This is a genomic window from Rhizobium skierniewicense Ch11, from assembly GCF_023757665.1.
Classification (GTDB): domain Bacteria; phylum Pseudomonadota; class Alphaproteobacteria; order Rhizobiales; family Rhizobiaceae; genus Agrobacterium; species Agrobacterium skierniewicense.
On record NZ_RXPG01000005.1, the window covers coordinates 298,798 to 355,296 of the forward strand.

At 56.7% G+C, this 56,499-nt stretch carries 56 protein-coding genes and 1 tRNA gene (1 of these 57 only partly in view); 37 read left to right on the plus strand and 20 right to left on the minus strand.

The window, feature by feature from the left end:
- Window positions 1-93: 93 nt before the first annotated feature.
- Window positions 94-237: a DUF1127 domain-containing protein gene (locus EKM04_RS04830; protein ID WP_065698172.1), complete on the minus strand. Its 144-nt coding sequence runs from the start codon at window positions 235-237 to the stop codon at window positions 94-96.
- Between the two features lie 332 nt (window positions 238-569).
- Entirely contained in the window at window positions 570-716 is a 147-nt protein-coding gene (locus tag EKM04_RS04835; protein ID WP_174153172.1) for a DUF1127 domain-containing protein, read from the minus strand.
- A gap of 460 nt (window positions 717-1,176) precedes the next feature.
- Between EKM04_RS04835 and EKM04_RS04840 the strand changes: the two genes are divergently transcribed.
- The 3 genes from EKM04_RS04840 to EKM04_RS04850 all read left to right on the plus strand — a co-directional run bounded on the left by EKM04_RS04840 (window position 1,177) and on the right by EKM04_RS04850 (window position 4,041).
- Window positions 1,177-1,261: transfer RNA gene (locus tag EKM04_RS04840), tRNA-Leu, on the plus strand.
- Between the two features lie 192 nt (window positions 1,262-1,453).
- The gene (gene tig / locus EKM04_RS04845; RefSeq protein ID WP_174153245.1) at window positions 1,454-2,926 is read left to right on the plus strand and encodes a trigger factor; all 1,473 of its coding nucleotides are present in this window, start codon (window positions 1,454-1,456) and stop codon (window positions 2,924-2,926) included.
- Between the two features lie 458 nt (window positions 2,927-3,384).
- Window positions 3,385-4,041, plus strand: coding sequence for a hypothetical protein (locus EKM04_RS04850; protein ID WP_234910971.1), 657 nt, complete (start codon window positions 3,385-3,387; stop codon window positions 4,039-4,041).
- 18 nt (window positions 4,042-4,059) lie between these two features.
- On the opposite strand, the gene sthA is transcribed toward EKM04_RS04850, so the two are convergent.
- Together sthA and EKM04_RS04860 are read right to left on the minus strand one after the other, a co-directional pair.
- Window positions 4,060-5,472, minus strand: coding sequence for a Si-specific NAD(P)(+) transhydrogenase (gene sthA / locus EKM04_RS04855; protein WP_183896818.1), 1,413 nt, complete (start codon window positions 5,470-5,472; stop codon window positions 4,060-4,062).
- A gap of 244 nt (window positions 5,473-5,716) precedes the next feature.
- Window positions 5,717-6,256 (minus strand): DUF1003 domain-containing protein, encoded by a 540-nt coding sequence (locus tag EKM04_RS04860; RefSeq protein WP_183896819.1) that lies wholly within the window; start codon window positions 6,254-6,256, stop codon window positions 5,717-5,719.
- A gap of 214 nt (window positions 6,257-6,470) precedes the next feature.
- On the opposite strand from EKM04_RS04860, the gene EKM04_RS04865 reads away from it, so the two are divergent.
- Both EKM04_RS04865 and EKM04_RS04870 read left to right on the plus strand, forming a co-directional pair.
- Window positions 6,471-8,150 (plus strand): NAD+ synthase, encoded by a 1,680-nt coding sequence (locus EKM04_RS04865; protein ID WP_183896820.1) that lies wholly within the window; start codon window positions 6,471-6,473, stop codon window positions 8,148-8,150.
- Between the two features lie 13 nt (window positions 8,151-8,163).
- Entirely contained in the window at window positions 8,164-8,991 is an 828-nt protein-coding gene (locus EKM04_RS04870; protein WP_183896978.1) for a TolB family protein, read from the plus strand.
- Between the two features lie 75 nt (window positions 8,992-9,066).
- On the opposite strand, the gene EKM04_RS04875 is transcribed toward EKM04_RS04870, so the two are convergent.
- Window positions 9,067-9,234, minus strand: coding sequence for a Thivi_2564 family membrane protein (locus tag EKM04_RS04875; RefSeq protein ID WP_174153176.1), 168 nt, complete (start codon window positions 9,232-9,234; stop codon window positions 9,067-9,069).
- Window positions 9,235-9,364: 130 nt separating this feature from the next.
- Here EKM04_RS04875 and EKM04_RS04880 point away from each other — a divergent pair, with 130 nt between their 5' ends.
- Window positions 9,365-9,787 carry an OsmC family protein gene (locus tag EKM04_RS04880; RefSeq protein ID WP_183896821.1) on the plus strand — a complete coding sequence of 141 codons (423 nt, stop codon included), beginning with the start codon at window positions 9,365-9,367 and terminating at the stop codon, window positions 9,785-9,787.
- On the opposite strand, the gene EKM04_RS04885 is transcribed toward EKM04_RS04880, so the two are convergent.
- The 3 genes from EKM04_RS04885 to EKM04_RS04895 are packed head-to-tail and all read right to left on the minus strand — an operon-like array spanning window position 9,788 to window position 12,930.
- A complete protein-coding gene (locus tag EKM04_RS04885; RefSeq protein WP_183896822.1) occupies window positions 9,788-10,279 on the minus strand; it encodes a peptide deformylase in 492 nt (163 codons plus the stop codon).
- A 12-nt stretch (window positions 10,280-10,291) separates the two neighbouring features.
- Complete coding sequence (locus tag EKM04_RS04890) at window positions 10,292-10,624, minus strand: hypothetical protein (RefSeq protein ID WP_183896823.1); 333 nt, start codon at window positions 10,622-10,624, stop codon at window positions 10,292-10,294.
- Window positions 10,624-12,930, minus strand: coding sequence for an FdhF/YdeP family oxidoreductase (locus tag EKM04_RS04895; protein WP_183896824.1), 2,307 nt, complete (start codon window positions 12,928-12,930; stop codon window positions 10,624-10,626). The genes EKM04_RS04890 and EKM04_RS04895 overlap by 1 nt, the downstream gene beginning before the upstream one ends.
- A gap of 367 nt (window positions 12,931-13,297) precedes the next feature.
- Here EKM04_RS04895 and mgtE point away from each other — a divergent pair, with 367 nt between their 5' ends.
- Window positions 13,298-14,668: a magnesium transporter gene (gene mgtE / locus EKM04_RS04900; RefSeq protein WP_174153248.1), complete on the plus strand. Its 1,371-nt coding sequence runs from the start codon at window positions 13,298-13,300 to the stop codon at window positions 14,666-14,668.
- Window positions 14,669-14,828: 160 nt separating this feature from the next.
- The gene (locus EKM04_RS04905; protein ID WP_174153181.1) at window positions 14,829-15,215 is read left to right on the plus strand and encodes a MerR family transcriptional regulator; all 387 of its coding nucleotides are present in this window, start codon (window positions 14,829-14,831) and stop codon (window positions 15,213-15,215) included.
- An 8-nt stretch (window positions 15,216-15,223) separates the two neighbouring features.
- Here EKM04_RS04905 and EKM04_RS04910 read toward each other — a convergent pair whose 3' ends face one another.
- Complete coding sequence (locus tag EKM04_RS04910; RefSeq protein ID WP_183896825.1) at window positions 15,224-16,192, minus strand: acetyltransferase domain-containing protein; 969 nt, start codon at window positions 16,190-16,192, stop codon at window positions 15,224-15,226.
- Window positions 16,193-16,260: 68 nt separating this feature from the next.
- A complete protein-coding gene (locus EKM04_RS04915) occupies window positions 16,261-16,947 on the minus strand; it encodes a DUF599 domain-containing protein (protein ID WP_183896826.1) in 687 nt (228 codons plus the stop codon).
- A 520-nt stretch (window positions 16,948-17,467) separates the two neighbouring features.
- Between EKM04_RS04915 and cobU the strand changes: the two genes are divergently transcribed.
- Both cobU and EKM04_RS04925 read left to right on the plus strand, forming a co-directional pair.
- Window positions 17,468-17,992, plus strand: a complete 525-nt coding sequence (gene cobU / locus EKM04_RS04920) for a bifunctional adenosylcobinamide kinase/adenosylcobinamide-phosphate guanylyltransferase (protein ID WP_183896827.1) — start codon at window positions 17,468-17,470, stop codon at window positions 17,990-17,992.
- Window positions 17,993-18,112: 120 nt separating this feature from the next.
- Window positions 18,113-18,790 (plus strand): hypothetical protein, encoded by a 678-nt coding sequence (locus EKM04_RS04925; RefSeq protein ID WP_234910972.1) that lies wholly within the window; start codon window positions 18,113-18,115, stop codon window positions 18,788-18,790.
- 45 nt (window positions 18,791-18,835) lie between these two features.
- On the opposite strand, the gene EKM04_RS04930 is transcribed toward EKM04_RS04925, so the two are convergent.
- Complete coding sequence (locus EKM04_RS04930) at window positions 18,836-20,092, minus strand: membrane dipeptidase (protein ID WP_183896829.1); 1,257 nt, start codon at window positions 20,090-20,092, stop codon at window positions 18,836-18,838.
- A gap of 303 nt (window positions 20,093-20,395) precedes the next feature.
- Here EKM04_RS04930 and gnd point away from each other — a divergent pair, with 303 nt between their 5' ends.
- From gnd to lipA, 10 genes are all read left to right on the plus strand, one after another.
- Entirely contained in the window at window positions 20,396-21,832 is a 1,437-nt protein-coding gene (gnd, locus tag EKM04_RS04935; RefSeq protein WP_183896830.1) for an NADP-dependent phosphogluconate dehydrogenase, read from the plus strand.
- 128 nt (window positions 21,833-21,960) lie between these two features.
- A complete protein-coding gene (locus tag EKM04_RS04940; RefSeq protein ID WP_183896831.1) occupies window positions 21,961-22,278 on the plus strand; it encodes an FtsB family cell division protein in 318 nt (105 codons plus the stop codon).
- Between the two features lie 152 nt (window positions 22,279-22,430).
- The gene (pdhA, locus tag EKM04_RS04945; RefSeq protein WP_174153189.1) at window positions 22,431-23,477 is read left to right on the plus strand and encodes a pyruvate dehydrogenase (acetyl-transferring) E1 component subunit alpha; all 1,047 of its coding nucleotides are present in this window, start codon (window positions 22,431-22,433) and stop codon (window positions 23,475-23,477) included.
- A gap of 18 nt (window positions 23,478-23,495) precedes the next feature.
- Complete coding sequence (locus EKM04_RS04950; protein ID WP_183896832.1) at window positions 23,496-24,917, plus strand: pyruvate dehydrogenase complex E1 component subunit beta; 1,422 nt, start codon at window positions 23,496-23,498, stop codon at window positions 24,915-24,917.
- A gap of 15 nt (window positions 24,918-24,932) precedes the next feature.
- Complete coding sequence (locus tag EKM04_RS04955; protein WP_183896833.1) at window positions 24,933-26,330, plus strand: pyruvate dehydrogenase complex dihydrolipoamide acetyltransferase; 1,398 nt, start codon at window positions 24,933-24,935, stop codon at window positions 26,328-26,330.
- Between the two features lie 212 nt (window positions 26,331-26,542).
- On the plus strand, window positions 26,543-27,187 hold the full coding sequence (locus EKM04_RS04960; protein WP_183896834.1) for an SGNH/GDSL hydrolase family protein: 645 nt from the start codon (window positions 26,543-26,545) through the stop codon (window positions 27,185-27,187).
- A 61-nt stretch (window positions 27,188-27,248) separates the two neighbouring features.
- Window positions 27,249-28,694 (plus strand): dihydrolipoyl dehydrogenase, encoded by a 1,446-nt coding sequence (gene lpdA / locus EKM04_RS04965; RefSeq protein WP_183896835.1) that lies wholly within the window; start codon window positions 27,249-27,251, stop codon window positions 28,692-28,694.
- A gap of 56 nt (window positions 28,695-28,750) precedes the next feature.
- Window positions 28,751-29,005 carry a GlsB/YeaQ/YmgE family stress response membrane protein gene (locus EKM04_RS04970; RefSeq protein WP_183896836.1) on the plus strand — a complete coding sequence of 85 codons (255 nt, stop codon included), beginning with the start codon at window positions 28,751-28,753 and terminating at the stop codon, window positions 29,003-29,005.
- 39 nt (window positions 29,006-29,044) lie between these two features.
- Window positions 29,045-29,293 (plus strand): GlsB/YeaQ/YmgE family stress response membrane protein, encoded by a 249-nt coding sequence (locus EKM04_RS04975; protein ID WP_174153195.1) that lies wholly within the window; start codon window positions 29,045-29,047, stop codon window positions 29,291-29,293.
- 32 nt (window positions 29,294-29,325) lie between these two features.
- Window positions 29,326-30,300, plus strand: coding sequence for a lipoyl synthase (gene lipA, locus EKM04_RS04980; protein WP_183896837.1), 975 nt, complete (start codon window positions 29,326-29,328; stop codon window positions 30,298-30,300).
- A gap of 149 nt (window positions 30,301-30,449) precedes the next feature.
- Here lipA and EKM04_RS04985 read toward each other — a convergent pair whose 3' ends face one another.
- From EKM04_RS04985 to EKM04_RS04995, 3 genes are all read right to left on the minus strand, one after another.
- The gene (locus tag EKM04_RS04985; RefSeq protein WP_183896838.1) at window positions 30,450-31,382 is read right to left on the minus strand and encodes a DMT family transporter; all 933 of its coding nucleotides are present in this window, start codon (window positions 31,380-31,382) and stop codon (window positions 30,450-30,452) included.
- Window positions 31,383-31,444: 62 nt separating this feature from the next.
- Complete coding sequence (locus EKM04_RS04990; protein WP_183896839.1) at window positions 31,445-32,185, minus strand: AraC family transcriptional regulator; 741 nt, start codon at window positions 32,183-32,185, stop codon at window positions 31,445-31,447.
- A 97-nt stretch (window positions 32,186-32,282) separates the two neighbouring features.
- Window positions 32,283-32,465, minus strand: coding sequence for a hypothetical protein (locus EKM04_RS04995; RefSeq protein ID WP_174153199.1), 183 nt, complete (start codon window positions 32,463-32,465; stop codon window positions 32,283-32,285).
- A 121-nt stretch (window positions 32,466-32,586) separates the two neighbouring features.
- Between EKM04_RS04995 and EKM04_RS05000 the strand changes: the two genes are divergently transcribed.
- Entirely contained in the window at window positions 32,587-33,156 is a 570-nt protein-coding gene (locus EKM04_RS05000) for a P-loop NTPase family protein (protein ID WP_174153200.1), read from the plus strand.
- 9 nt (window positions 33,157-33,165) lie between these two features.
- Entirely contained in the window at window positions 33,166-33,615 is a 450-nt protein-coding gene (locus EKM04_RS05005) for a type II toxin-antitoxin system RatA family toxin (protein ID WP_174153201.1), read from the plus strand.
- On the opposite strand, the gene EKM04_RS05010 is transcribed toward EKM04_RS05005, so the two are convergent.
- Window positions 33,603-34,106: a CinA family protein gene (locus tag EKM04_RS05010; RefSeq protein WP_183896840.1), complete on the minus strand. Its 504-nt coding sequence runs from the start codon at window positions 34,104-34,106 to the stop codon at window positions 33,603-33,605. The genes EKM04_RS05005 and EKM04_RS05010 overlap by 13 nt on opposite strands.
- A complete protein-coding gene (locus EKM04_RS05015; RefSeq protein ID WP_174153203.1) occupies window positions 34,103-35,290 on the minus strand; it encodes a bifunctional 2-C-methyl-D-erythritol 4-phosphate cytidylyltransferase/2-C-methyl-D-erythritol 2,4-cyclodiphosphate synthase in 1,188 nt (395 codons plus the stop codon). The genes EKM04_RS05010 and EKM04_RS05015 overlap by 4 nt, the downstream gene beginning before the upstream one ends.
- Window positions 35,291-35,533: 243 nt before the next feature.
- Between EKM04_RS05015 and dusB the strand changes: the two genes are divergently transcribed.
- The 9 genes from dusB (at window position 35,534) to EKM04_RS05060 (ending at window position 47,675) form a co-directional block, all read left to right on the plus strand.
- Window positions 35,534-36,550 (plus strand): tRNA dihydrouridine synthase DusB, encoded by a 1,017-nt coding sequence (dusB, locus tag EKM04_RS05020; RefSeq protein WP_183896841.1) that lies wholly within the window; start codon window positions 35,534-35,536, stop codon window positions 36,548-36,550.
- Window positions 36,547-37,695, plus strand: coding sequence for a two-component system sensor histidine kinase NtrB (locus EKM04_RS05025; RefSeq protein WP_174153205.1), 1,149 nt, complete (start codon window positions 36,547-36,549; stop codon window positions 37,693-37,695). The genes dusB and EKM04_RS05025 overlap by 4 nt, the downstream gene beginning before the upstream one ends.
- Window positions 37,692-39,143: a nitrogen regulation protein NR(I) gene (gene ntrC / locus EKM04_RS05030; protein WP_174153206.1), complete on the plus strand. Its 1,452-nt coding sequence runs from the start codon at window positions 37,692-37,694 to the stop codon at window positions 39,141-39,143. The genes EKM04_RS05025 and ntrC overlap by 4 nt, the downstream gene beginning before the upstream one ends.
- A 142-nt stretch (window positions 39,144-39,285) precedes the next feature.
- The gene (locus tag EKM04_RS05035; RefSeq protein ID WP_183896842.1) at window positions 39,286-41,556 is read left to right on the plus strand and encodes a sensor histidine kinase NtrY-like; all 2,271 of its coding nucleotides are present in this window, start codon (window positions 39,286-39,288) and stop codon (window positions 41,554-41,556) included.
- Complete coding sequence (gene ntrX, locus EKM04_RS05040; RefSeq protein WP_174153208.1) at window positions 41,546-42,910, plus strand: nitrogen assimilation response regulator NtrX; 1,365 nt, start codon at window positions 41,546-41,548, stop codon at window positions 42,908-42,910. Before EKM04_RS05035 ends, ntrX begins: the two co-directional genes overlap by 11 nt.
- 39 nt (window positions 42,911-42,949) lie before the next feature.
- Window positions 42,950-44,326: a Trk system potassium transporter TrkA gene (gene trkA / locus EKM04_RS05045; protein WP_183896843.1), complete on the plus strand. Its 1,377-nt coding sequence runs from the start codon at window positions 42,950-42,952 to the stop codon at window positions 44,324-44,326.
- A 187-nt stretch (window positions 44,327-44,513) separates the two neighbouring features.
- Window positions 44,514-44,756, plus strand: coding sequence for an RNA chaperone Hfq (hfq, locus tag EKM04_RS05050; protein ID WP_003496145.1), 243 nt, complete (start codon window positions 44,514-44,516; stop codon window positions 44,754-44,756).
- A 201-nt stretch (window positions 44,757-44,957) separates the two neighbouring features.
- Window positions 44,958-46,286, plus strand: coding sequence for a GTPase HflX (gene hflX, locus EKM04_RS05055; RefSeq protein WP_234910973.1), 1,329 nt, complete (start codon window positions 44,958-44,960; stop codon window positions 46,284-46,286).
- Between the two features lie 216 nt (window positions 46,287-46,502).
- Window positions 46,503-47,675, plus strand: a complete 1,173-nt coding sequence (locus EKM04_RS05060) for a GGDEF domain-containing protein (protein ID WP_174153210.1) — start codon at window positions 46,503-46,505, stop codon at window positions 47,673-47,675.
- 8 nt (window positions 47,676-47,683) lie between these two features.
- Here the strand turns inward: EKM04_RS05060 and mazG are convergent, their stop codons facing one another.
- Both mazG and EKM04_RS05070 read right to left on the minus strand, forming a co-directional pair.
- Window positions 47,684-48,520: a nucleoside triphosphate pyrophosphohydrolase gene (gene mazG / locus EKM04_RS05065; RefSeq protein WP_183896844.1), complete on the minus strand. Its 837-nt coding sequence runs from the start codon at window positions 48,518-48,520 to the stop codon at window positions 47,684-47,686.
- Between the two features lie 25 nt (window positions 48,521-48,545).
- Window positions 48,546-49,133, minus strand: coding sequence for a tRNA-specific adenosine deaminase (locus EKM04_RS05070; RefSeq protein WP_183896845.1), 588 nt, complete (start codon window positions 49,131-49,133; stop codon window positions 48,546-48,548).
- Window positions 49,134-49,366: 233 nt separating this feature from the next.
- Here EKM04_RS05070 and cysG point away from each other — a divergent pair, with 233 nt between their 5' ends.
- The 5 genes from cysG to EKM04_RS05095 all read left to right on the plus strand — a co-directional run bounded on the left by cysG (window position 49,367) and on the right by EKM04_RS05095 (window position 54,288).
- Window positions 49,367-50,827: a siroheme synthase CysG gene (gene cysG / locus EKM04_RS05075; RefSeq protein ID WP_183896980.1), complete on the plus strand. Its 1,461-nt coding sequence runs from the start codon at window positions 49,367-49,369 to the stop codon at window positions 50,825-50,827.
- Complete coding sequence (locus EKM04_RS05080) at window positions 50,820-51,134, plus strand: DUF2849 domain-containing protein (protein ID WP_174153213.1); 315 nt, start codon at window positions 50,820-50,822, stop codon at window positions 51,132-51,134. Before cysG ends, EKM04_RS05080 begins: the two co-directional genes overlap by 8 nt.
- Window positions 51,135-51,142: 8 nt before the next feature.
- Window positions 51,143-52,813: a nitrite/sulfite reductase gene (locus tag EKM04_RS05085; protein ID WP_183896846.1), complete on the plus strand. Its 1,671-nt coding sequence runs from the start codon at window positions 51,143-51,145 to the stop codon at window positions 52,811-52,813.
- Window positions 52,814-52,824: 11 nt separating this feature from the next.
- Window positions 52,825-53,331, plus strand: a complete 507-nt coding sequence (locus tag EKM04_RS05090; protein ID WP_174153215.1) for a DUF934 domain-containing protein — start codon at window positions 52,825-52,827, stop codon at window positions 53,329-53,331.
- A 144-nt stretch (window positions 53,332-53,475) separates the two neighbouring features.
- Window positions 53,476-54,288 (plus strand): ferredoxin--NADP reductase, encoded by an 813-nt coding sequence (locus tag EKM04_RS05095; RefSeq protein ID WP_183896847.1) that lies wholly within the window; start codon window positions 53,476-53,478, stop codon window positions 54,286-54,288.
- Between the two features lie 50 nt (window positions 54,289-54,338).
- Here EKM04_RS05095 and EKM04_RS05100 read toward each other — a convergent pair whose 3' ends face one another.
- A complete protein-coding gene (locus EKM04_RS05100) occupies window positions 54,339-55,613 on the minus strand; it encodes an MFS transporter (RefSeq protein WP_183896848.1) in 1,275 nt (424 codons plus the stop codon).
- A gap of 142 nt (window positions 55,614-55,755) precedes the next feature.
- Between EKM04_RS05100 and EKM04_RS05105 the strand changes: the two genes are divergently transcribed.
- Window positions 55,756-56,259, plus strand: coding sequence for a hypothetical protein (locus EKM04_RS05105; RefSeq protein ID WP_174153218.1), 504 nt, complete (start codon window positions 55,756-55,758; stop codon window positions 56,257-56,259).
- A gap of 67 nt (window positions 56,260-56,326) precedes the next feature.
- Here the strand turns inward: EKM04_RS05105 and gcvP are convergent, their stop codons facing one another.
- Window positions 56,327-56,499, minus strand: partial view of an aminomethyl-transferring glycine dehydrogenase gene (gene gcvP / locus EKM04_RS05110; RefSeq protein ID WP_183896849.1) — the 3' end only. The gene runs 2,692 nt beyond the window's last position; 173 of the gene's 2,865 nt are visible here — the last part of the coding sequence; its start codon lies off the right edge, out of view; it ends in the stop codon at window positions 56,327-56,329.

Consider the following 56,499-nt stretch of genomic DNA (forward strand, 5'->3'; position numbering starts at 1 on the left):
CAAAAACGGCGCAAGAAGCGCCGTTTTTGATTGCCTGTCGCTCAGTCAGCCTGCTTCCGTGGGAGGTCGGTCGGCAGGTGACGTTTACGCTTATTAGCGGAACGAACGGGAAGCAACGTTGCGAATGTCGTAACGTGTCAGGCCGATGTCGCTCAAAGCCTGGCTGGAAAGGCTGCCAAGTTCATTCATTGTGCGACGATAGCTGATCCAGTTCTTGGCGATGCGAATAGGGTTCATGGTGTTTTCCTCAGTCTTGCTTTTGTTTGATCTTTGAAACTTGGTCTCAGAAGCTCAGTCATCTGCGCTCTCTGCTGTTGATCTGTATATACATATGCAGGCCGAGAATGTGCAGTGCAGATTTTAAGCGACTGCCATGCAATTGTGCAATGTGTCGGCTATTTTTGCATCCGTTGTGGCTGTATGGGCATTTTTTAGGCGCCATAAGACCGCATATGAAGGGCGAGCAATTATGATGAAAACCAGCAAGGCAAACGAAAAAAAGGCCCCGAGCCGAAGCTCGAGACCTTTTCATATTGACAATTCCGCGGAGAAAACCGCCTGAAGTCAGATTAGATGCCGACGGCAGTGCGTGCTACGCGGCGAATGTCGCTACGGCCGATGCCGAGGTCGCTGAGTTCGCGGTCGCTCATGCGGCCGAGTTCCGTGATGGTCTGACGATACTTGCGCCAGTTGTTCAGCGAGCGAGTGATGTTCATGATCGTGTCCTTCGTTCTATTCTTGGCGCCGCTTGGGTCAGCGCTTAACTCATTTCCTGACACCGAATATAATCGGTTTAGTAGAACAAAAAACAGACAATGAAGTATGCCACCTATGCGCCTGTCGCATTGCTCCATGAAATTCGGCAGTCAATGTGTTAACAAATGCATAATTTAAAGGCGTTTTCGTCTTCGATTTAGTGGTGAACTTCCGCCGTTGCGTATTTTTGAATGATCTCATCATATTTTGCGCTTGAACGAACGAAGAGGGAGTAGGGCGAGTGTTACGAGGGTGGCATGCCGTGATCGCTGAGAACTCACCACGCTTTGCGCCTGTGTTGGTACAAATAGAGACGCAAAACCGTCATTTTTCCTTTGCGCTCCAGAAAACGGGTGATATAGAGACGCGCGCTCCGGAAGGCCTCGTGTGCCAGATGTTGTTTATGCAGGATTCATGAGCGCGGGTATGGCGGAATTGGTAGACGCACCAGATTTAGGTTCTGGCGACGAGAGTTGTGGGGGTTCGAGTCCCTCTACCCGCACCAAATGAATCGCCGGGAAGACAGCGCGTCGCATTTGCTTCGCCGCTTCTCTGGCTCAAGCGCAGTTTTTGCTACGCAAAATGCTTGTGCATGCAGTTTATATAGCTACGGCCGGTGAATTTAGGTTCCGGCGCTGTGCTCGAACGTAAACCAACGGCTGTCTGAGCACCGCCGCCATGATGTGAAGGTATGAAAATGCAGGTTATCGAAACGCTAGCTGAAGGGCTGAAGCGCGAAATCAAGGTCGTCATTCCGGCCGCTGATATGAAGTCTCGCCTCGACGAGCGCCTTGCCGATGCCAAGGACAAAGTCCGCATCAACGGTTTCCGCCCAGGCAAGGTGCCATTGACACATCTCAAGAAGATGTATGGCAAATCGATAATGGCTGATCTCGTCAACGAACTGGTTCGTGACAAGCCATCCGAAATCATTTCCGGCCGGGGTGAAAAGTCTGCAACGCAGCCTTCTATCTCCATGACCGAAGATCAGGACGAAGCGGAAAAGATTCTGGCCGCTGAGAGTGATCTGGAGTTCACGCTCGCTTACGAAGTGATTCCCGCCATCGAGCTGAAGTCCAACGACGGCATCAAGGTGATCCGCGAAGTCGTTGAAGTGACCGAAGAGGAAATCAACGAACAGATCCTGAAAATCGCCGAAAGCGCGCGCACTTACGAGACCAAGAAGGGCAAGGCTGCCGAAGGCGACCGCGTCACGATGAACTATCTCGGCAAGGTCGACGGCGAAGCCTTCGAAGGCGGCGCTGCTGATGATGCAGAGCTCGTCATCGGCTCCAATCGCTTCATCCCTGGTTTCGAAGATCAGCTCGTCGGCGTCAAGGCTGGTGATGAGAAGGCGATTACCGTTACCTTCCCGACCGAATATCCTGCCGCAAATCTTGCTGGCAAGGAAGCCGTGTTTGACATCACCGTCAAGGACGTTGCGTCTGCTGCCGACGTTGAAATCAATGATGATCTGGCAACCAAGCTTGGTCTCGAATCGGCGGAAAAGCTGAAAGAGGTCGTTCGCGGTCAGATCGAAAGCCAGTACAGCAATGTGACACGTCAGAAGGTCAAGCGTCAGATTCTCGATCAGCTGGACGAAGTCTACCAGTTCGAAACACCGGCTGGTCTCGTTGACGCCGAGTTTGACAATATCTGGCGCCAGATCAACACCGATCTTGCGCAGTCCGGCAAGACTTTTGCTGACGAAGACACGACGGAAGAAGAAGCTCGCGAAGAGTACCGCAAGCTGGCCGAGCGTCGCGTTCGTCTGGGCCTCGTCCTCTCCGAAATCGGCGAGAAGGCTGGCGTAGAAGTCACCGAAGAAGAAATGCAGCGCGCATTGTTTGCTCAGCTTCAGCAATTCCCCGGCCAGCAGAAAGAAATCCTCGATTTCTTCCGCAACACGCCTGGCGCTTCCGCTTCGCTTCGTGCGCCGATCTTCGAAGAGAAGGTCATCGACAAGCTGCTCGAGGAAGTCTCTGTTACGGACAAGACCGTAACAAAGGAAGAGTTGCTGGCTGACGACGCCGAAGACGGCGACAAGGCTGAAAAGAAGCCTGCCAAGAAGAAGGCTGCTGCAAAGGCTGACGCTGCTGAAGGCGAAGATGCCGCTCCGAAGAAGAAGGCGCCTGCCAAGAAGAAGGCTGCTGAAGGCGACGCTGAATAAGCCTCCCGTGATAATGTCTCGAAGGGCCGCTGCTTTGTCAGCGGCCTTTTGCGTTTCAGCTGCCCGTTAACCTTTGTAACGTTTCGATCACATTGCACCGCACAATACGCTTTTTCAGCGTAGTACTCTTGTTCATCTCCCGTTCATCTGGCAGTCTTGGATCATTGATTTGTGGTGCAACGCACATGAGCAAATCCGTTGCGCCAATGCGCGGCCCGGCACTTTGCCCCAGTTTCAACTCTCCATCTGGCATCACCGCATACGGTTGTTATGCCCGATGATAACAGGCGCGCGCGTCAAAGCCGTGAGCTTCGGCGGATGGCAGGCGGGAAAGCGCGCCTGATCGCGTTACCGAAAATTCAAAGCGGCTGGTCCTCATTCGGACAGTCGTCGATAGCCCAACAAGGCGCACTGTTTTCCCAAGGATGGTGTGCTTTACGAAAGCTTGAGGAACAGACATGATTTTGAATATCAAACACGGCGTCCTCATCGGCGCTGTTGTCTTCGGCTTGTCTTCTGGACTGGTGCATGCTCAGGAACGAGGGCTGATCTGGGCGCCTGCAAAGAACTCCGATACGTCCTACTCGGCGCGGATCGGTGCGAAGTTGCCCACGGAGACACCTATTCGTGGTGGTCTGGAGATGGGCGTGAATGCGTCGGATGGCGGAGCGCTGGTCGATACGCCGGTCAAGTTCTGGGGTACCGTCACGCTTTTGTCCTCCAACCTTCCAGGTGCAAAGATTGCAGGCGATATTGGTGTGTTGATGAACGCATTGACGGGTTCAAGTTCATGGACGATGACGACATCGCAGAAGCGTATTGCGACCCCGGAATTAGACCTGGAATCCAACCGCAACATGACTGTGCGCTATGATGGCACGGCGCAGCAGTGGAGCGGGCTTGATGTCTCGCAGTCGCTGCGGCTGACGCGCTCTGCCACCGGTACGGCCTTCGTACTCACAGGTGCCAGCCGCGATACGTTCGATGACTTCACATCGACGGTCGGGTTGGAACAGAAGCTTGGTGAGAACCTCACCGTGTCCGGCAATCTCGATCAGGGGTATGAGGATCGCTTTCGTCCGTCGGTCAGCGCCCGCTACAACATCCGTTGGTAGGGGCGCTGAAACGGTCGTTCAAACGGTCTCGTTTTTCTTGATGTCACCCATACGGTTCCAGGCATCAAGACCGGCAATCTTGTAGGCTTCGGCAAGGGTCGGATAGTTGAAGGTATTCTCAACGAAATATTCGACAGTTCCTTTGAGGTTGAGAACAGCCTGTCCGATGTGGACGAGTTCCGTCGCACCTTCGCCGACGATATGCACGCCCAGAAGGCGGCGTGTCTTCAGCGAGAAAATAAGCTTGAGCAGACCCGTATCGAGCCCCATGATGTGGCCGCGCGATGTTTCGCGGAAACGGGCAATACCGCATTCGTAGGCGATGCCACGTTCCTTCATTTCTTCTTCGGTCAGGCCGCACGTCGAAATCTCCGGTACGGCGTAAATGCCGTATGGAAAATACTTCTGTGGCTCCATGCCGATGGCACCGACTGCCACACGCGCGGCAATGCGGCCCTGTTCCATGGAGGTGGAGGCAAGGCTTGGAAAGCCGATGACATCGCCTGCGGCAAAGATGCCGGGCACCGATGTTTCAAAGGTCTCGGGGTTGACAGTCAGGCGCCCGCGATTATCGGCGCTGAGACCTGCTGCTGCCAGATTGAGCGTATCGGTCGCGCCCATGCGGCCAGCGGCAAACAGCACCATTTCTGTCGTCAACGCGCGTCCGCTATCGAGTGTCAGCATAACCTTGCCCTCTGGCGTCAGTTCTACCTTATCGGCTTTCTGGCCCAGCAGCAGCTTCATGTTGCGATCACGCAGCTGATAGGTGAAGTCCTCCACGATTTCCTTGTCGATGAAATCCAGCATGGTCGGCTTCGGGTCTATGATGGTGACAGCAGTATCCAGCGCGCTGAAGATCGTGGCATATTCAATGCCGATAACACCTGCGCCGATGACGACCATGGAGCGTGGCAGCTTCTGTAGCTCGAGAATTTCGTCGCTATCGATGACCGTCTTGCCATCGAATGGTATGTAATCCGGACGGAAGGGGCGCGTACCCACGGCGAGCAATATGCTTTTGGCCTTGACCAGAACGACCTCGCCATCGTCTTTCGTGATTTCCATCGTGTCTGCTGTGACGAAGGCTGCATTCCCGCGAATGTGGGTGACGCGGTTGCGCGCAAACTGGTGTTCCAGCACCTCGACCTCATGGTCTAGCGTGATCATCAGGCGACGACGGAGGTCTTCTGCGCTGATTTGCTGCTTGACCCTGTAGGAACGGCCATAGAACCCGCGCTCGCGCCAGCCGGAAAGATTGAGCGCCGTCTCGCGCATGGTTTTGGACGGGATGGTGCCAGTGTGAACCGAGACGCCGCCCACGCGGCTGCCTTTTTCGATGACCAGAACTGTTTTATCCAGCTTCGCAGCCTGGATGGCAGCACGTCGACCTGCGGGACCGCTACCGACAACAATAAGATCATATTGGTTCATGAAGAAAACCCCGGGACAGAAATTCGATGGCCGGACTGAATGGTTCCAGCGCGGAGGCGTCGCTGCTCGGAAAAGCCTGATGCCATCCTGATACGGAAGTGATTCCCGCGTCGCCGCACCAAGAGTGCAATGCAACAAATGCCCGCGTCAATCTGTAGCGGAAAAATCTGACGGATTCGTAACCACGGCAGCAAAAGGCGCAGGGACCGATCGAATTACTACCCCACTGTTGCGGGCGTACCAGTTATGGGGTGTTGATACCGCCTTGGCGATGCGTGTGAAGCTTGGCGATGTCTTCACGAAGCAGGGCAAGTTCTGCCAGAACCTTACTGTCGATCTTGTCATGTAGCGACAAAACCTCCAATTCGGCCTTAAGATTGACCTCATAATCTTTGGCCGCTTCAAATCGGTCGCGGGTGCCCTGTCGGTTTTGCGACATCATGATGATCGGGGCCTGAATGGCGGCCAGCATGGACAGGATGAGGTTGAGAAAAACGAACGGGTAGGGGTCGAACGCTCTCGTTGTCAGTACCACCGTGTTGATGATGGTCCAGACAACCAGAAAAAACATGAAGCTTATGATGAAAGCCCAGGATCCCCCGATCCGCGCTATACTATCTGCCAGCCGTTCTCCAACGGTGGAACTTTCCGAGAAAGCGACGTTGGTATCCGTCGATATGAGTTTGCGCTGGTGCGCAACATCGAGAATACGCTGTTCCACCTCACCGATATGTTTTGAGGAACGCTTGAAATGAGAGGTAATGTAATCAGGGAAAGCAGGCATTGGGGTCTCCAGCCAAGCTCGGAACGGCAGGGAAATGAAGAGTTCCGGCGCCTTTAACGAGATAAGCCCGGACACGGGCTATTTCAAATGAATTCGATTGCGCCCTTCACAGCAGATCGCCACGATGACACGGCTCGGCACGGGATGTATGGTGTCGCAAGAGAGTCCACCGGTCTGCGTTGCGCGATCCGGTAAGCCACGTTAAGTGAGAAGCATGAGCCAGATACACACAACTCCCAACGTCTTGAGAATTGCCGTCGGGCAGTTCAATCCCACTGTCGGCGATGTCTCGGGCAACCTTGCCCTGGCGCGCCAGGCGCGTGCCGATGCAGCGTCTCAAGGCGCCGATTTGCTGCTTCTCAGCGAGCTGTTCATTTCCGGTTATCCGCCAGAGGATCTGGTTCTCAAGCCCGCATTTCTGCATGCCTGCCTTAAGGCGGTCGAAGACCTCGCGATAGAGACTGCCGATGGCGGGCCGGGCGTCATCATTGGTTTCCCCCGGCAGGGTGAGACCGGGCGTCACAACTCGGTGGCGCTGCTCGACGGCGGCAAAATCGTTGCGTTGCGCGACAAGGTCGATTTGCCGAACTATGGCGAATTCGATGAAAAGCGCGTTTTTTCCGAGGGCTCGATTTCCGGCCCCTATAATTTCCGGGGTGTGCGGATCGGTATCGCCATTTGCGAGGAGATCTGGAACGATCTGGGTGTGTGCGAGACTTTGGCGGAAAGCGGCGCCGAAATGCTCTTGGTGCCGAACGGGTCGCCCTATTATCGCGGCAAGGTGGATGTCCGCCATCAGGTGGCATTGCGCCAGGTTATCGAAAGCGGACTGCCGCTGGTGTTCGCAAATCAGATCGGCGGGCAGGACGAACTCGTGTTTGATGGCGCAAGCTTTGCATTCAACGCAGACAAGACGCTCGCATTCCAGATGAGCCAGTTCGAAGCCACGCTCGCCGTCACGGATTGGAAGCGTACCGACAAAGGCTGGTATTGTAGCGAAGGACCGTTCTCGCAGATACCGGAGGGCGAAGAGGCCGATTACCGAGCCTGCATGCTGGGCTTTCGCGATTACGTCAACAAAAATGGCTTCAAGAGTGTGGTGCTGGGACTTTCGGGCGGTATCGACTCGGCCATCTGTGCGGCGATTGCGGTGGATGCGCTGGGTGAGGAGCGGGTGCGATGCATCATGCTGCCCTATCGCTATACGTCAGAGGACTCGTTCAAGGATGCTGCCGATTGTGCCAGGGCCCTTGGATGCCGCTACGATATCGTGCCGATTGCCGATCCTGTCGATGGCTTCCGATCATCGCTTGCCGAACTGTTCGAAGGAACGGAAGAGGGCATCACCGAAGAAAACCTGCAAAGCCGCGCGCGTGGTACCATTCTCATGGCTGTGTCCAACAAGTTCGGCTCCATGGTCGTGACGACTGGCAACAAGTCCGAGATGTCGGTGGGTTACGCCACGCTGTACGGCGACATGAACGGCGGCTTCAATCCGATCAAAGACCTCTACAAGATGCAGGTCTACGCCATTTCCGCCTGGCGAAACAGCCATGTGCCACCAACAGCACTCGGTCCATCCGGGGAGGTCATTCCAGCCAACATCATCTCCAAGGCGCCATCGGCCGAGTTGCGCCCCAACCAGACCGATCAGGATTCGCTGCCGCCTTATCCGGTGCTGGATGATATTCTGGAATGCCTTGTGGAGTTGGAGATGTCGGTGGACGATATCGTCGCGCGCGGCCATGATATCGCCACTGTGCATCGCATCGAGCATCTGCTGTATCTTGCCGAGTACAAACGTCGCCAATCCGCACCCGGTGTGAAAATCACCAAGAAGAATTTCGGTCGTGACCGGCGCTATCCGATCACCAACCGCTTCAGGGATCGGTAGTCCGATGGACAAAATGCGCAGCTCCGTTGAAATCTTCAACATTCGTACCCGGGAGAACCGGGTTGTCTGGCAGACGCCGGAGCTGTTTGAGGCGCCGAACTGGTCACCGGATGGGACGTATCTTCTGATGAACAGCGAGGGGCTGCTCTATCGACTGTCACTGGATGGTGATGCGACTGCTGAAAATGTCGATACCGGCTTTGCGAGCGCGTGCAACAACGACCATGGCATTTCACCTGATGGCGCGTTCTATGCCATTTCCGACAAGGTGGAATTCGCAAAAAGCGCTATCTATCTCATGCCATCTGCAGGCGGACCGCCGAAGCTGATGACCCGTAACCTGCCATCCTATTGGCACGGCTGGGCGCCCGACGGCAAAAGTTTCGCCTATTGCGGCATTCGTGATGAGGTTTTCGATATTTACGCGATGGACATCGACAGTGGTATCGAGACGCGTCTGACCCATGGCGAGGGGCGCAACGACGGGCCGGATTATTCGGCGGACGGGCAATGGATTTATTTCAACTCCAGCCGCACGGGTCGCATGCAGATTTGGCGGGTCCGGGTGGATGGTAGTGAGGTCGAGCGCATCACCGACAGCGAATACGGCGACTGGTTTCCTCATCCGTCACCCCGTGGTGACAAGGTGATCGTCGTCTCCTATGACGGTGATGTCTTCGATCATCCCCGTGATCTCCATGTGCGCCTGCGTTTGATGGATACGGATGGAAAGAATGAGGAAACGTTGTTTGAGCTGTTTGGCGGGCAGGGAACAATGAATTCGCCCAACTGGTCACCTGATGGTGATGAGTTTGCCTATGTCCGTTATATCCCAGTCTAAAAGATAGCCTCATACAAAAAGCCCGACCCAGATTTTACTCGGGGGCCGGGCTCATAACGTCTTAAATCGCTTCGATTAAAAGACTGCGAGATATTTCAGCATCGAGATAATACCGATGATGATGACGATAACCTGTGCGATCTGCTTCGCGCTACCGCCGATTGGCAGGCGGTTGATCAGCCACAAAATGAGTACGATGACCAAAAATGTGATCAGGATGCTAACGAGTGTCCCTGTAACCATGTGTCCCAGCTCCTATTTTCCGTAAATCCGTAACGGTCGATCACCGTTCCGTGAGTAAAAGTCTTGGCGCGGATTTTGGTTCCATTGTGCAAAATGTAATTTCTGAAAATTCGAACATAAGGAGATTGCGTTGAGAGAGATCAGAGTGAAGACGCGGCAGACAGGAGCGACCGCCACCTTGGGGCGGAATGGGCATCCGCAGATCGAGACACCCACGGGCGGGGCGCTTTCTGTGGTCACTGCGGCATCCGATCCCGGTTTCAATCCTCTCGATCTTCTTTACTCCTCGCTTGCGGCGTGCCTGGTCCTCAGCGCGCGCATTGCAGCGAGCCGTATGGGGGTTCTGGACCGTTTCAAGAGCGTGGAGGCGCGTGTGAAGGGTGAGAAATCTGATGGCGAGCCAGCACGGATCATGCATTTTCACATGAGCCTGAAGATCAGCGGCGATTTCGATGACGAGATGAAACAGGCGATCGCCCATGAGGCGGAGGCTATCTGTACCGTCAGCAACACGCTGCGGGGGCAGGCAACGTTCGATCTTTCTATCGAGTGATCAGGCGCGCGATTTTTCCCATTTGCGGATCAGGCGATCGCGCTTCAGTTTTGACAGACGCCTGAGCCAGAACATGCCATTCAACTGATCGACTTCATGCTGGATGCAGATCGCATGGAAGCCCTCGGCCTGCTCTTCGTGCCAATGCCCGGAGAGGTCCTGAAAGCGGAGTTTGATGCGTGATGGGCGCTCGACCTCTTCTGTGACGCCTGGCATGGAAACACTGCCTTCCATGTGTCGCATGGTCTCCTGCGAAGTCTCTGCAATCTCTGGATTGACATATGTCCGCACCTCGCCTGGTTCCAGTTCCAGCACGAAAACGCGTTGTGTCTGGCCGATATGAGCGGCTGTTATGCCGACACCGGGCGCTGCGCGCATCGTCTCCAGCAAGTCTTTTGCAAGCTGGGCCAGTTCAGGTCCGAAGTCCGACACCGGCTCGCAATGGAAGGCAAGCGCCGGGTGCGGATAGGTCACGATAGAACGAATTGGCATCGGACGTTCCATTTATTCCATTTGGCTGAGCGACGGCTTCAGCAGCACATGTGAGGCAGATTGTGCCAGCGTGGAGGCCTCATCCGTCAATTCAACCCATGTTCGTTGCGTGCGCGCATCGCGTTTGGTGACGGTCAGCAGGCGGCCTGAAAGTACGTTGATGTCTCGCAAGACCAGCGCATGGGCAATGCCGAGCTTGTTGGCGAGGCTGCGGCTATCGCTGCCAATGCCCAGATGAACCGCTGCAATGAGCGCGGCCCCGGTTGCGTCCAGCGCAACCGGGGCCGTTTCATTGATCTGTTCCACCACGGCCAGAAAGCGCGCGGCAGATTGGTCCTCACTCATCAGGCAGCAACGGCGTCTGCGCGCAAACGCACCGAAACCAGAACGGATTTCGACGTCGGTGTAAAGCTGCCTTCGCCGTAGCTGTGCAGCGGCACCAGAACGTTGAGTTCCGGATAGTAGCCGCCGACGCTGCCCTCTGGAATATTGTAGGGAACGAGGCGGAAATTCTCGGCGATACGCTCGACGCCGTCACCATATTCACCGATGACATCCACGCGCTGCTTGGCATGTGCGCCCAGCTTCTCCATGTCCTTCGGGTTCATGAAGATGACCTGACGCTCGCCGTAGACACCGCGATAGCGGTCATCCATGCCGTAGATCGTGGTGTTGTACTGGTCGTGGCTGCGGAAGGTCTGTAGAACAAAAATTCCATTTTTGGAAAGTGCTTCCTGATGGTCTGTCTTTTCCGGCAACGGTCCAGTGAAGAAGGTGGCTTTCTGGGCAGGCGTGTTCCATTCGCGTTCTGCGGCTGCGTTGCGCAGGTGGAAGCCGCGTGGCACGCGGACACGCGCGTTGAAATCCTGGAAACCCGGAAGAACGCGCGAAATCATATCGCGGATCAGGTCGTAATCGTCGGCGAGTTTCGCCCACTCAACCTTTTCATTTCCAAGCGTCGCTTGCGCGATACCGGCAATGATGGCAACTTCGGAGCGCAGTTGCGGTGACGCCGGTTCGTTGATGCCGCCGGAGCCGTGCACCATGCTCATGGAATCTTCCACCGTCACGATCTGCGATTTGCCTTGCGAGTTGCGGTCGATTTCGGTGCGACCGAGACATGGCAGAATGAAGGATGTTTCACCGGGCACCAGATGCGAATGATTGAGCTTGGTAGCGATATTGACCGTCAGCTTCTGCTTTTCGAATGCCTTGATGATGAGCGGGCTATCCGGCGTGGCGCGCAGGAAGTTGCCGCCGAGCGCGATAAAGGCCTGTGCCTTGCCGTCCAGCATCGCGGTGATGGCTTCGACCGTGTTGTGACCACGGTTGCGGGGCATGGGAACGCCGAGTTCTTTTTCCAGCGCGTCGAGCAGGGCAGGCGTGGCCTTTTCGTCGATACCGACGGTGCGGTCACCCTGAACGTTTGAGTGGCCGCGCACGGGGCAAAGGCCAGCGCCCGGACGGCCGATATTGCCGCGCAGCAGCATGAAGTTGGTGATTTCGCGGATGGTGATGACGGAGTGCTTGTGCTGGGTGATGCCCATTGCCCATGTCGCGATCACCGAATTCGACGCCATGTAGATACCAGCAGCTTCCTCGATCTGGTCACGTGTCAAACCAGACTGGTCGAGAATGCTGTCCCAGCTCGTGGCATCGACGGCTGCGCGATAGGCTTCGAATTCCACCGCGTGTGCGCTGAGGAAGTCATGATCGATCACACTGGGTCTTCCAGCGGCGCGTGCGGCATCATCGGCGGCAAACACAGCCTTGCTCATGCCGCGCACGGCAGCCATATCGCCGCCCTGGCGTGGTTGATAGTAATTCGTGGCAATCTTGGTGTTGCCGCCGGTGATCATTTCCAACTTGTCCTGCGGATCGGTGAACCGCTCCAGACCCTTTTCGCGGATAGGATTGAAGACTGCGATACGCGCGCCACGGATGGCGGCGCGACGCAGGTCGCCCAGCATGCGCGGATGGTTTGTGCCGGGGTTCTGACCGATGACGAAAATAGCGTCGGCTTTCTCGAAGTCTTCGAGCAGGACCGTGCCCTTGCCAACGCCAACGGACGCCTTCAGGCCGACGCCGCTCGCCTCGTGGCACATATTGGAGCAGTCCGGGAAATTGTTGGTGCCATAGAGGCGCACCATCAACTGGTAGATGAAGGCCGCTTCATTGGAGGCACGGCCGGACGTGTAGAACTCTGCACGATCCGGACTGTCGAGGCTTTTCAAAACGCCGCCGATGGCATCAAAGGCTTCATCCCAGGATACGGGAAGATATTTGTCTGTCGCGCGGTCATAGCGCAGCGGGTCCGTCAGCCGGCCCTGCTTTTCCAGACTGTAATCCGACCATGTGCGAAGTTCGGACACCGTGTGGCTGGCAAAAAAGTCCGGCGGTACGCGCGCCTCTGTGGCTTCCCATGCGACGGCCTTGACGCCGTTTTCGCAGAACTCGAAGGACGATCCGTGTTCCGGGTCACCCCAGGCGCAGCCGGGACAATCGAAACCATCGGGTTGGTTGGCTTTCAACAGGGTTCGGGCGCCAGATATCGGTGCGCCCGATTCCAGAAGGCGTTTTCCCACGCTCTTGAGTGCACCCCAGCCGCCTGCGGCAGAAGACGCTTTGCCGATGAAATCCATCTTGCCCATTTCAAGGTCTCTTTCTCGTTTGTTTTCCGCCCGCTTCAGGTGCCAACCCGTGCGATGGTGTGTGCGGCATTTGGTGTCAGATTCCCGCATAACAGCCATATGTCAACTCGTAACTGCTGGTCTGCGTCATTCGCGCGATCAATTCGGTGAGACTGTTTCGCATCCGTTAACGCGCGGTGGCCGAGCTCTGAGGTCTCGCGCATGGAAATGCAACGCTTTTTCTCCTATCCTGTTGTTGACATTGTGCTTTTAAAAGCCATTCTCCTGCGCTTTGGCGAAGCAGGCAGTTTACCGGATAAGGGGGCGTAATTTGACGCAAGCGGACGACCACCATTCCGTGCCGGAAGACGCCAAGCGACCCGAGATCATGGCGGATATCTATTCCGACGATGGCTCGATTCGGTCTGATTTTCTCACGATGGTGGGTGCCGCGATTGCGGATCGGGATGTGCTGTTCTTGAGGCAGAACGTCGCCCGGCTACACGAATCCGAACTGGGTGACCTGCTCGAATCCATTCAGTCGGAACAGCGCCATGCGATGGTGCGCCTGCTGGGTTCCGATTTCGATATGACGGCGCTGACCGAGGTGGACGAGGCGATCCGTCTCGACATCGTGGAGCAGATGCCGAACGACCAGATCGCCGCCGGTATCGGCGAGATGGATTCGGACGACGCCGTCTATATTCTCGAAGACTTGGACCGCGAAGATCGCGAGGACATTCTCGCGCAGATGCCGTTTACGGAGCGCGTGCGGTTGCTGCGCGCGTTGGACTACCCGGAAAGTTCGGCCGGTCGCCGCATGCAGACGGAGTTCGTGGCCGTTCCGCCGTTCTGGACGGTCGGCCAAACCATCGACTACATGCGCGAAGAGGAAGAACTACCGGAGTCCTTTTCGCAAATCTTCGTCGTTGATCCCACCTTCAAGCTGGTCGGAGCACTCGATCTCGACCGCCTGCTGCGATCCAAGCGCCAGGTGAAGATCGAAACCATCATGCATGAGACCAACCATCCGATTGCGGCCGAGATGGACCAGGAGGAGGCGGCTCAGCTTTTCGAGCAATACGACCTTTTGTCGGCGGCTGTGGTGGATGACAATGGCCGTCTCGTCGGTGTTCTGACCATTGATGACGTGGTGGACGTCATGCAGGAAGAAGCGGAAGAGGACTTGCTGCGTCTCGGCGGCGTGGGCGACGAAGAACTTTCCGATTCGATCGCTGTCACATCCCGCTCACGTGTGCCATGGCTCGCGGTCAACCTCATCACGGCCTTCATGGCCGCGTCGGTCATCGGGCTGTTCGATGCCACCATTGAGCAGATCGTGGCACTCGCCGTTCTCATGCCGATCGTTGCGGGAATGGGAGGCAATGCCGGTTCGCAAACCATGACCGTATCGGTTCGAGCGCTTGCGACGAAGAATCTTGATATTCACAACGCCGCCCGCATCATTCGGCGTGAGGCGGGCGTGGGCTTGTTGAACGGAGCACTGTTTGGTTGCGCCATCGGCATCATCGCGGGATTGTGGTTCAACGATGTCAATCTGGGTGGCATCATCGCAACCGCCATGCTGATCAATATGTTTGCCGCAGCGATTGCCGGGATCATCATTCCGCTGCTGCTGGACAAATTCGGTGCTGACCCGGCGGTGTCGTCTGCCGTCTTCGTGACCGCCGTCACCGACATCGTGGGCTTCTTCTCGTTTCTTGGTCTTGCGACCTGGTGGTTCGGCGTTTCAGGGTAACGGCCAAAATTGACTTTTACGTGAAGGTCAATCATAGTCATCCTCATGAAAGATTTATGAGGCCCTTCGGGCTTCGTCATTCTATCTTGTTGTTTGAGCAACGGATATTCCGAAAGCCGTCTGTCATTTTCGGTCCTGTGCTCCAGAATCGGATGAAGCCTTGAACAAGTATTACAGCATTACGGAACTCACGCGTGAATTCGGGGTCTCTACCCGGACCCTTCGCTTTTATGAAGACGAAGGTCTTATTCACCCCGAACGCCGTGGACGCACACGGCTGTTTCGTATGGCGGACCGCAGGCTGATCCAGGAAATCCTGCGCGGTCGCCGCATCGGATTCACCATCGCCGAAATCCGCGAAATCATTCAGGTTTATAAAGAGCCGCCCGGTGAATCCGGACAGTTGGAGCTTCTGATGAAGAAGGTCGATGAAAAACGCGCCGACTTGCGCCAGAAGCGCAAGGACATCGAAGAAACGCTGATTGAACTCGATAATGTCGAGGAGGCCTGCCTGACACGTCTTGCCGAAATCGGCGTCGGTACCTGATCAGACGATCACTGAGTTTGCCTGGAACATTGCGCCGCGACTTCGCCGACCCTCGACTGCTGTTCGGGTCCAAGGCTGTTGGCCATCATCGTGTCGAACAGATTTTCCGCTTGAAGTGTCTCCAGTGTACAGCCGCAAAACCGCTGGCATAGATCGAGTCCGTTTTGTTGCTGCACACAACTGGTCTCGCAGCTCTTCTTGTAAGCCTCGACCTGATCGACCGGCGGCGGGGGCATGATGAGGGATGCGACATAAACGATGCCGATCAAGATCGGTTGATGAAGAAGGTAAAAGATCAGGCTGTGTCGACCAAAAAATGCAATGACGTTGCGTTTGCCGCTGTCTTTCCTGAAGCGATCCAGCCAGCCCCGCGGTGTGACGACCTTGGACACCGCCAGTCCCAACAAAAAGGGGGCTAGAAAAGGCAAGAGCGGGACATAGTCGTTGGACCGGGGAGGCATGGTGGATAGCCCGATCCACGATAACCAGATCGGGTTGAAGGCGTCTGAACTCAGATAAATTGGCGCGATCAGCGCAGCGATCGCCACCAGTGACGTGACCGCGACCGGAAGCCTCAGAAACAGGAGCCCGATGAGGCTGGCAGCAGCAATATTGTGGAGGATGCCAAAGAAGATCCACCCATCCGGCAGGGCAAAAAAGGTTGCGACCGAGATCAGAAGGGCTGCGCCGGCGATCATCGCAAAACGCTTGCCAAACGATGACCATTTGATGCGGCGTTGATGGGCGAGATAAAGACCGAAGCCGGCCAGAAACAGAAAAGAACTCGCGATTCCACGCGCATAGAGGCGCCACCAGCCCTGCGTTGGTGTGGCGGCGTCTATGTAGCCGAACATCCCCAAATCCCAGGTGAAATGGTAGCTGGCCATCGCAATCAGCGCGATCCCGCGTACGGTATCCAGAAAGCCTATGCGACCGCCCGGTTTTTGTGCCGTTGCTGTTGCCGGGGCGTCATTCATGCGTCCGTTCCTTTATCGGGCTTTGGCAGCGCTTCGCCTTCAAACTGAGGCGATTTCAAGGCGGTGATTTACCGGTCGTCGATGATTGCCAGCCGGGCTTCCGAAAAAAACTGCCGCCGCAACAGCGCGACGATGATGATGACCGTGCTTGCCATGAAGACATAGGCGTTGATGAACCAGCCGAGATAGCCAATCGACAGGAAGATGGTGCGCAGACCGTCGTTGAAGTTCTTGGCTGCAATCACGTTCATGCGGATCACGTTTTCGGCCGCATGCTCGGCGGCCTTCCTGTCGGCATTGGCCTCATGCGTCATCGGCATCGCACCAAACAGAATGGTGCAATAGTTGAACAGTCGATACGACCAGCCAAACTTGAAGAAGGCGTAGCCGAACAGGGTCGTCAGGCCGATGACCTTCATCTCGAACGCCGTTCGTCCGCCGTAATAGACGAAGGGCATGTCGCGAAAAACCGATTCGACCCGTTCTGTTGCCCCCAGAAGGGCAAAGCAGCCGCCAATGGCGAAGATCGAGGTTGAGGCGAAAAAGGCTGTTCCGTTCTGAAGCCCCGCCATGATCTGCGTGTCGATCATCTTTAGATCGCGCGTCAGCGAATTGTAGATCCACTTTCTGCGTCGATCGGCCATCGCCTGATTGAGGCTCGTGCGGGGAAATGGCGATCGGGCTGTCGTAAGGTATGTATAGAGATACCAGAGAACGACAAAGATCGTCAGTGCGATGTAATCGATAGTCGTCATGTCGTGCTCGTCCGTCCGTTCATGCCGTCATCCCGCTCTTATATCTCTATGTTTCGGCTGCAACGCAATTGCGACATGAACATTGTGCCGACTTTGTTTTTGATATCCGCGCTAACGATCCGGTAAGGTTATCCCGGTAAGACGGATTGTGTGGCGCCGGATTGGGTTTTGCGTACCGGTCGCCTGACTTCGCTCCTTGCGTTTTGGAGCTCAAAACCGCGTCTGCAGCTTCTGCAGCGCGGTTTTTGCGTCTTGAAAATTGACAGCAAGCCGTTTTCTCCCTACTTTGATATCAGCGATCCGGTGTTGTCGTGTTCGTCCATGTGTTGATATGTCCGCGCTGTGCGGGCAGGGGCATTCTGGATGGAAGCGGTACTGTACCGGTGATGCATGATCGACCGGGAGAACGCCTCCATATCTACGAATCGTTCTCTTTTCATGCTTTTCGTCCCACAGCGTGCGGTTCTGTCCGCGCAGGCGACCGGATCGCTTTACATCCTCCCGATATCCTAGGTTTTGAATGACAGAGGCGTCCCGTTCCATCCTCGTCCTTGGCGGTGCGCGTTCAGGCAAATCCGCTTTTGCCGAAGATCTGGTGCTTTCGCTTGAAGGGTCCGCGCATTACATCGCGACAGGCCTTGCCTGGGACGAGGAAATGGAAGCACGAATCGCCCAGCATCGCATCGCGCGCGGCGACGGCTGGATCACCCATGAAGAGCCGTTGCAACTGGTCGAGACGCTGAAAAGGCTCGACACCGCCTCCAACACCATTCTGGTCGATTGCCTGACGCTGTGGGTGACAAACCTGATGATGGAGGAGGGCCCCGATATGGCCGCGGCCTTCGACGCGCTGGTGCACCAAGCGGCTGTCGCCAGCGCGACCATCGTTTTCGTCTCCAACGAAGTCGGGCTCGGGATCGTGCCGGAGAATCGCATGGCGCGTGAATTTCGCGATCATGCCGGACGCCTGCATCAGAAGATCGCAGCCGTCGCGGCAAGCGTCTATTTCATCGCCGCAGGACTACCCCTTAAAATGAAGGGGTGAAATCCGGCGTTCCTTGCCGTGTCTCCGCCCATAAATTCGCCATACAAGCCGCGCGTTCTGGTTTTCTAGCATCATCACGGGTGCCCGGCATCCACGACAATGACCCGGAGCGAGACGCGCATGTCATCCTTGGCTATCAAGTCTATCGCCTGCAGCATTCTTCTGGTGGCAGCAGGCCCATCATTTGCCAACGATATGGTCTGGCCCGACACCCCGGTCCAACGTCTCGCGGCACTGGCGGTGGTGCAGGATCTGAACATTCAGCTGCTCAGCCATGACAGCGCCACCCTGACGCTCGAGCGCTGGTGCGACGATCACCGGCTTGCCGATCCCGCAAAGATTTCCGCCACGAGGTTGAATGACACCAAGGAGCCGCCCGAGACGGTGCGCAAGCAATTGAACGTCGCAGCGGCAGACAGGCTCGGCTACCGCCATGTCCTTCTCAAATGCGGCACGCTGGTGCTGTCGGAGGCCGACAACTGGTATGTGCCCGCCCGTTTGACGCCAGAGATGAACGAGACGCTGGACACGACCGATACGCCGTTTGGAAAGGTTGTCGCGCCGCTGCAGTTCCAGCGTCATACCATCTCGTCGCAATTGCTGTGGCAGCCTTTGCCGGGAAACTGGGCAGTGGGAGGGACGATTCCGGCCGCAACGAATAAGATGATCGATATTCCCGAGACCCTCATCAGCAACCAGGCGATGTTGAGCAAGCCGGATGGCACGCCGATCAGCTTTGTTATCGAGAACTACAAGAGCAACCTCTTGCAGTTCGCCCCGCCCGTTTTTCCCCAATGAGTCTGGCGCCTGCTTAGACCATCCGGTCGGTCCTTTTTTCGCTGTCTAAGTTCCAGCGGGAGCCTTGATCTTCTGTTTTGCTGCGCGTCTTGCTCCATCCCAGACACGCAGGAAGTTGCCGCTATAGACCTTGTAGATCCGCTCCTCCGGCCAGCCGGCGTCCAGCATGGCGAGGGTGAAGTTGCGCAGATCGGCACCCGTACGCAAACCGGTCGGAATGCTGCTGATGCCGCCGTCGAAATCGCTGCCGAACGACAGGTGGTTCCAGGGATCTTCGGTGATGTTCATGCTGGAGATGAGGCGCGCTAGCCTCTCGTAATAGGTCACGACATAGGCAAGATCCGCGTCCCGGTCCGGGCGGCCGTCAGGCAGGCGCGCGTCCTTGAGGTAATAGGGCGAGAGGATGACGCTGATCGTGCCTCCGGTTTCGACAATTGCCCGTATCGCATTGTCGGGAAACGTTCGCGCGAGGTGTTTCGACCGCGAGGCCTTGTCCCTAGCGCTGATGCTGCGCGCAGCTCCGTGGGACGCAAGCAGCGGCGCGCCGCGCGCCTTGCACAGACCGGAAATATCGATGATCGCTTCGCTGCGGCTATGGGAGACGTCGATCATCAGCCCCAGATCGACGCAACGCTCGACGAAGCGCGCTCCGAAGGCGGAAAGGCCGCCGCCCCGAACCCGGCGCCATGGGTTCATCGGCTGAAAGCCCGCCTCGCAGATATCCGTATGGCTGAAATGGTTGAGTGTTATATAGGCGGCCCCTTCTGCTGCGATCTCGGCAAGCCTTGAAAGCCGCTGGCCTTCGGTGCGGCGGCCGGACGCTCCAAGGATGTGAGCGCCTTCGACCGACAGGATGGCGCTTGCAACACCGTCGTCTCGTGACTGTCTCACCTCCTCGGGCGATGTTGTGATCCGCATGGCCCCGTTGCTTTCGGCGGCGATACGCCGGACATAGCGGCTATGATCGAGCCAGTTCTTCCAAGGGTCGAGGAAGGGCGAGGAAATGAGGTTTTCCCAGAGGGCATGAGCGCTGAAGCAGGCGCCGCCGTAGCCGCCCTTGAGGAAGTCTGGGCCGCTGACATGCTCGCAATGCGGACTGTTATTGCCTTTCGGCGTCGTCTTTTTGATGATCTTGATGGAAAAGGGCTCATGATTTGTCTTCCAGTCGCCCTTCCAGAAGTCATAGCCGCCGACGCGGGTGAAGTAGAGCGTGTCGAGATGGGTGTCGATCGGATAGGCCCTGAGATGGACCGTATCCAAAATGTCTTTATCAATCCGGGAGAGGCAGGTGTTTTGAGCCATTATCGCTATCCCCTGAGAAAAAATGTCTGAAATCGAAAACGGAAGCGTACAGCAACAAGCCCCCAGAATTATGAAGCAATAATCGTACCAGCTCACTTTGTTCACAGCCGAACTCGCGCCCGCCTCTTTGCATTCATCAGCGGGCGGCACGGGCGTCGACGCTCCGCTTGAGCTTCACCTGGGCGTTTATGCAAAGCAGACATGCCGCGACGAATTTCACCTCTTTTCCATGGCTGTCGCCTTGCCGTTTGAGAGCTGGAGTGCCAGAACAGGCGCCTTGAAATGCAAAATGGAGATAGATCCGTGGAACAGGCAGAAATCGGTTTGATCGGTCTTGGCGTAATGGGGTCTAACCTTGCGCTCAACATCGCGGAAAAAGGCAATAAGATTGCTGTTTTCAACCGAACCCCGGAAGTCACGAAGAAATTCTACGCCGATGCAGGCGAATTGCAGGGGCAGATCATTCCCTGCGAAACCATCGAAGACTTCATCGCCGCCATTCGCCCACCGCGTCCGATCATCATCATGATCAAGGCCGGCGAACCGGTCGACCAGCAGATGGAGCTCCTCAAGCCGCATCTTGAAAACGGCGACATCATGATCGATGCCGGTAATGCGAATTTCCGCGATACCATCCGTCGTTTTGACACTCTCAAGGATACCGACCTGACCTTCATCGGCATGGGTGTATCCGGTGGAGAAGAAGGTGCACGTCACGGCCCATCCATTATGGTGGGCGGTACGGAGGACAGCTGGAAGCGCGTGGAGAAGGTGCTGACCTCCATCGCCGCGAAATACGACAATGACCCATGCGTGGCGTGGCTCGGCACCGATGGCGCAGGCCATTTCGTCAAGACGATCCACAACGGTATCGAATATGCCGACATGCAGATGATCGCTGAAATCTACGGCATTCTGCGCGATGGCCTGAAGCTGAATGCCACGGAAATTGCAGAGGTTTTCGGTACGTGGAAGAAGGGTCGCCTGAACTCCTATCTCATCGAGATCACGGAGAAAGTTTTACGCGCCGCAGACCCGATCACCGGCAAGCCGATGGTCGATCTCATCCTCGACAAGGCTGGCCAGAAAGGCACCGGCAAGTGGTCGGTCATCGAAGCGCAGAATATGGGTGTTGCCGCGACCGCCATCGAAGCTGCAGTTGCCGCACGCATCTTGTCGTCGCAGAAGTCGGAGCGCGAATCGGCGGAAAGCATACTGGGCCTGCCGAAGGCGTTGGCTGCACCGACCGACAGACAAGCCTTCATCGATGATCTTGAAAACGCGCTGTTGGCAGCAAAGATCGGGGCCTACGCTCAGGGCTTTGCCGTGATGGCGGCGGCATCGAAGGAGTTCGGCTGGGATCTGCCGATGCCGACCATTGCGCGCATCTGGCGCGACGGTTGCATCATCCGCTCGCAGTTCCTGGACGAGATCACCTCTGCCTTCACTCAGGATCCGCATGTTGCCAACCTGATCGTCACACCTGCATTCTCGCAGATGGTCAAGGATACGGATGCACCGCTACGCCATGTCGTGTCGTATGCGGTCTTGTCTGGTCTGCCTGTTCCCGCACTGGCGTCGGCATTGGGGTATTTCGATGCATACCGTCGTGCCCGTGGCAGCGCCAATCTCATTCAGGCGCAGCGTGACTTCTTCGGCGCACATGGTTTTGAGCGCACCGATGGTGTCGACAAGCCGCACGGTCCGTGGGGCAGTGGTCTGGATATCTTCTCGAAGTAATATCGAAAAGCCCGCCTTGTGCGGGCTTTTTTCATGGCCACTGCGCCAAGGCCCTTAAGGTCAACGGATGGTTAAACAAATGCGGTTAGGGTGATTCCCAGTAGCGCGTTTGAAGGCTGTTTCAGAGTATGTGGACCAAGCATCACAAGAAAAGACGTTTTGGCCGTCTGGTCGTTCCGGCCATCACGGTCGCCTTTCTATCCTATTTCGGATATCATTCCGTCCATGGCGATTTCGGACTTGAAGCTGCGGAACGCCTGGAGCATCAGCGTATAGCCCGCACAGCGGAGCTTGCGAAGCTTACAAAAACGCGTGTTTCGCTGGAGCGGCAGGTCGAATTGATGAGCGATGGATCGCTGGAGCGGGACATGATCGATGAGATCTCGCGTTATCAGCTGAATATGTCGCGTTCAGACGAAATCGTCATCATGAACGCATATTTCTGATTAACTTGATTCAGGTTAATCGACTTTTTTAATTTATTCACAGTAACTTAGCCAGAATATGAGCCATGCGTTTATAGCATTGCTGCTTTTCCTTTTCTTGCATATGGTGCGTCCCAATCCAACCATTCTAATGGCAACTCAGGGAGGGATGAATGGCGCCGCGAAAAACAGCGACCGTATCCGGCCGCAAGACCACGGCAAAGACCGCCACCAAGGAATTCACCGGCAAAAATACGCCGGACTTTGGTAAAGAAGAAGAGTTGCACGCCTATCGTGAAATGCTTCTCATCCGCCGTTTCGAAGAAAAGGCTGGCCAGCTTTACGGCATGGGCTTCATCGGCGGCTTCTGTCATCTCTACATCGGCCAGGAAGCTGTCGTTGTGGGCATGAACATGTCCCAGAAGGAAGGCGATCAGGTCATCACCGCCTATCGCGACCACGGCCACATGCTGGCTGCTGGCATGAGCGCGCGTGGCGTCATGGCTGAGTTGACCGGCCGCAGTGGCGGCTTGTCCAAGGGCAAGGGCGGCTCCATGCACATGTTCTCGAAAGAGAAGCATTTCTATGGTGGTCACGGCATCGTCGGTGCGCAGGTTTCGCTTGGCACGGGTCTCGCCTTCGCCAACAAATATCGCGGCAACGACAATGTGTCGGTCACCTATTTCGGTGATGGCGCGGCCAACCAGGGTCAGGTCTATGAGAGCTTCAACATGGCTGCTCTCTGGAAGCTCCCGATTATCTACATCGTCGAAAACAACCATTACGCCATGGGGACGTCCAGTGCCCGCGCAACGGCGCAGTCGAACTACTCGCTGCGCGGTGTCGGTTTCGGCATTCCGGGCATGCAGGTCGATGGCATGGACGTCCGTGCCGTCAAGGCTGCTGCGGACGAAGCGCTTGAACATTGCCGCTCCGGCAAGGGTCCGATCATTCTGGAAATGTTGACCTATCGTTATCGCGGTCACTCCATGTCTGACCCGGCGAAATACCGTTCCAAAGACGAAGTGCAGAAGATGCGCGCGGAACATGACCCAATCGAGCAGGTCAAGGCACGACTCCTTCAACAGGGTTGGGCCTCTGAGGATGAACTGAAGGCAATCGACAAGGATGTCCGTGACATCGTGGCCGACAGCGCTGAGTTCGCTCAGAACGATCCGGAGCCGGATGTTTCCGAGCTCTACACCGACATTCTGCTCTGATTTGGGAAGGGAGATATCATGCCTATAGAAATTCTCATGCCCGCCCTTTCCCCGACCATGGAGGAAGGCACGCTTTCCAAATGGCTGAAGAAAGAGGGTGACAAGGTTGCCTCCGGCGACGCGATTGCCGAAATCGAAACCGACAAGGCGACGATGGAAGTCGAAGCCGTCGATGAAGGCACCATCGGCAAGTTGCTGATCGAGGCCGGTACCGAAGGCGTCAAGGTCAACACCGCCATCGCCATCCTGCTTCAGGACGGCGAGAGTGCAGACGCCATGTCGGCGGCTCCGAAGAAAGAAGAGCCAAAGGCAGAAGCGGCCAATTCCGATTCGGACGCTGCGGGCGGCAAGAGCCGCGAAGCCTCCGAAGAGCCTTCTGCAAAGAAGGATGCTGCCAAGGTTCCGGCGGCTCCGAAGATTGACGTCGCGGCTGACCCTGATGTGCCGGAAGGTACGGAAATGGTCATGACAACCGTTCGCGAAGCGCTTCGCGATGCCATGGCCGAAGAAATGCGCTCCGACGAAAACGTTTTCGTCATGGGCGAAGAGGTCGCCGAATATCAGGGCGCCTATAAGATCACTCAAGGCCTGTTGCAGGAATTTGGCGACAAGCGCGTCATCGATACGCCCATCACCGAGCACGGCTTTGCCGGTATCGGCGTCGGCGCAGCGATGACGGGTCTGCGTCCGATCGTCGAGTTCATGACGTTCAACTTCGCCATGCAGGCCATCGACCAGATCGTCAACTCAGCCGCCAAGACGCTTTACATGTCCGGCGGTCAGATGGGTGCACCGATGGTGTTCCGTGGTCCTTCGGGCGCGGCTGCCCGCGTTGGCGCGCAGCACTCGCAGTGCTATGCCGCTTGGTACAGCCACATTCCGGGCCTCAAGGTCGTCATGCCTTACACGGCAGCTGACGCGAAGGGTCTTCTGAAGGCGGCGATCCGCGATCCGAACCCGGTCATCTTTCTCGAAAACGAAATCCTTTACGGCCAGAGTTTCGAAGTGCCTAAGCTGGATGATTTCGTGCTGCCGATTGGCAAGGCGCGCATTCACCGCAAGGGCAACGATGTCACCATCGTGTCCTTCGGCATCGGCATGACTTACGCCATCAAGGCGATTGCGGAGCTTGAAAAGGAAGGGATCGATGTCGAGTTGATCGACCTTCGCACCATCCGCCCGATGGACCTTCCGACGGTGATCGAATCCGTCAAGAAGACCGGCCGTCTGGTCACTGTCGAAGAAGGCTTCCCGCAGTCATCAGTCGGTGACTTCATCGCCAACCAGGTTCAGCGCGCTGCCTTCGATTATCTCGACGCGCCAATCGTCACGATTGCCGGCAAGGACGTTCCGATGCCCTATGCGGCCAATCTGGAGAAGCTGGCCCTGCCGAATGTCGACGAAGTCATCCAGGCTGTCAAAGCCGTCTGCTACAAGTAAGGGGAGGGCGTTTCGATGCCTATCAACATCACAATGCCTGCCCTGTCTCCGACGATGGAAGAGGGCAATCTGGCCAAATGGCTGGTCAAGGAAGGCGACAAGGTAGCGCCCGGCGACGTGATTGCCGAGATCGAAACCGACAAGGCGACCATGGAAGTGGAAGCCGTGGACGAAGGCACCGTTGCCAAGCTGTTGGTTCCGGCTGGCACCGAAGCGGTGAAGGTCAATGCCGTGATCGCTATTCTGGCCGGTGAAGGCGAAGACGTCGCCGAAGCGGCCAAGGGCGGCGATGCTGCGCCTGCAAAGTCTGAAGTCAAAGCCGAGGCACCAAAGGCCGAAGCGCCCAAGCAGGAAGCCAAGGCCGAAGCGCCGAAGTCCGAGGCGGCGCCTGCCAAGGCTGAAAAGCCGGTGGCCGATCAGGCGGCAGCACCGTCCACGCCAGCGCCCGTGTCGACCTCTGGCGAGCGTCTTTTCGCCTCGCCGCTGGCGCGCCGCTTGGCAAAGGATGCCGGTCTTGACCTGTCCGCTGTGTCTGGCTCAGGCCCGCATGGCCGCATCGTCAAGTCTGATGTTGAAAAGGCAGTAAGCTCCGGCGGCGCCAAGTCTGCTGTGGCATCTGCACCAGCAGCGCCCGGTGCGTCTGCATCGGCACCTGCCAAGGGGCCGTCCGACGAAAGCGTGCTCAAGCTGTTTGCGGAAGGCTCCTACGAGCTTCTGCCGCACGATGGCATGCGCAAGACGATTGCCTCGCGCCTCACCGAATCGACGCAGACCGTTCCGTCCTACACGGTTTCGATGGACTGCGAACTCGATGCGATGATGAAGCTGCGTGCCGAGATCAACGCCTCTGCACCGGTGAAGAAGACGGAAAAGGGTGAGGTTCCGGCCTTCAAGCTTTCCGTCAACGACTTCATCATCAAGGCTATGGCGCTTGCTCTGCGCGACGTTCCGATGGCGAATGCCTCCTGGACGTCCACGGCCCGCGTGCTGCACAAACATGCAGATGTCGGCGTCGCGGTCTCGATCCCCGATGGCCTGATCACGCCCATTGTACGCAAGGCCGAGGAAAAGTCCCTGTCCGTCATCTCCAACGAGGTGAAGGATTTGGCCAAGCGCGCCCGTGACAAGAAGCTGAAGCCGGATGAATACCAGGGAGGCACCACGTCGGTTTCCAACCTGGGCATGTTCGGTGTCTCGTCCTTCACGTCCATCGTCAACCTGCCGCAGGCGTCCATCGTCTCGATTGGCGCAGGCGTCGAAAAGCCGGTCGTTCGTGGCGGCAAGATCGAAGTGGGCACAGTCATGACCGCCACCTTTGCCTTCGACCACCGCGTCATCGATGGCGCGCTTGGCGCGGAACTCGCGTCCGCCTTCAAACGCTACATCGAAAGTCCGATGTCGATGCTGGTATAAACATGGTTTACGTGGGTCAGTTAACGTCCAAAGGCCAACTCGTCGTCGAGAATACCGACTCGGCGTCTACGACCCACGGCAACCAGAAAATTTGGCGGTTACGTTGCACTCATTGTTCGTCTGAGTATGGCGCAAATGGGTGCGACATACATATCCGGAACTGTCCAGTTTGTCAGGGCGGGCGTCCATCAGAGCCATTGAGGTAACCGAGAATGAAAACCGTTCTTTGCTATGGCGATAGTCTGACCTGGGGATATGACGCCGAAAATCTGGGGCGCCATGCCTATGAGGATCGCTGGCCGAGCGTTTTGCAAAAGGCGCTGGGTCAAGAGGTCAACGTCATTGCCGAGGGTTTGAACGGGCGCACCACTGCTTATGACGATCATCTGGCAGATTGCGACCGTAATGGTGCGACTGTGTTGCCGACGCTTCTGCACAGCCATGCGCCGATCGATCTGGTCATCATCATGCTTGGCACGAACGATCTCAAGCGCGGCATCGGCCCTGGAAATGCCGTCGGTGCGGTCAAGGGCGTGGAACGTCTGGTCAGCCTCGTTCGCAAGCACGCATGGTCCTTCGAGGATCATGACGAGCCGGAAATCTTGATCGTGTCCGCGCCGCATATCTGCGAGACGGGCAACGAGGTATTCGCGGCCATGTTCATTGACGCGGTCGGACAATCGAAGATGATGGGCTCGCTCTATCGCGATCTGGCGGATGACAAGGGGTGCGGATTTTTCGATGCTGCATCCGTCGCCGTCACCACGCCCGTGGATGGTGTGCACCTGGATGCGGAAAACACACGTGCGATCGGTCGCGGGCTGGAGCCCGTGGTGCGCATGATGTTGGGACTTTGAAGATACTCGATTGACGCAGCGGCGCCACGCCGCCGTCAAACAGATAAAGGCAGGAAATAGAATGGCTCAATCCTACGACGTCATCGTCATTGGCTCCGGTCCGGGTGGTTATATCGCCGCCATTCGCGCGGCTCAGCTCGGTCTGAAGGTTGCCGTCGTGGAGCGCGAACACCTGGCGGGCATCTGCTCCAACTGGGGCTGCATTCCCACCAAGGCCCTGCTGCGCACCGCAGACGTCATGCACAGTGCAACCCATGCGAAGGATTACGGCCTGACGCTGGAAGGCTCGATCAAGCCGGACGTGAAGGCCATCGTCGCCCGCTCGCGCGGCATTGCCGCCCGCATGAACAACGGCGTCGGCTTCCTGTTCAAGAAGAACAAGGTCGATATCATCTGGGGTGAGGCCAAGATCACCAAGCCCGGCGAAATCGTCGTTGGCAAGATGACGAAACCTGTCGTCCAGCCGCAGGGTCCCGTGCCGAAAAACACGTTGGGTGAAGGTACTTACACCGCCAAGCATATCATCGTCGCCACCGGCGCACGTCCGCGCGCGCTGCCCGGCATCGAGCCGGATGGCAAGCTGATCTGGACCTATTTCGAGGCGATGAAGCCGGAAGAACTGCCGAAGTCGCTGCTCGTCATGGGTTCGGGCGCCATCGGTATCGAGTTTGCCAGCTTCTATCGCACCATGGGCGTTGATGTGACGGTCGTCGAAATCATGAGCCAGGTCATGCCGGTCGAGGATGCGGAAATCTCCGCTTTCGCAAAGAAGCAGTTCGACAAGCAGGGCATAAAGATTCATCTGGAGGCCAAGGTCGCCAAGGTGGAGAAGGGTGCAAATTCAGTCACCGCCACCATCGAAAAGAAAGACGGCTCGTCCGAGAAGATCACCGCAGACCGGATGATCTCCGCCGTCGGCGTTCAGGCCAATATCGAGAATATCGGCCTTGAGGCAGCGGGCGTGAAGACCGATCGCGGCTTCGTCGTCATCGATGGCTACGGCAAGACCAACGTTCCCGGCATCTATGCCATCGGCGACGTCGCCGGCGGCCCGCTTCTGGCCCACAAGGCAGAGCATGAAGCCGTCATTTGCGTCGAGAAGATCGCAGGCCTGCCGAATGTCCACCCCATGGACAAGAGCAAGATCCCCGGCTGCACCTATTGCAACCCGCAGGTCGCCTCGGTCGGTTTGACGGAAGCCAAGGCTAGGGAACAGGGCCGCGACGTGCGCGTCGGACGCTTCTCCTTTGCGGCCAACGGCAAGGCCGTGGCGCTCGGAGAAGATCAGGGCATGGTCAAGACGATCTTCGACAAAAAAACCGGCGAGCTCATCGGCGCGCATATGGTGGGTGCGGAAGTGACCGAACTCATCCAGGGCTTCGTCGTGGCCATGAACCTCGAAACCACCGAGGAAGACCTGATGCACACCATCTTCCCGCATCCGACCCTGTCGGAAATGATGAAGGAAAGTGTGCTGGATGCCTATGGACGTGCGCTGAACGCTTGATAATTGCGCTGCGCGCTCCCACTCTTTGAGGGGAGCGGCGCCAACGGGAGAAAGACATGTCGGTTGCAACGGAAGCCTGGATTATCTTTCTCCTGATCGGCCTTGTGGCCGGTTTTCTGGCAAGTCTCATCGTTGGCGGTGGTGGTCTGATCGGCTGCCTTCTCAGCGGTGTGATTGGCGCATTTGTCGGCGGTTATGTGTTCAACGCGCTTGGCATTTCACTTGGCATTGAAAACGCGCTGGTGGTGCAGATCATTCACGCAACGGTCGGCGCCATCATTGTGACGCTGATTGCAAAACTGATTGTCTGACGAGCAGAGCAGGCGACGACAGAAGGTTAAGGGTGTGGCATGGAAAGTGTAGGCTGGATCGGTGCGATTATCATTGGTGGCCTTGCGGGATGGCTTGCAGGCAAGCTCATGGATATGCGCTTTGGCATTTTCATGAACATCGTTCTGGGCATCGTCGGCTCCGTGGTGGCGGTTGCCGTGCTGCGCACCTTCGATGTCTTCGTGCAAGATAGCCGCCTCGGTTATTTCGTCACGTCTTTCTTGGGCGCAAGCCTTCTGTTATTCATCGCCAAGCTCGTCAGGCGTTAAGGCCGCATCCACGCGGTAGAAGCAGGTCTCTTATGGTCACTATTCTCGACAGGATGTCCCAGACGGACGAAAAGCGCGTTCGTCATCCGGAAAAGGCGCACAAGCCCGATACGGAAGTCCTGCGCAAACCGGAATGGATCCGCGTCAAGGCACCCACATCCAAGGGGTACCAGGAGACGCGCGAACTGGTGCGCAGCCACAAGCTGGTAACCGTGTGCGAAGAGGCCGGCTGTCCAAATATCGGCGAGTGCTGGGAAAAGAAGCACGCCACCTTCATGATCATGGGCGAGATCTGCACCCGCGCTTGCGCCTTCTGCAATGTGTCCACCGGCAAGCCGAATGCACTCGACATGTTGGAGCCTGAGAACGTCGCCAAGGCCGTCAAGCAGATGGGTCTCTCCCACGTCGTCATCACTTCGGTTGATCGTGACGATCTGGATGATGGCGGAGCGGAGCATTTCGAAAAGGTCATCTGGGCCATCCGCGCAGCATCGCCAGGCACCACCATCGAAATCCTGACACCCGACTTTTTGAAGAAGCCTGGTGCGCTCGAACGTGTTGTCGCCGCCAAGCCTGATGTCTTCAACCACAACATGGAAACGGTTCCGGGCAATTATCTCACCGTGCGCCCCGGTGCGCGTTACTTCCACTCCGTGCGCCTGCTTCAGCGCGTCAAGGAACTGGACCCCACCATGTTCACCAAATCCGGCATCATGGTCGGCCTCGGAGAAGAGCGCAACGAAGTGCTGCAATTGATGGACGACCTGCGCAGTGCAGACGTCGACTTCCTCACCATTGGCCAGTACCTCCAGCCGACCCGAAAGCACCACAAGGTCGAAAAATTCGTCACACCGGAAGAGTTCAAGTCCTATGAGACGATTGCATACACCAAGGGCTTTCTGATGGTCGCATCCAGCCCTCTGACACGTTCCTCACATCATGCGGGTGACGATTTCGAGCGGCTCCGGGTCAATCGCGAGCGCAAGCTGCTCGCTGCTGCAGAGTAGGTTGTGATGAGGCTGTTGGGCAGAGGCTGACAGCGCACGACGCTTTTACTTTTGGGGATGACACCCACGTTCCCTGTAGCGGGTTTTTAGGTGCTCGGGTCAAGCCCGAGCAAGGCAATCGGGTTGCATTGGCTCAAGGCCTTTGCGTTCTACCCATTCACCTTCGCAGGCCGATGCGCCTGCATGCACAACAACACGCTCACCACCACAGATACGATCGCAGCCGTTTCGATCAGGGTCGGGCCGCGCTGTTCCCACATGAACCCGTAGAGAAGCGCGAAAAGCGTTTCGAACAGGATCATCTGCCCCACCATTGTCAGGGGCAGCAGGCGGCTCATACGGTTCCAGAGCGCATTGCCGAAGATGGAGGCGGTAACGCCAAGACCCACGGCAACCGAGGCGAATTGCAGCCAGTCGGCGCGCGCGTGGACATCGGCGCTGAAGCCGAAGGCGGGGACCGCGAGCACAAGCGCCAGTCCGCCGGTCACGACACCCGTCATCAGGTTCCACTCGTCGGCGCTCACATCGTGCAGGCGCGTCAGCCAGCGGGCATTGCCGACGGCAAAGGCTGTCCACGAGGCAAGCGCCCCAATGGCGCAGACGAGGCCGACGATCTTGGTGAGATCGAACCCGCCTTGCCCCTCGGCCAATGACTGCCACGACACGCCAAAGATTCCGATGGCCCCGAAGACAAGGGAAGGCCATAGGCGTTTGAGGGAGATAGCGCCATGGTCACGACTGCCGATAATGGTCACGGCCACAGGCAGAAAGCCGATGATGATGGAGGTGAAGGCAACGCCGCTGAGCTGCACCGCCGTGGAGATAAAAAAGTAGTAGACGATATTGCCGATGAGGCTGAGCCAACCCAAGGCAATCCATTCCGCTTTTCCGAACCGGGACGCGACACGGCGAAGTTTGGGGCCGATCAAGATCAGCGCGAAGACGCCGTAGGTGAGATATCGCGCCGTCGATAGTTGTAAGGGCGTAAAGCCATCAGGGATCAGCTTCGGAGCGAGAAAAATGCCTCCCCAAAGCGCGCCTGCCAGCATGCCGTAAAATACGCCCAGTCCCGTCCTGTTCATGCCATGCCCACTCGTTGCCTGACGCTGTTTGCCACGGCGCGTGGGTGCTGTCTTGACATAAACTATTGCGGCAGCCCCGAAAACTCGCGGCGATAGGCGGCGGGTGTCGTGCCAACGATTTTCTTCATGGCACGGGTGAGGGCGGTCTGATCGGAAAAACCTGCCCGGTCGGCAATCTGCGCGATTGGCAGGTTTGAACCTGTCAGAAGCCTGCATATCGCCTTCATGCGCAGATCGCGGAGCCAGAGGTGCGGGCTTTCGTCGAAGTGCTCCCGGAAAACCGCATGCAAGCGACTGACGCTGATGTCGGCCTGTTCTGCCATGCGATCCAAAGGCCAAGGCATGAGCGGATTGATTTCCACGAGAGCTTTCAACGCAGTCAATCGCGAAACGATATCGGGCTTTTCATCCACGAGACTGGAAAGAAGGATCGGCGTCCAGGCGAGGTTGGCTTTGGCGTCCTGTTCGCCGCCTAGCGTCAAGTCGCGCATGTAGTGGGCGAGCTTGGTGGTGCGCAGGTTGAGATCGATAAAGGGTTTCGATGCAAACCTGTCGAGAGTCTGCGCGGGCACTGACTGCTCGTCGATATCGACGACCAGCGAGCGGTTCAGGACGTCACTGGTTTGCGTGTGAGCGGTATGTCGATGAACGATCACGCCCTTGGCGGGGGACAGCTTCTCCTGAAGGCCGCAGACATCGATTTCGAGGTGTCCTGCAACGGGAAGAACGATCTGCACAAAGGCATGACATTCATTTGGAGTTTCACCGCGATAGGAGCGCAGATCGACAGACGTGGCTTTCATTCAAGGCTCCCTCCTTCCCAAAACAAAAGATGGCCGCGACGCGGCCACCTATGGAATGGATAATTTCATGTCGGCAGGCAGGCCGCCAGGCAAAATCTCAAGCCTCGGCCTCCTGCTTGATGGTCGATTCGCCACGCTTGCGCTTACGCAGCACCGGTTTGTTTTCCCGTGCTTCGCACTTGGCCACGTCGATGAGATAGGCGAGCATCGGCATGCTGTTCATGGATGCCAGCTGTTTTGCGGATTCCAGAAGGTTGATGATGTTGGCAAAATCGTCCATCGTATCACTCGATTGTTTGGCTGCATCCCAAGGATGTAATCGTCGTTGCTGTTAAATAACGCCGAGCCCGGTCGGGTTGCAAGAGTCAATTTCTCCGAACTGCTATGCAAGGGTAGACAGGATGGCCGCCATCAACAGCATCGAGGAAGCCGCCGAGTGTATATCCAAGGCATCCCGCATCATGGTCGTCGGCTGTTCTGGAGGCGGGAAAACGACGCTTTCACAGGGGATATGCTCGCGTAAAGGATTGGAATACTTCTCCATCGACCGGGATGTGAGGTGGATGTCGGAATGGACACAGCGAGACAGTGGCGAACAGCGCCGCATCCTCGAAGATATCGTGCGTCGTGAGCGTTGGCTGCTGGATGGCTCCGGTCCTTCCACATTCGAATTGAGGTTGCCGCGAACCGACGTCGTCATATGGATGAGGCTGCCGCGAGTGACGTGTCTTATGGGTGTCGCGAAGCGAGTGGCGAAATATTATGGCACTGTGCGGCCATACATGGCGGACGGTTGCCGCGAACCATTACCTGACAGGGAGTTTCTCAGCTACATCTGGACCTTCGAGAAGCACCACGCGCCCGTATTCCTGCGCAATTTCGAACTTTACGGTCCGCACGTGCCAATATTTCAGGTGAAATCCAGAGCGCAGGCAAGTCTACTTCTTGATCTTGTTCGCGCGGCGCATTAACTGCCCCTCATGCCGCAATTCGAAACACGCCGCCCTGTCAGACACTCTCCCGAACGGATGTATAATCTCGTTGCCGATGTGGAGACGTACCCGCAATTTCTGCCGCTTTGCGATGGCTTGACCGTTCGTTCCAGAAAAGAGCGCGACACCAAGACCCTGCTGGTTGCCGATATGACGGTCGGCTACAAGGCGATCAGAGAAACCTTCACGACTCAGGTTCTTCTCAAACCTGAGGAATCGGCCATCGATGTGAAATATCTGGATGGGCCGTTCAAATATCTCGACAATCGCTGGCGTTTCGAACCCGGCGAAAATGGCGGCTGCTCGGTCTACTTCTTTATCGATTACGAGTTCAAAAGCCGTTTTCTGGGCGCCGTCATGGGCTCGATGTTCGACCGCGCTTTTCGCATGTTTGCGGAAGCCTTCGAAGCGCGTGCCGACAAGATCTATACGGATTGAGACAGTTCGATCAGCATCTCAAGGGATGTCTTGACCGTCGCGAGACGAACCGTGTCGCGACCCACATCTCCATACCGCATCTCCCGATGAAGGATACGCCCGGTCCGCGCCTTTGCAGCAATATGGACGAGACCGACCGGTTTGAGCGCCGACCCGCCGCCGGGACCGGCAATACCCGTGACCGCCATGGAGACATGCGCGCGTGATCGATAAAGCGCGCCATGCGCCATTTGAAGCGCGGTTTCCATGGAAACGGCACCGAAGGTTTCCAGCGTCAGGGCGCTGACCCCGAGCATGTCCATTTTGGCGTCGTTGGTGTAGGTGACGAAGCCACGGTCGACCACGGCAGATGACCCCGCGATCTCCGTCAGCGCTCCTGCGATCAGTCCGCCCGTGCAGCTCTCCGCCGTCGATAGCATGTGTCCCCGAGCGGTGAAGTCGGCCACGACCTTGCGTGCCAGCGTCTCTATGTCTGACGGAAACACGCTCATGCAGGCCTCTGGCGATAAACAACGGTCGCGGTTGCGATGGCGGCTATTCCCTCACGCCGACCGACAAAGCCGATGGTTTCATTGGTGGTTGCCTTCACCGAGCAACGGTCGAGTGAAATGTCCAGGATGTCGGCAAGGTTCTCACGCATCGCCTGCCGGTGCGGGCCGATCCGTGGCTCCTCGGCAATCAGTGAAACGTCGGCATTCATGATCGTGCCGCCATTGCCCCGCACGACCTTTGCCGCATGTTCCAGAAAAATGCGCGATGCAGCACCTTTCCACTGCGGGTCGGATGGCGGAAAATGATCGCCGATATCACCGGCGCCGCACGTTGCCAGCAACGCGTCCGTCAGGGCATGGAGCGCGACGTCTGCATCCGAGTGGCCGATAAGCTTCTGATCGTGCGGGATGAAGATGCCGCACAGTGTCACGCCATCGCCTTCACCCAGCTGATGCACATCGTAACCGTTGCCCGTGCGTACATCCGGCAACGCGGCGGAAAGTTTTTCGTCAGCCATGGCGATATCCCGTTTCAAAGTCAGTTTCACGTTATCGACGATGCCGTCCACCAGCTTCACCGGTGTGCCGGCCCATTCGGCAATCGCGGCATCGTCGGTAAAATCGATGCGACCGGAGGAGGTGGCATGTCTATGCGCCCGTAGAATGAGAGAATAATCGAAAGTTTGCGGTGTCTGCGCCGCGTATAGATTGCTGCGCGGCACGGTTTCTCCAACATAGCCATCATGGCCGCGCTTCAGGGTATCTGCGACCGGAACCGCAGGCAAAACGGCCTGCGCTCCTTCAGCAAGCGCGTTCGCGATCCGCTCCAGCAGATCGACATCGATAAAGGGGCGCACCGCATCATGGATCATGACATGGGTAACATCGCGCGCCTCAAGTGCTTCAAGCCCGGCCAGAACGGATTGCTGGCGCGTCGGCCCGCCTGTCACTCGGCTGATCCGATCATAGGCATTCAGTCTTTGGGCGATAGGTTCGAACAGGGCACGATCGTCGGCATGGGTGACGACCACGATGTGTGCAGATCGCTCCCACCCCAAAAATCGCGCGAGCGTGTGTTCGATAACGGCCTTTCCGCCGATGAGGCGATATTGCTTGGGACCTTCTTCCGGTGCGCCTGCGCGTTCTCCACGCCCTGCCGCCACCACGACGATACCGATTCTCATAGAGCCTTCCTGCATTGAACCCATGTCATTTATGCATTTCTTCATCGGTTTACTTCGGTGGTGTAGCGTTTTAGGAAAAGGATGACCAGTGGGAGACGCGCTGGCTTCTCAGGCATCATCGACACGTATGATCTCTTCACACAGCGACAAAACGGCAAGTCAAAAAAACACACGCTTATATCAGTGAAAGTGCTTGGCAAGAGCACGAACACTGTCTAAAAATAATGCAAATTTAAAAAATGCATGAAAGTTGACCATTTGCTTAATTTGAAGCTGTCAGACCCGTTTCAGATCGGAACCGCCACCGTTCGCAACCGGGCGGTGCTTGCGCCCATGTCTGGTGTGACCGATTTGCCGTTTCGTCAGCTTGCCTGGCGCTTCGGTGCCGGTCTTGTGGTGACGGAAATGGTGGCCAGTCGTGAGCTCGTTGCCAATCGCGGAGAATCATGGGCCCGACTGAAGAATGCGGGCATGGTTCCGCATATGGTACAGCTTGCCGGGCGCGAGGCCTACTGGATGGCGGAGGCCGCAAAAATCTCCGCAGATAATGGCGCCGGGATCATCGACATCAACATGGGGTGCCCTGCCAAGAAAGTCACAGGCGGATTGTCCGGCTCGGCTCTCATGCGGGAGCCCGATCATGCTTTGACGCTGATCGAGGCGACGGTCAAAGCGGCGAATGTACCGGTCACATTGAAAATGCGGCTGGGCTGGGATGATTCGTCCATCAACGCCCCGGAGATCGCAACGCGTGCAGAGGCGGCAGGCGTGAAGCTCATCACCATTCACGGTCGCACACGCATGCAGTTTTATGAAGGTCGTGCCAATTGGGATGCGATCAAGGCCGTGCGCGACGTGATCTCCGTGCCTCTCATCGCCAACGGCGATGTGGAAACGAATGCCGATGCCTGCGAAATCCTGCGCCGTTCTGGCGCGGATGCCGTCATGGTCGGGCGGGGCGCACAGGGGCAGCCCTGGCTGCCAGCTGTTCTGGCAGGCCACGCGCCGCCGATGCCGGAGCAGATCGCTGATATCGCCGTCGAACATTATGAATTGATGCTGGAATTTTACGGCATCGAAGCCGGTCTTCGCCATGCGCGCAAGCATCTTGGATGGTATCTCGATCGATTTGCGCCTGACATGAAGACAGATGACAAGGTTGACATCATGACATCGAAGAATACGGGGCAGGTGATAGCCCTGCTGCGCTCGGCCCTACAACAGGGAGCAGAACGATCTGCTGCGAGGCGGGCCGCATGAGTGCCGAGACTGCACCCCCCGGTGGCAGCAATGTGCTGGCCATGGCTGTTCTCAATGCCGTTCAAAACCCGGTGATACTGGTCGATGGAGAGGGCTTCATTGCGTTTGCCAACTGGGAGGCAGAGGCATTTTTCGGCGCAAGTGCCACGCATCTGGCGCGCTACCGCATTTCGACCTTCATTCCCTTTGGAAGCCCACTGCTGGCCCTGATCGATCAGGTGCGCGAGCGCCGTGCGCCGGTCAATGAGTACCGCGTCGATTTGTCGTCGCCGCGTCTTGGTCAGGACAAGCTGGTGGACCTATACGTCGCGCCCGTTGTTAGCGAACCGGGTTCGGTTGTGGTTGTGTTCCAGGAACGGTCCATGGCCGACAAGATCGATCGTCAATTGACGCATCGTGCCGCAGCCCGCTCCGTGACGGGGCTGGCGTCGATGCTGGCCCATGAAATCAAGAACCCGCTTTCGGGCATTCGGGGTGCGGCGCAGCTGCTTGAGACATCCGTTCCTGATGAAGACCGCGCTCTGACCCGGTTGATCTGCGATGAGACCGACCGCATCGTCTCTCTGGTGGATCGTATGGAGATTTTCTCCGACGAGCGCCCCGTGGACCGCATGCCGATCAACATTCACTCGGTGTTGGACCACGTGAAGGCGGTGGCAAAAGCTGGCTTTGCGCGCAATGTGAAGATCAGCGAACACTACGATCCGTCCTTGCCGCCCGTCTATGCCAATCGTGATCAACTGGTGCAGGTCTTCCTCAATCTGGTCAAGAACGCCGCCGAAGCGGTCAGCAACCAGCAGGATGGCGAAATCATTCTGACGACCGCCTATCGCCCCGGCATTCGTCTGTCTGTCGCGGGGACGCGTGAGCGCATTTCGCTGCCGCTGGAATTTTGCGTGGTCGACAACGGTCCGGGTGTTCCGTCAGATCTCGTGCCGCATCTTTTCGACCCTTTCATTACCACCAAAACCAACGGTTCGGGTCTGGGCCTTGCCCTCGTTGCCAAACTCATCGGTGCCCATGGCGGCATCGTGGAATGCGACAGCCAGAACCATCGTACGACTTTCCGCGTCTTGATGCCCGTTTCTCCGGAAGTGGCGGTAGACGACAGCATTTTGCCGAACCCGACAGGACTTAATCGATGACAGCAACGATTCTTGTGGCCGATGACGACGCGGCCATCCGCACCGTCCTTAATCAGGCTCTCAGCCGTGCCGGATACGATGTACGCATCACCTCCAACGCGGCGACGCTATGGCGCTGGATTTCTGCGGGTGAGGGCGATCTTGTCGTGACCGACGTCGTCATGCCGGACGAAAACGCATTCGATCTTCTTCCTCGAATCAAAAAGGCCCGACCAGATCTGCCGGTGCTGGTCATGAGCGCCCAGAACACTTTCATGACCGCCATCAAGGCCTCTGAAAAAGGTGCCTATGATTATCTGCCCAAGCCGTTTGATCTGACGGAGCTGATCGCCATTATCGGTCGCGCTCTGTCCGAGCCAAAGCGCAAGCCTGCCAAGCTCGATGACGACATGCAAGACGGCATGCCGCTGGTAGGACGGTCCGCCGCCATGCAGGAGATCTACCGCGTCCTGGCGAGGCTGATGCAGACGGATTTGACGCTGATGATCACGGGTGAGTCGGGCACGGGCAAGGAGCTTGTGGCGCGCGCGCTTCATGATTACGGCAAACGCCGCAACGGCCCTTTCGTTGCGATCAATATGGCTGCGATTCCCCGGGACCTTATCGAGTCGGAACTTTTCGGTCACGAAAAGGGAGCTTTTACCGGCGCGCAGAACCGCTCCACCGGTCGCTTCGAACAGGCTGAGGGTGGGACGCTGTTTCTCGATGAAATCGGCGATATGCCGATGGATGCCCAGACCCGTCTTCTGCGGGTGTTGCAGCAGGGCGAGTACACCACCGTTGGCGGCCGGACGCCCATCCGCACCGATGTTCGCATCGTCGCCGCGACCAACAAGGATTTGAAGACCTCGATCAATCAGGGTCTGTTTCGCGAAGACCTCTATTACCGTCTCAACGTCGTGCCGTTGCGCCTGCCCCCGCTGCGTGACCGTGCGGAAGACATTCCCGACCTTGTCCGCCACTTCATCCAGACGGGTGAAAAGGAAGGGCTGGAGGGTAAGCGCTTCGAGACCGAAGCGTTGGAACTGATGAAGGCCTATGCCTGGCCGGGGAACGTTCGTGAGTTGGAAAACCTCATCCGTCGTCTGATGGCGCTCTATCCACAGGAAGTAATCACGCGCGAAATCATCGAACAGGAGCTTCAGTCCGATGTCGCTGACAGTCCGATTGATCGGACAGCCGTGCGCAACGGCTCGTTGACGATCTCCCAGGCCGTGGAAGAAAATATGCGCGATTACTTTTCCGGGTTTGGCGAAAGCCTGCCTCCGCCGGGTCTTTATGATCGCGTTTTACGGGAAATGGAATATCCCCTCATACTTGCTGCACTGACAGCGACGCGTGGCAACCAGATCAAGGCTGCGGATTTGCTGGGACTGAACCGAAATACGTTGCGCAAGAAAATCCGGGAACTGGGTGTATCGGTCTACAGGAGCTCAAGAACAGCCTGAGTCTGTTGACAAGGCGTGTGTGTCGTTGCATTTTCGCCACAAAGTGTTGCTTGAAAATCACGGGAGCGTCCGGATTCGTCGAAGAGCGGCGTTCTCTCTTGCAAGACGATAATGTCGCATAAAGCGGCTTGGGAAATGATCGATGCGCAAACCTGTCGCCGATAAGGTTTCCGACCGTGCGTCGGCCGATATAGTCATTGCCGACCGGCGGATGTCATTTGCCTTCCCCGGACTGGTACTCGCCGGCGTTGCGCTGATCTGTGCGATGTTGACCCTGTTCGTGCTGCTCGGATTGACCCCGATTGCGCCGACGACAAACGTGGTCATCGCTTCGGTCATCATCAATTCGCTGTTCGTCATCGGACTGATGTACCTCATCGGTCGCGAAATAAATCGTCTCATGAAAGCGCGGCGACGGGGCAGGGCGGCGGCGCGCCTGCATGTGAGAATCGTCGCTCTCTTCTCCATCGTCGCGATTACCCCCGCCGTTCTGGTGGCGATCTTTGCGAGTATTACGCTCAATGTCGGTCTCGACCGTTGGTTTGCCCTGCGCACCCAGGCCATCGTCGATTCGTCCAGCAATATCGCCCAAGCCTATATGCTCGAAAATGCTGGCTATTTGCAGGGCCAGACGCTGTCCATGGCGACTGACCTCGACCGCAACCGCGCACTTTTCTATCTTGACCGCACTGGCTTTGTCGAGCTGATGACGCGGCAGGCCAAGGGCCGCGGGCTGCTCGGCGCGTTTCTCGTGCAACAGGATGGCGATGCGGTCGTCCAGGCCGACATCAAGACAGAGCGCCCCCTTCCAGCCATTCCGCAGGATGCCCTGCAAAAGGCTGGTGCTGGTCAGCCTACCCTCATTCCTCCCGGTGTCACCAATCTCGTTGGCGCCATCATCAAACTTGAGGGCATCGGCGGAACGTTTCTTTACACCGTGCGTGCTGTTGATCCGAAGGTGATGTCTGCCATGCGGCTGATGGAGGAAAACCGTGCAGAGTATAACGCGATGGAGGCGGGCCGTGCACCATTGCAAATTGCATTTGCGATTCTCTATCTCGGTTTCGCGCTCATCGTTCTTCTTGCTGCCATCTGGACCGCCATCGCCGTTGCGGACCGTATCGTGCGTCCCATTCGCCTTCTGATCAGTGCGGCCGACAGTGTCGCTATGGGCAACATGCATGTGCTTGTACCCGTCCGTGCAGCCGATGGAGATGTCGGTAGACTTGCGCGAACCTTCAACAAGATGATTGGTGAAATTCGCAGCCAGCAGGACGAAATCATCGAGGCCAAGGATGATATCGACAATCGCCGTCGCTTCATCGAGGCGGTGCTATCGGGGGTGACGGCGGCTGTGATCGGCGTCGACGAATATCGCAACATCACGATTGCCAACCCCTCGGCAGAAGAGTTTCTGGCTGTCTCCTCCGAACAGCTGGTGGGTTCACCGCTGGTCGAGATCGCCCCTGAAATCGAGCATGTTGTGACGGAAGCCGCAGCGTCCGCACGGATGGATTTCCGACACCAGATCAACATCATCAGGCGCGGTAAGGAGCGCACGTTGAACGTTCAGGTGACGCGGGAGGATGCTCGTGATGGCCACGAATCCTACGTCATTACGCTCGATGACATCACCGATCTCGTCATCGCCCAACGCTCGACCGCATGGTCGGAAGTGGCACGGCGAATCGCGCATGAGATCAAAAATCCGCTGACACCGATTCAGCTTTCGGCAGAGCGCATCAAACGTCGCTTCGGCAAGCAGATACATGATGAAACAGACCGGGCGGTGTTCGATCAGTGCACAGACACGATTGTGCGCCAGGTTGGCGATATCGGTCGCATGGTGGACGAATTCTCTGCCTTTGCGCGCATGCCCAAGCCGACCAAGGAGATGTCAGATTTGCGGACAATCCTCAAGGACGCCACATTCCTCAGGGAAATGGGTGCAGCGCATGTCAAATTCGCAACCGAACTGGGCGATGAGCCGCTTGAGGGGATGTTTGATTCACGCATGCTCGAGCAGGCCTTTGGCAATCTCATCAAAAATGCCACGGAGGCGATCGAGTCGGTTGAAACGAGCGATGCGCCTCGCGAAGGGAGAGTCCTGGTCAGGGCGTCTTTTGATGAGGAAAACAACCGGTTTATCGCAGATGTGATTGATAATGGTCGTGGTTTGCCAGTCGAAAACCGTCATCGCATCCTAGAGCCATACATGACGATGCGCGAGAAGGGCACAGGCCTTGGTCTGGCCATCGTCAAGAAGATCATTGAAGAACACGGCGGTCATCTGGAATTGCATGATGCGCCGACCGATTTCGATCAAGGCCATGGCGCCATGATCAGAGTGCTGCTGCCGCGTGTCGAAGTGGCGCTCAGCGAGAGAGACAAGGAAGTTGCATATGGCGTCTGATATTCTGGTCGTAGATGACGAAGCGGATATCCGCGAAATCGTAGCCGGTATTCTGTCCGACGAAGGCCACGAGACACGGATGGCCTTCGACAGCGACAGTGCGCTGGCGGCGATTTCCGAGCGCGTTCCCAGGCTGATTTTTCTCGATATCTGGATGCAGGGTAGCAAGCTGGACGGTCTGGCGCTGCTGGACGAGATCAAGAGCCGTCATCCCGAGCTTCCCGTCGTGATGATTTCGGGTCATGGCAATATCGAGACGGCAGTCAATGCCATCAAGCGCGGCGCCTTTGATTTTATCGAGAAGCCGTTTAAAGCCGACCGTCTGATTCTGATTGCCGAGCGGGCGCTTGAAAACTCCAAGCTCAAACGCGAGGTTTCAGAGCTGAAAAAACGCGCCGGAGATGCCGTCGAGCTTATCGGCGCATCGCTCGCCGTCTCGCAGCTGCGCCAAACCATCGACCGTGTTTCGCCGACCAATAGCCGCATCATGATTCTTGGTCCATCCGGTTCCGGCAAGGAACTCGTGGCGCGCATGATCCATAAGAAGTCCTCGCGGGCGACCGGACCCTTCGTTGCTCTGAATGCCGCGACGATCACGCCTGACCGCATGGAAATTGCGCTTTTCGGCACCGAAGGCCTTCCTGGTCAGCCACGAAAGGTGGGCGCGCTGGAAGAGGCGCATCGCGGCGTTCTTTATCTGGATGAAGTCGGAGAAATGCCACGCGAAACGCAAAACAAGATCCTGCGTGTGCTTGTCGACCAGCAATTCGAGCGTGTCGGTGGCGGCAAGCGCGTGAAGGTGGATGTGCGTATCATCTCGTCCACGGCCCATAATCTGGAAGGATTGATTGCCGACGGGCTGTTTCGTGAAGATTTATATCACCGTCTTGCCGTGGTTCCGGTTAAGGTTCCGGCCCTTTCAGAACGTCGCGAAGATATTCCGTTTCTTGTCGATATGTTCATGCGCCAGATTTCCGAACAGGCGGGCATTCGGCCACGCAAGATCGGGGATGACGCGATGGCCGTGCTTCAGACGCACGACTGGCCGGGCAATATCCGCCAGCTTCGCAACAATATCGAGCGGCTCATGATTCTTGCACGCCCCGATAATGTCGAGACGCCGATTTCTGCCGATATGCTGCCTGCCGATATTGGCGACATGCTGCCGAAGATCGCGGCGCAAGGCGACCAGCACATCATGACGCTTCCCTTGCGCGAAGCGCGTGAAATGTTCGAGCGGGATTATCTGGTGGCGCAGATCAACCGGTTTGGCGGCAATATTTCCCGCACGGCGGAATTTGTCGGCATGGAGCGTTCTGCTTTGCATCGGAAACTGAAGTCGCTTGGCGTCTGACGATCCTGAATTTGCTGTTCTGGCCTGTAGAGAGAGCGTATGAAAGTCATCATTTGCGGCGCAGGCCAGGTGGGTTACGGCATTGCGGAGCAATTGTCGCGGGAAGATAACGAGGTGTCCGTTATCGATACCTCAGCCGCTCTGATTGCAACCATCACCGAAACGCTGGATGTACGCGGATATGTCGGGCATGGCTCGCACCCGGACATGCTCGCGAAAGCGGGTGCCGATCAGGCAGATATGATCATCGCCGTGACGCTATACGATGAAATCAACATCGTTGCCTGCGAAGTCGCGCACGCGTTGTTCAGTGTGCCCACGAAGGTCGCTCGCATCCGTGACCAGAGCTACCTCCAGCCGGAATATGGCGATCTGTTCAGCCGCGAAAACATGTCCATCGATGTGACGATTTCACCCGAGATCGAAGTTGGCAAGATGGTGCTGCGGCGTATCGCGTTCCCGGGCGCGACGGATGTGGTGCGTTTTGCGGACGACAATGTCTCCATGCTGGCCATTGAGTGCATGGAAGACTGCCCTGTCGTCAATACGCCCTTGCAGCAGCTCAGCCATCTCTTCCCAGACCTGATTGCAACGGTTGTGGGTGTCTATCGCAACGGACATCTGAAAGCCGTCGATTCGTCGGAGCAGCTGCGTACCGGTGATCTGGCCTACGTGATCTGCCAGCGCCAACACGCGCGCCGTACGCTTGGTCTTTTCGGCCACGAGGAGAAGGAAGCAGCCCGGATCGTTATAGCAGGCGGCGGTAACATCGGCCAATATGTGGCGCGCTGCATCGAAGACGTTCAGCCGAAAACGCGTGTAAAGATCATTGAGGCCGACCGCGAACGCGCCATCGCGGCATCCGAGAAACTCAACTCGACAATCGTGCTGAATGGATCGGTTTTGGACCAGAAAATCCTCCACCAGGCGGATATTCAGGATGCAGACCTGATCGTGACGCTGACCAACAACGATCAGACCAATATTCTGGGCGCTGTCATGGCGAAGCAACTTGGTTGCAAATCCAATCTCGCACTTCTGAACGGCCCATCATTTCACGATGTCGCGAAGTCTTTGGGTCTGGATGCCTATATCAATCCGCGTGCTGTCACCATTTCTCGTGTCCTGCAACATGTTCGGAAAGGTCGCATTCGTTCCGTCTATGCGGTGCAACGCGGCAATGGCGAAATTATCGAGGCCGAAGCGTTGGATACGTCGCCTCTGGTGGGGCAGGCGCTTCGCGATATGGAGTTGCCGGATGGTGTTCGCATCGGCGTCATCTATCGGGACAAAACCGTGATACGCCCGGACGGCGGGACCAAAATCAAGGCGAGAGATCGCGTTGTCCTGTTTGCGTCATCGGATGCAGTGCGTGAGGTGGAACAGCTATTCCGAGTATCAATTCAATATTTCTAAAATATTGTGTATGAAGCAAAAAAGCTCATCCTCGTAAATCCGGGTAAGTTTTTCGACATTGCGGAACAGATCGTGATTTGATACCAGAGTTGCTGATCGGCTGACACGGGGACGCGGTTCGGCCGATCCTATTATTGATTATGCATTCCCGGTCTCCCATCCGGGCAAAAAAGAAAGAAGCGGCGCCATGGCGGAACGTTCTCAAAACCTGCAAGATCTTTTCCTGAACACAGTTCGCAAGCAGAAGATTTCGCTGACAATATTTCTCATTAACGGTGTTAAGCTGACGGGTGTGGTGACATCCTTCGATAATTTCTGTGTTCTTCTTCGCCGTGACGGACACTCCCAGCTCGTCTACAAGCATGCGATTTCGACCATCATGCCGGGCCAGCCGATGCAGATGTTTGAATCGGAAGAAGGCGCCGCTTGAATTAGCGGCCACGACGACAATACGACAGTCATGATTATACCGACAACGGAACCTTGAGCTAGGTTCCGTTGTTTTTCGGCGCATGCGCTCTTATATCTTGATGGAGCGATTTCTTTACGATCCGAAAGGTGCGGGCACATTTCTACACGCGATACATCGAATGAATCCATCATCCCGGAACTGGAAAAGCGTCGGGATGACATGCGCGCCGTTGTCATCATCCCGGTCTTGAAGCAGGGGCGTGCGCCACAGGAAGCCTCCGCGACGACGCCCCCCCGTTCGATGGAAGCGAAACTTGAAGAAGCCAAGGGCCTGGCGCTTGCCATTGACCTTCACGTGGCTCAAGGCTTGATCGTGCCGGTCAACCAGCCACGCCCGGGTACGCTGTTCGGCAGCGGGAAGATTGAGGAAATCGGTCAGCTTCTGGACGAAACCGATTCCGGGCTGGTCATCATCGATCATCCGTTGACGCCTGTTCAGCAGCGCAATCTCGAAAAAGAGTGGAACGCCAAAGTCATAGACCGCACCGGTCTCATTCTGGAGATATTTGGCCGTCGCGCCTCTACCAAAGAAGGCACGCTTCAGGTCGATCTTGCCCATCTGAATTATCAGAAAGGTCGTCTGGTCAGAAGCTGGACCCACCTTGAGCGACAGCGCGGTGGTGCTGGCTTCATGGGCGGCCCCGGTGAAACGCAGATCGAAGCTGACCGTCGCTTGCTGCAGGATCGCATCGTCAAACTAGAGCGCGAACTGGAGCAGGTCGTTCGCACGCGCCAACTTCATCGCGCCAAGCGCCGCAAGGTGCCGCATCCAATCGTGGCGCTTGTCGGTTACACCAATGCCGGAAAATCAACTCTCTTCAACCGCGTGACTGGCGCTGGTGTGCTGGCTGAAGACATGCTTTTTGCCACGCTCGATCCGACATTGCGCCGCATGAAATTGCCGCATGGTCGTACCGTCATCATGTCCGATACGGTGGGTTTCATCTCCGATCTCCCGACTCACCTGGTCGCAGCGTTCCGCGCGACACTGGAAGAAGTTCTGGAGGCCGACCTTATCCTTCATGTGCGCGACATGGCTGATCCTGATAATGGTGCGCAATCGTCTGACGTTCTTCGCATTCTGAACGATCTCGGAATCGACGAGAAGGTCGCCGATACCCGGATCATTGAAGTCTGGAACAAGGTCGACAGGTTGGATCAGGAAACGCACGACGCCATCATGCACAAGGCTGAAGGACGCGCCAACGTCCGCGCTGTCTCGGCCATCACAGGCGAGGGCGTCGATGCCCTGATGGACGAAATCTCGCAGCGGCTCTCAGGCGTTCTGGTGACAAGTTCTGTTGTGCTCGACGTCGATCAGCTTCACCTGCTGTCATGGGTCTATAGCAATGCCATCGTCGATGGACGCCAGGATAACGAAGACGGCTCTGTCACGCTGGACGTTCGTCTTTCAGACCCGCAAGCGCTTGAACTGGACAGAAGACTTGGTCACCCGAACAAATCCACGTCAGAAGAGAGTGAAGCCTAGAAATCCGGTTCCGCGCGCATTGGAGTTTTCCTATAAAAAGCAAGGCGAGCCGCGATTTTGCTCTAACTTTCCGGTTGAGATTGGGAAAATTTGCTATTTCAGGGTTTATTACCAGGTTCTGATAAGTTTTTGATTCCATCAATCACCACTATTTAGTTAGACTTTCGTAATGAAATCCATGTGATACCATCGGCTCGTTCTCACGAGCTGATGAATATGCAAGCTTTAGATCTCAATACCGTTATGCTGCTCCACAAGCTTTCTTTCTTTGTGGCTGGGCTTTGCTTTTTATACGTACGCTCCCAGTCGCGTGAAAGTGTGGGGCTCGGGTTTCTGGCTGCGGGTTTCTTTCTGGTCGCGATGGCAACAACACTGCTCGGAATCGGCAAGATTTTCGCGGATTACACCGATGCCTTATCCTTAGCCGGTAACTTTGCCGGGTTGGTCGGATATTCCATCTTCTGGATTGGAATGTGCCGAATTAGTCGGCAACGCCTGAGGCGCCGCGAATGGTTCGTGTTATGCTTGCCCGTCGCCGTCTGTGTCACCTTGCTTGTTACAGGCGGATACCACTCGACCGAAATCCGGACGATTGTCTTTCAGATTACGGCAGCGTCTCTGCTATTCGCCGCAGCCTTCACTGTTTTTGCGGATCGGATCGTCGAGCCGCTTCCGGTTCGAAAAGCGCTTGCAGCAACGATCATGTTTGCTTCGTTCCTCAGCGTCTTGATTGCCATCGGTATTCTTTTTCCAAGCATTGCGTATGTCTCCCCACGAAACGCGTTCTTCATCTCCATCATTTGCCATTTTGCCATTGCCGTCTTCGTTCTGGCATTGGTGAAGGAACGCGCGGAGGAGGGGTTACAGCGGCTTGTCGGTCTCGATGTCTTGACGGGCGTTCCGAACAGGCGGTCGTTTTCCTCCCGTCTTCCAGAGCTGATGCGCCAAGGTGATACAATCGTGATGATCGACATCGATCACTTCAAGCGCATCAATGACGGCTTTGGACATCTGGCAGGCGACGAAATCCTGATCCGGGTCGCTCAAGAATTGGCGAACCGCATTCGTCCGAATGAAAGCTTCGCCCGTTTCGGTGGAGAGGAGTTCATCCTCTATATTCCTGCAAAGGACGACGCCGACGCAATAACTTTTGCCGAAACGATTCGGCAGATGGTCAGTTCGATCAAGCATTCCATAGAAGACCAGAAAGTCGTCGCAACACTCAGCATGGGGCTTGCCGTTTGCGAAGGCAAAAGCTGTTCTCCGCTGGCTCTGATGAAACGTGCCGACACAGCGCTTTACGCATCGAAAGCCGCCGGCCGGGACAGGCTGACCGTTTACAGCGAGGGGGATGCCGAACGCCCGCAAGATGTGAGGCACGCGAGCTGATAGGCTCCCTACGGCTCAATCTGGCGCTCGATCGCCTTTGCCGATTGCCACAGTTCCTCCATCCGCTCCAGTGTTGCCGCCTCGAGCGTTTCGCCATTTTCGCTGAGCGATGTCTCGATGTGGCGGAAGCGGCGGCGGAACTTGGTGTTGGTGCCGCGCAGGGCGTTTTCCGGGTCTGTCTTGACGTGACGCCCCACGTTGACGAGGGCAAATAGCAGATCGCCCAGTTCGTCGGTTACCTTTTCCGGTTTGCCCGACGCCAGAGCCTCTCGCAGTTCGGCGATTTCCTCTTCGATTTTATCAAGGATGGGCTCGGGTGCCGACCAGTCGAAGCCAACCTGTGCCGCCTGTTCCTGAAGTTTCAACGCTTCCGTCAGAGATGGCTGCGTGCGCTGGATCGATCCCAGAAACCCGGTTTTGAAATCCTCGGTCATTCCGCGCGCGGCACGACGCTCGGCACGTTCCCGCTTCTCCTCAGCCTTGATAACATTCCATTGGATTTTAACCGATTCCGGCGTGTCAGCGTCAGAGACATCAAACACATGCGGGTGGCGGCGGATCATTTTCGATGTCACGGCCTCGACCACATCGCCAAATGAAAACGCACCCATTTCCTCGGCAATGCGGGAATGAAACACCACCTGCAACAACAGGTCGCCAAGCTCTTCGCACAGATCGTCCAAATCGTTGCGCTCTATGGCGTCGGCGACCTCGTAGGCCTCCTCGACTGTGTAGGGCTTTATCGTTTCAAACGTCTGCACGATATCCCAAGGGCACCCCGTTTCGGGTTGCCGCAATGCTTCCATTATCTCGATGAGACGGGAGATATCCTTCGAGGGTTCCATATGCTGGCTGCTTTCTGCTGCTGGTTCAGTTCAGGGGAATTTCATTTTCAGCCTTGGAGGACTGATAGTTTGCCGACAGGTCTGCGTAAATTTTCTTGATACGGGCGACCTGATCTTCAAGATATATCTTGCGCTGCGCCTCTTCGGTCTCAACCAGATCGGTGACGAAATACGACGTCCAGAACGCATTGCTGCGCCTGTAGCCGCCTGGCTCCAGTCCAAAGACTTCTTTCAGAATTTTCAGATCATGCGGGATAGCGAAGGCATCACGTGAATCTTCATGGCTGAAGAAAGAATAGAAATTATCGAACCCGGCCCATGTTATGGCTGACATACACATTGTGCAGGGTTCATGGGTGGAAAGAAAGATCAGCTCTTTAGGATCCGGCTTTTCACCCAATTCATGAAAGCGCTTCAGCGTATGGACTTCACCATGCCACAAGGGGTTTTCCAGCTCATTGTTGGTTTCCGCCACCACGAGCGACAGGTCTGATTTGCGCAATATTGCGGCGCCGAAGATCTTGTTGCCCAGTGCGACGCCCTGTTTGGTCAGCGGCAGAATATCGTTCTCGATGACATCGAGAAGACGAGAGGCGATCGTGTGTTCAGTCAAGGTATGTTCCTGTTCAATTGGAGCCTCATCATTGGGCATTCGACAGCAAATATCGCCAGAAAAATGCACAAAATTTGTAGATAATAGTTGGAATTACAACAGTGTGACGAATTCGAGCCACCGGTCGCTTTTCCTCCAAATCAGCGCTTGCCGAGAAATAAAAATCTACTGCAATATAGCAATGGAATTTCTGTACCTTCAATCCTGACGCATGATCGGACATAAGTATGGGTATGCTTACGAACGCCCCAGACAAAGCTGACCATCGGCTTACGACTTTTCCTGCTTTTTTCAAGGTGGAGAAGCGTCCCGTCGCGGTTTTTGGAAATGGCGATGAGGCGTTCGCCAAGGTCCGTCTTCTGCTTAACACAAGCGCTGATATTCGCGCGTTTGCCGACGCTCCGCAGGATGACTACGCGGCCTTGCTGGGGCAGGGACATGTGACGCATCACCTGCTGCCTTTTTCGCCGGAACTCGTTGAGGGTATGGTCCTCGTTTTTGCGGCGACCGGTGAAGAAGCGCTCGACCGTCAGATTGTCGATGCTGCTCGTTCTAGATCAATTCCCGCAAATGCCGTGGATCAGCCCGGTTACTGCGACTTCTACACACCGGGCCTGGTGTCCCGCGCGCCCCTTGCCGTTGCCATCTGTACCGAAGGTGCGGGGCCGGTTTTGGGTCAGATCGTCCGTGCGCGGATCGATCAGATGCTGGCGCCGTCTCTTGGTCGGCTTGCCCGTCTGGCGATCGAGTACCGGGATGCGGCTGAACAGAATATCCCCAAGGGTGCTTTGCGTCGAAATTTCTGGCGGCGTTTCTTCTCTGGCAGCGTCGCCGATTCCGTTGCCCTGAACGATATCGACGCGGCGCATGACGCTGCTGCACATCTGCTGGCGTCGCCCGAGCGTCCTGAAGGCTACGTCTGGCTGGTCGGCGCGGGTCCGGGTGCCGAAGATTTGCTGACATTGCGCGCCCAGCGCGTCCTGATGCAGGCTGATGTCATTGTCTACGACGCGTTGGTACCACAGGAAATCGTGAACATGGGCCGACGCGATGCAGAGCGCCTTTCGGTCGGCAAGCGCAAGGGCTGTCACTCGAAATCGCAGTCCGACATCAACAGGCTTTTGGTGACATTGGGTGAGGAGGGCAAGCGCATTGTCCGTCTCAAGTCCGGCGACCCGCTTGTCTACGGTCGTGCAGCCGAGGAAATGGCGGCGTTGCGGGAGGCCGGCATTGGTTACGAGATCGTGCCGGGCATCACCTCAGCGTTTGCGGCTGCCGCCGATTTTGAATTGCCGCTGACGCTGCGTGGCGTTGCGTCTTCGCTGATTTTTACCACCGGTCACGATCTCGCGGGAGACATCCTGCCGGACTGGGCGCGTCTGGCGGTGTCGGGTGCGACGATTGCGGTCTATATGGGCCGTTCGGTCGCCGCATCAGTGGCAACTCGGCTGATGAATGCTGGCCTTAATGGAGATACGACGGTTGCTGTCATCGAAAATGCCAGCAGGTCCTATCGCCGCCTTATGCATGGGACACTAAAGGATCTACCCGACCTGGAACATCGCGACGAACTGACCGGTCCGGTCATGGTTATCATCGGCGATGCAGTTGCGGGTGCGAATTTCGAACGGTCGGAAGCGTTGGCATCTACCGATGTCCTTTCTGATCCAAAGCAGGAGTATGCAAATGGTTGACAAGGTTCTGACAGCCAACCGTCTCGATGACGGCATCGCCGTATGGCTCGATGCGAACGGTGTCTGGAACGAAGATCTCCAGTCAGCGCTCGTTGCCCGTCACGCTGAGGCGGAAGCCTCGCTCGAAGAGATTGGCAAGCGCGATTTTTCCGCCAATAAGGTGGTGGATGTGAACATCGTCGACGTGACCGAAGAGAACGGCCTGTTGTGGCCGACACGCCTGCGTGAACGCATCCGCGCTGCTGGCCCAACCATTCCATACGCCGACGGCTTCAAGGCAGCCGACGCGGCGTTCATTGCAGTCTGAGGAATATCATGTACCGCTACGACGAGTTCGACCACGCTTTTGTCCAAGGTCGCGTGGAGCAATTCCGCGATCAGGTGGAACGACGCCTTTCAGGTGAGCTGGCGGAAGACGCTTTCAAGCCGCTGCGCCTGATGAACGGCGTTTATTTGCAGCTGCATGCCTATATGCTGCGCGTCGCCATTCCCTACGGCACCCTGAATGCCAAGCAAATGCGGATGCTGGCGCATATCGCTCGCAAGTACGATCGAGGGTACGGCCACTTTACCACGCGCCAAAACATTCAATACAACTGGCCGCGCCTTGCTGATACACCAGATATCCTGGCTGAACTGGCAAGCGTCGAAATGCACGCATTGCAAACATCCGGCAATTGCATACGCAACGTCACGGCTGATCACTTTGCCGGCGCTGCGGCCGATGAAGTTGCCGATCCGCGCCCCTATGCGGAAATCCTGCGTCAATGGTCATCCGTACACCCGGAGTTTTCCTTCCTGCCACGCAAGTTCAAGATTGCCGTCACGGGTGCAGAGAAGGATCGCGCTGCCATTCAGGTGCATGACATCGGTTTGCATTTGAAGAAGAACGAAAAGGGCGACATTGGCTTTGCCGTTTATGTCGGTGGCGGGCAGGGCAGAACACCGATGATCGCCAAAAAGATCAACGACTTCTTGCCAGAAGAAGATTTGCTGTCTTACACGACTGCGATCATGCGTGTTTATAACCTGCACGGCCGTCGCGACAACAAGTACAAGGCGCGCATCAAGATCCTCGTTCACGAAACGGGTGCTGAGGAGCTCGCGCGTCAGGTAGAAGCAGAATTTGCTCAGCTGAAAAATGGTGAGCTGAAACTGCCAGATGGCGATATCGCGGCCATCACGTCCTATTTCGCGCTGCCGGATTTGAAGGCGCGTCCTGAGGGATGGGAAAGTCTGGCTCGCTGGAAAAAGGCAGATATGGATTTTGCCCGCTGGGTGGACCAGAACGTCCAGCCGCACCAGAACCCGGATTACGGCATGGTGACGGTTTCGTTGAAGCCCATTGGCGGCATTCCCGGCGATGCCTCCGACGCGCAGATGGATTTGATTGCCGACATCGCCGAAGAATACGCTTTTGATGAAATTCGCATCAGCCACGAACAGAATATCATTCTTCCGCATGTGGCGTTGGCCGATCTGGAACCCGTCTATCGTGCCCTTCTGGGGTCAGGTCTCGCGACTGCGAATGCCGGGTTGATTACCGATATCATCGCCTGTCCGGGCCTGGATTATTGCGCGCTGGCCAATGCGCGCTCTATTCCGGTCTCGCAGGAAATCTCCAATCGCTTTGGTTCGCCGGAACGTCAGGCCGAGATTGGTGAACTGAAGATCAAGATTTCCGGCTGCATCAATGCCTGTGGCCACCATCATGTCGGCCATATCGGTCTGCTCGGTGTAGAAAAGAAGGGCGCTGAACTCTACCAGATCACGCTGGGTGGATCGGGCGACGAGAACTCGTCCATCGGTGAAATCATCGGTCGTGGTTTTGAGCCGGAGAAGGTAACGGACGCGGTGGAGACCATCGTCGATACTTACCTTGGCCTGCGCTTGTCGAAAGAAGAGACGTTTCTTCAGGCCTATCGCCGCGTCGGCGCGCAGCCTTTCAAGGAAGCGCTCTATCCGGCAGCCGCCGCAGCCGCATAAGGAACAGCAGGATGACGAAAATCTGGAACGAAAGCGGCTTCGTGGAGAACGATCCGTGGGTCATCGAGACCGAAGAGGTCACGGCGCAGGACGGCCAACAGGCGGTTCTGAGCCTCGATGCCTTCATTTCGCGCGCCGAGGAAAGCAATGATATCGGTCTTGGTGTTCTCGTGACACCGGCGGATGACGTCGAAAAGCTGCGTCCCTTCATCGACCGCATTGCCCTGGTTGCTGTCAGCTTTCCGGCGTTCAGCGATGGTCGCGGCTTCAGCCACGCGTCTCTGTTGCGAACCCGCCTCAACTATCCGGGCGAGTTGCGGGCGGTGGGTGACGTGTTGATCGATCAGGTGCCGCTGATGCTGCGCACCGGCTTTACAAGCTTTGCGGTGACGAATGAGACTGCGATCCATCGTCTGTCAGAAAATCGTCTGCCCGCAATCGACGTCTATTACCAGCCGACGGCGAAACCATCGGCGGTTGGAGAAGCCTACAGCTGGCGTCGCCAAAAAGCAGGCTGAGACATTGCGTAGAAATATGAGTTTTTGACACGAATTTCCGCGCGCATATCACCAATGACAATCCTGTACCTTCAAAAGCAGGTCCGGATGGTTTATTGCCCCAGCTGACACTATTGCATATCACGTGAAATGGACGGATAGAGAATGAACGCTCCAGCCAAAACGGAAGAATTTTCGGCGAAAATCCCCGATGGCGTTTACGCCGAAACGGTACTTTCGGTCGAGCACTATACCGATCACCTGTTCCGTTTTCGTATGACGCGTCCTGCCGGCTTCCGTTTTCGTTCAGGTGAATTCGCCATGATCGGCCTGATGGTTGGCGATAAGCCTGTCTATCGTGCCTACTCTATCGCCAGCCCCGCTTGGGATGAGGAACTTGAGTTCTTTTCCATCAAGGTGCCGGATGGCCCTTTGACCTCACATTTGCAGCAGATCAAGCCCGGCGACACCGTGCTGATGCGCAAGAAGCCGACAGGCACGCTGGTGCTGGATGCTCTGACGCCGGGCAAGCGCCTCTATATGTTTTCGACAGGAACGGGGATCGCGCCCTTCGCCAGCTTGATCCGTGATCCCGAAACCTATGAAAAGTTCGAGGAGGTCATCCTCACCCACACGTGCCGTGACGTGGCAGAGCTGAAATACGGCTTCGATCTCGTCGAAGAAATCAAGAACCATGAGTTCCTCAGCGAGTTGGTCGGCGATAAACTGAAGCATTATGCAACGGTCACGCGCGAAGACTACGCTTTCACGGGTCGCATCACTGACCTTATCGAGAATGGCAAGCTGTTTGCGGATCTCGGTGTGCCGTCGTTCGACCCCGCAATTGATCGTGGAATGATCTGCGGATCGTCCGCCATGCTGAAGGATACAAAGACACTTCTGGAGCAGGCAGGCCTGAATGAAGGGGCGAACAACAAGCCTGCGGAGTTCGTTATCGAACGCGCATTTGTTGGCTGATCATTCATCTCTGAACTGAAAAAAGGAAGCCCACGGCTTCCTTTTTTGTATCAAACCTTTGCTTTAGCTTCTTCCTGGCTGGGCGCTATATCGTGTCTGAAGATCAGGAAGAGAACGATCGCGATGGCTGCAATACCGCCCCCAACAAGGTGGGATAGCGCGTAACCGCCGGCCGTGGTCAACCAGCCGGCTACACCGTTGCTGAGGGAAGCGCCGATGCCTTGTACGGTCATAACGCTGGCGAGCCCGACGTTGAAGCGTCCGGTACCCTTCAAGATGCGTTCAACGGCAATCGGGGTCGCGATGCCGAGAAGACCGGCTCCAATACCGTCTAGCAATTGAACAGGATAGATGACCCAGAAATCGCTGAAGGATGCTGCGAGCACGCCACGGATGGGTAGAGCTGATAGCGCGATGATGAACACCGCCGAAAGCCCGAAACGACGGATAAGCCAAGGGGTGAGCGCCGCCACGAAGATCATGGCAAATTGTGCGACACCGGTGATGATCGCGGTGGTGCGGAAGGGTGTGTTGAGCTCGATCGCGAAGTTTTGCGCGATCAGCCGTCCCATGGGTGCATTACCGAAGTGGAAAATCAGAAGGATAATGGACAACAAGATCAGTCCACGCTCCTTGAAGAGGACCTTGAAGCCGGATGGTCCCGGCTCGCCTTTATCATGGCCCAGGCCGCGCGCCACCTTATGGTCGATGCGTTTGGGATCGATGGCCACAACGGCGGCGAGGGCGCCGATGGCGGTTGCGACCATAAGACCGATCACGCCGGAAATGCCGAAAGCGGTGACAGCGAAGTAGGTCGCAAACAGCGAGACAAAATTACCGCCGTGGTTCCAGAACTCGTTGCGCGAAATCTGCTGGGAGAACAACCGTTCGCCAACCAGACCCAATGTTAAACCGGCAAGAGCCGGACCGACAACGGCACCAACGACTGCCGTCATGATCTGCCCGGTCCAGACCACGGCCTCATTCGTAAAGATGAGCGTGATCAACGCACCGAGCGTCACCAGCACCACCGGCACGGCAATCAGTGTCCGTTTCCACGTCGATCCATCGACAAGAGCGCCACAGAGCGGCGTGGCAGCGAGCCCGATGAGGCCACCGACCGTGGCGATGACGCCCAGTTGCATCGCTGACCATCCATTGGTCGCAAGAAATGCATCCAGAAACGGTCCAAGCCCGTCACGGGCGTCCGCAAGGAAAAAGTTGAGGGCGGCGAGCGCGAAAATCGAGCGGTCTGAAAGGCCCGTGTTCTGGGAACCTCCGGAGGAGCGTCCGCTTTCGGCGAGAGGCGTTGTCAGCGTTGTCATGAAGGGCTTTCCGAAAGGGATGAGACGAAGCTGGCGAGAAACGCGTGGAACAGGTTTAGGTTGCTTATGAAGTATAACGACAGATGCAAAGGAACCATCATTGCGGTGGGGCGTTCGATTTTCACAAACAAGGAAAACGCGCATGAACGCCAAACTGATTTCCATCGTCGCACTCGCGGCAGGGCTGGCAGCATCCCCGGCATTGGCTGACGAGAGCCAGTTTCTTTCTTCACTGAAAGGAAGCTGGAAGGGGTCCGGTACTGTCACGATGAAAATAGGCTCGAAACCCATCAACGTCACTTGCACCTTCGACTCAACCGCCTCGGGTCCGACCCTGCGAATGAACGGAACATGCCGCGGACTGTTGGTGGTCCGCCGTGCAATTTCCGCCGACTTGCGTGCGTCGGGTACGCGCTACCGGGGCAACTATGTCGGTCCATCCGGAATACCTTCAGCACTTTCTGGCAGCCGTAGCGGCAACTCCGTCAATCTCTCGGTCGCCTGGAAGCGTGTCATCAATGGGGACCGGGTCGCAGCAATGACGATTACGAAAGTTGGCAACAACGGCTTGCGTTTGCGCACCACCGACAGGGATGGCGCTGGCGGACCAACGGTTGTTACAGCTGATATTCAGCTAACCCGTTAATGATAAGCATTTTCCTTATAGTGAAAAGGCCCGGATCGCTCCGGGCCTTTTTGTGTTCGTTCGCTTTTTATTCCGCAGCTTCCGCATACTCGCTCATCGGCGGGCATGTGCAGATGAGGTTGCGGTCGCCGTAGACGTTGTCGACGCGGTTGACCGGTGACCAATATTTGTCCACCCGGAACGCACCCGGTGGGTAGCAGGCCTGTTCGCGTGAGTAGGGACGATCCCACTCGCCGACCA

Bases quoted from the DNA above. Each gene is read 5' to 3' on its own strand.
- cysG (WP_183896980.1), top strand. From the start codon at position 49,367: ATGCTTACGAACGCCCCAGACAAAGCTGACCATCGGCTTACGACTTTT.
- EKM04_RS04835 (WP_174153172.1), bottom strand. From the start codon at position 716: ATGAACATCACTCGCTCGCTGAACAACTGGCGCAAGTATCGTCAGACC.
- EKM04_RS04990 (WP_183896839.1), bottom strand. From the start codon at position 32,185: ATGAAAGCCACGTCTGTCGATCTGCGCTCCTATCGCGGTGAAACTCCA.
- EKM04_RS05060 (WP_174153210.1), top strand. From the start codon at position 46,503: ATGCAAGCTTTAGATCTCAATACCGTTATGCTGCTCCACAAGCTTTCT.
- EKM04_RS05035 (WP_183896842.1), top strand. From the start codon at position 39,286: ATGCGCAAACCTGTCGCCGATAAGGTTTCCGACCGTGCGTCGGCCGAT.
- EKM04_RS04910 (WP_183896825.1), bottom strand. From the start codon at position 16,192: ATGAATGACGCCCCGGCAACAGCAACGGCACAAAAACCGGGCGGTCGC.
- EKM04_RS05100 (WP_183896848.1), bottom strand. From the start codon at position 55,613: ATGACAACGCTGACAACGCCTCTCGCCGAAAGCGGACGCTCCTCCGGA.
- hfq (WP_003496145.1), top strand. From the start codon at position 44,514: ATGGCGGAACGTTCTCAAAACCTGCAAGATCTTTTCCTGAACACAGTT.
- EKM04_RS05010 (WP_183896840.1), bottom strand. From the start codon at position 34,106: ATGAGCGTGTTTCCGTCAGACATAGAGACGCTGGCACGCAAGGTCGTG.
- EKM04_RS04940 (WP_183896831.1), top strand. From the start codon at position 21,961: ATGTGGACCAAGCATCACAAGAAAAGACGTTTTGGCCGTCTGGTCGTT.
- EKM04_RS05025 (WP_174153205.1), top strand. From the start codon at position 36,547: ATGAGTGCCGAGACTGCACCCCCCGGTGGCAGCAATGTGCTGGCCATG.
- EKM04_RS05095 (WP_183896847.1), top strand. From the start codon at position 53,476: ATGAACGCTCCAGCCAAAACGGAAGAATTTTCGGCGAAAATCCCCGAT.
- EKM04_RS04960 (WP_183896834.1), top strand. From the start codon at position 26,543: ATGAAAACCGTTCTTTGCTATGGCGATAGTCTGACCTGGGGATATGAC.
- EKM04_RS04915 (WP_183896826.1), bottom strand. From the start codon at position 16,947: ATGACGACTATCGATTACATCGCACTGACGATCTTTGTCGTTCTCTGG.
- EKM04_RS04830 (WP_065698172.1), bottom strand. From the start codon at position 237: ATGAACCCTATTCGCATCGCCAAGAACTGGATCAGCTATCGTCGCACA.
- EKM04_RS05015 (WP_174153203.1), bottom strand. From the start codon at position 35,290: ATGAGAATCGGTATCGTCGTGGTGGCGGCAGGGCGTGGAGAACGCGCA.
- sthA (WP_183896818.1), bottom strand. From the start codon at position 5,472: ATGAACCAATATGATCTTATTGTTGTCGGTAGCGGTCCCGCAGGTCGA.
- EKM04_RS04890 (WP_183896823.1), bottom strand. From the start codon at position 10,624: ATGAGTGAGGACCAATCTGCCGCGCGCTTTCTGGCCGTGGTGGAACAG.
- EKM04_RS04970 (WP_183896836.1), top strand. From the start codon at position 28,751: ATGTCGGTTGCAACGGAAGCCTGGATTATCTTTCTCCTGATCGGCCTT.
- trkA (WP_183896843.1), top strand. From the start codon at position 42,950: ATGAAAGTCATCATTTGCGGCGCAGGCCAGGTGGGTTACGGCATTGCG.
- EKM04_RS05000 (WP_174153200.1), top strand. From the start codon at position 32,587: ATGGCCGCCATCAACAGCATCGAGGAAGCCGCCGAGTGTATATCCAAG.
- ntrC (WP_174153206.1), top strand. From the start codon at position 37,692: ATGACAGCAACGATTCTTGTGGCCGATGACGACGCGGCCATCCGCACC.
- EKM04_RS04865 (WP_183896820.1), top strand. From the start codon at position 6,471: ATGAGCCAGATACACACAACTCCCAACGTCTTGAGAATTGCCGTCGGG.
- EKM04_RS04870 (WP_183896978.1), top strand. From the start codon at position 8,164: ATGCGCAGCTCCGTTGAAATCTTCAACATTCGTACCCGGGAGAACCGG.
- mgtE (WP_174153248.1), top strand. From the start codon at position 13,298: ATGGCGGATATCTATTCCGACGATGGCTCGATTCGGTCTGATTTTCTC.
- EKM04_RS05005 (WP_174153201.1), top strand. From the start codon at position 33,166: ATGCCGCAATTCGAAACACGCCGCCCTGTCAGACACTCTCCCGAACGG.
- EKM04_RS04950 (WP_183896832.1), top strand. From the start codon at position 23,496: ATGCCTATAGAAATTCTCATGCCCGCCCTTTCCCCGACCATGGAGGAA.
- lpdA (WP_183896835.1), top strand. From the start codon at position 27,249: ATGGCTCAATCCTACGACGTCATCGTCATTGGCTCCGGTCCGGGTGGT.
- EKM04_RS04875 (WP_174153176.1), bottom strand. From the start codon at position 9,234: ATGGTTACAGGGACACTCGTTAGCATCCTGATCACATTTTTGGTCATC.
- EKM04_RS05085 (WP_183896846.1), top strand. From the start codon at position 51,143: ATGTACCGCTACGACGAGTTCGACCACGCTTTTGTCCAAGGTCGCGTG.
- mazG (WP_183896844.1), bottom strand. From the start codon at position 48,520: ATGGAACCCTCGAAGGATATCTCCCGTCTCATCGAGATAATGGAAGCA.
- EKM04_RS04850 (WP_234910971.1), top strand. From the start codon at position 3,385: ATGATTTTGAATATCAAACACGGCGTCCTCATCGGCGCTGTTGTCTTC.
- EKM04_RS04885 (WP_183896822.1), bottom strand. From the start codon at position 10,279: ATGCCAATTCGTTCTATCGTGACCTATCCGCACCCGGCGCTTGCCTTC.
- EKM04_RS04895 (WP_183896824.1), bottom strand. From the start codon at position 12,930: ATGGGCAAGATGGATTTCATCGGCAAAGCGTCTTCTGCCGCAGGCGGC.
- EKM04_RS04860 (WP_183896819.1), bottom strand. From the start codon at position 6,256: ATGCCTGCTTTCCCTGATTACATTACCTCTCATTTCAAGCGTTCCTCA.
- EKM04_RS05080 (WP_174153213.1), top strand. From the start codon at position 50,820: ATGGTTGACAAGGTTCTGACAGCCAACCGTCTCGATGACGGCATCGCC.
- EKM04_RS05090 (WP_174153215.1), top strand. From the start codon at position 52,825: ATGACGAAAATCTGGAACGAAAGCGGCTTCGTGGAGAACGATCCGTGG.
- EKM04_RS04995 (WP_174153199.1), bottom strand. From the start codon at position 32,465: ATGGACGATTTTGCCAACATCATCAACCTTCTGGAATCCGCAAAACAG.
- cobU (WP_183896827.1), top strand. From the start codon at position 17,468: ATGACAGAGGCGTCCCGTTCCATCCTCGTCCTTGGCGGTGCGCGTTCA.
- tig (WP_174153245.1), top strand. From the start codon at position 1,454: ATGCAGGTTATCGAAACGCTAGCTGAAGGGCTGAAGCGCGAAATCAAG.
- ntrX (WP_174153208.1), top strand. From the start codon at position 41,546: ATGGCGTCTGATATTCTGGTCGTAGATGACGAAGCGGATATCCGCGAA.
- EKM04_RS04955 (WP_183896833.1), top strand. From the start codon at position 24,933: ATGCCTATCAACATCACAATGCCTGCCCTGTCTCCGACGATGGAAGAG.
- EKM04_RS04985 (WP_183896838.1), bottom strand. From the start codon at position 31,382: ATGAACAGGACGGGACTGGGCGTATTTTACGGCATGCTGGCAGGCGCG.
- EKM04_RS05105 (WP_174153218.1), top strand. From the start codon at position 55,756: ATGAACGCCAAACTGATTTCCATCGTCGCACTCGCGGCAGGGCTGGCA.
- EKM04_RS04975 (WP_174153195.1), top strand. From the start codon at position 29,045: ATGGAAAGTGTAGGCTGGATCGGTGCGATTATCATTGGTGGCCTTGCG.
- EKM04_RS04925 (WP_234910972.1), top strand. From the start codon at position 18,113: ATGTCATCCTTGGCTATCAAGTCTATCGCCTGCAGCATTCTTCTGGTG.
- EKM04_RS04930 (WP_183896829.1), bottom strand. From the start codon at position 20,092: ATGGCTCAAAACACCTGCCTCTCCCGGATTGATAAAGACATTTTGGAT.
- hflX (WP_234910973.1), top strand. From the start codon at position 44,958: ATGCGCGCCGTTGTCATCATCCCGGTCTTGAAGCAGGGGCGTGCGCCA.
- dusB (WP_183896841.1), top strand. From the start codon at position 35,534: ATGAAAGTTGACCATTTGCTTAATTTGAAGCTGTCAGACCCGTTTCAG.
- lipA (WP_183896837.1), top strand. From the start codon at position 29,326: ATGGTCACTATTCTCGACAGGATGTCCCAGACGGACGAAAAGCGCGTT.
- pdhA (WP_174153189.1), top strand. From the start codon at position 22,431: ATGGCGCCGCGAAAAACAGCGACCGTATCCGGCCGCAAGACCACGGCA.